This window comes from Thermus sediminis (assembly GCF_003426945.1).
In the GTDB taxonomy this organism is placed as follows: domain Bacteria; phylum Deinococcota; class Deinococci; order Deinococcales; family Thermaceae; genus Thermus; species Thermus sediminis.
Genome location: NZ_QURO01000004.1, coordinates 1,861,974 through 1,914,729 on the forward strand (window position 1 = coordinate 1,861,974; position 52,756 = coordinate 1,914,729).

General features: G+C 70.3%; 59 protein-coding genes, 2 pseudogenes and 2 riboswitches (2 of these 63 only partly in view). Of the genes and pseudogenes, 17 read left to right on the forward strand and 44 right to left on the reverse strand.

Annotation, left to right across the window (positions count from 1 at the left end):
• A protein-coding gene (locus ATI37_RS10620; protein WP_117238319.1) for a S41 family peptidase crosses the window boundary here: on the reverse strand, positions 1-270 show its start. The gene continues 1,053 nt to the left of window position 1, outside the view; 270 of the gene's 1,323 nt are visible here — the first part of the coding sequence; it begins with the start codon at positions 268-270; its stop codon lies beyond the left edge, outside the window.
• A gap of 73 nt (positions 271-343) precedes the next feature.
• Here ATI37_RS10620 and ftsE point away from each other — a divergent pair, with 73 nt between their 5' ends.
• Together ftsE and hpf are read left to right on the forward strand one after the other, a co-directional pair.
• Positions 344-1,072: a cell division ATP-binding protein FtsE gene (gene ftsE / locus ATI37_RS10625; RefSeq protein ID WP_117238320.1), complete on the forward strand. Its 729-nt coding sequence runs from the start codon at positions 344-346 to the stop codon at positions 1,070-1,072.
• Complete coding sequence (gene hpf, locus ATI37_RS10630; protein WP_117238321.1) at positions 1,069-1,629, forward strand: ribosome hibernation-promoting factor, HPF/YfiA family; 561 nt, start codon at positions 1,069-1,071, stop codon at positions 1,627-1,629. The genes ftsE and hpf overlap by 4 nt, the downstream gene beginning before the upstream one ends.
• Positions 1,630-1,676: 47 nt before the next feature.
• Here the strand turns inward: hpf and ATI37_RS10635 are convergent, their stop codons facing one another.
• From ATI37_RS10635 to ATI37_RS10645, 3 genes are all read right to left on the reverse strand, one after another.
• Positions 1,677-2,894 (reverse strand): murein hydrolase activator EnvC family protein, encoded by a 1,218-nt coding sequence (locus ATI37_RS10635; RefSeq protein ID WP_232822527.1) that lies wholly within the window; start codon positions 2,892-2,894, stop codon positions 1,677-1,679.
• A 61-nt stretch (positions 2,895-2,955) separates the two neighbouring features.
• Complete coding sequence (locus ATI37_RS10640) at positions 2,956-3,810, reverse strand: cell division protein FtsX (protein ID WP_117238323.1); 855 nt, start codon at positions 3,808-3,810, stop codon at positions 2,956-2,958.
• Positions 3,811-3,845: 35 nt separating this feature from the next.
• Entirely contained in the window at positions 3,846-4,331 is a 486-nt protein-coding gene (locus ATI37_RS10645; protein ID WP_117238324.1) for a peroxiredoxin, read from the reverse strand.
• Positions 4,332-4,494: 163 nt separating this feature from the next.
• On the opposite strand from ATI37_RS10645, the gene ATI37_RS10650 reads away from it, so the two are divergent.
• Entirely contained in the window at positions 4,495-5,502 is a 1,008-nt protein-coding gene (locus ATI37_RS10650) for a S1C family serine protease (protein WP_117238607.1), read from the forward strand.
• On the opposite strand, the gene ATI37_RS10655 is transcribed toward ATI37_RS10650, so the two are convergent.
• Entirely contained in the window at positions 5,479-6,459 is a 981-nt protein-coding gene (locus ATI37_RS10655) for a P1 family peptidase (RefSeq protein ID WP_117238325.1), read from the reverse strand. The two genes, ATI37_RS10650 and ATI37_RS10655, sit on opposite strands and share 24 nt — an antisense overlap.
• A 44-nt stretch (positions 6,460-6,503) precedes the next feature.
• Between ATI37_RS10655 and ATI37_RS10660 the strand changes: the two genes are divergently transcribed.
• A complete protein-coding gene (locus ATI37_RS10660; RefSeq protein WP_117238326.1) occupies positions 6,504-7,565 on the forward strand; it encodes a class II aldolase/adducin family protein in 1,062 nt (353 codons plus the stop codon).
• Positions 7,562-8,661: pseudogene (locus tag ATI37_RS10665) on the forward strand (zinc-dependent alcohol dehydrogenase). Before ATI37_RS10660 ends, ATI37_RS10665 begins: the two are co-directional and overlap by 4 nt.
• A gap of 72 nt (positions 8,662-8,733) precedes the next feature.
• On the opposite strand, the gene ATI37_RS10670 reads toward ATI37_RS10665, so the two are convergent.
• The 3 genes from ATI37_RS10670 to ATI37_RS10680 are packed head-to-tail and all read right to left on the reverse strand — an operon-like array spanning position 8,734 to position 12,113.
• Positions 8,734-10,665, reverse strand: coding sequence for a cobyric acid synthase (locus ATI37_RS10670; RefSeq protein ID WP_198665552.1), 1,932 nt, complete (start codon positions 10,663-10,665; stop codon positions 8,734-8,736).
• Positions 10,652-11,110: a nucleotidyltransferase domain-containing protein gene (locus tag ATI37_RS10675; RefSeq protein ID WP_117238329.1), complete on the reverse strand. Its 459-nt coding sequence runs from the start codon at positions 11,108-11,110 to the stop codon at positions 10,652-10,654. The genes ATI37_RS10670 and ATI37_RS10675 overlap by 14 nt, the downstream gene beginning before the upstream one ends.
• A 4-nt stretch (positions 11,111-11,114) precedes the next feature.
• Positions 11,115-12,113: a pyridoxal phosphate-dependent aminotransferase gene (locus ATI37_RS10680; protein ID WP_117238330.1), complete on the reverse strand. Its 999-nt coding sequence runs from the start codon at positions 12,111-12,113 to the stop codon at positions 11,115-11,117.
• A 153-nt stretch (positions 12,114-12,266) separates the two neighbouring features.
• On the opposite strand from ATI37_RS10680, the gene ppdK reads away from it, so the two are divergent.
• On the forward strand, positions 12,267-14,864 hold the full coding sequence (gene ppdK, locus ATI37_RS10685) for a pyruvate, phosphate dikinase (RefSeq protein WP_117238331.1): 2,598 nt from the start codon (positions 12,267-12,269) through the stop codon (positions 14,862-14,864).
• A 63-nt stretch (positions 14,865-14,927) separates the two neighbouring features.
• Here the strand turns inward: ppdK and cbiB are convergent, their stop codons facing one another.
• The 13 genes from cbiB to ATI37_RS10750 form a co-directional block, all read right to left on the reverse strand.
• Positions 14,928-15,782, reverse strand: a complete 855-nt coding sequence (cbiB, locus tag ATI37_RS10690) for an adenosylcobinamide-phosphate synthase CbiB (RefSeq protein ID WP_117238332.1) — start codon at positions 15,780-15,782, stop codon at positions 14,928-14,930.
• Entirely contained in the window at positions 15,779-16,474 is a 696-nt protein-coding gene (cobA, locus tag ATI37_RS10695; RefSeq protein ID WP_117238333.1) for a uroporphyrinogen-III C-methyltransferase, read from the reverse strand. The genes cbiB and cobA overlap by 4 nt, the downstream gene beginning before the upstream one ends.
• Complete coding sequence (locus ATI37_RS10700) at positions 16,471-16,830, reverse strand: DUF3209 family protein (RefSeq protein ID WP_117238334.1); 360 nt, start codon at positions 16,828-16,830, stop codon at positions 16,471-16,473. Before ATI37_RS10700 ends, cobA begins: the two co-directional genes overlap by 4 nt.
• Position 16,831: 1 nt before the next feature.
• Positions 16,832-17,938, reverse strand: a complete 1,107-nt coding sequence (locus ATI37_RS12510) for a CbiX/SirB N-terminal domain-containing protein (protein WP_117238335.1) — start codon at positions 17,936-17,938, stop codon at positions 16,832-16,834.
• Entirely contained in the window at positions 17,935-19,017 is a 1,083-nt protein-coding gene (locus ATI37_RS10710) for a cobalt-precorrin 5A hydrolase (RefSeq protein ID WP_117238336.1), read from the reverse strand. Before ATI37_RS10710 ends, ATI37_RS12510 begins: the two co-directional genes overlap by 4 nt.
• Complete coding sequence (gene cobJ, locus ATI37_RS10715; RefSeq protein ID WP_117238337.1) at positions 19,010-19,873, reverse strand: precorrin-3B C(17)-methyltransferase; 864 nt, start codon at positions 19,871-19,873, stop codon at positions 19,010-19,012. The genes ATI37_RS10710 and cobJ overlap by 8 nt, the downstream gene beginning before the upstream one ends.
• A 3-nt stretch (positions 19,874-19,876) precedes the next feature.
• Positions 19,877-20,620: a cobalt-precorrin-4/precorrin-4 C(11)-methyltransferase gene (locus ATI37_RS10720; protein ID WP_117238338.1), complete on the reverse strand. Its 744-nt coding sequence runs from the start codon at positions 20,618-20,620 to the stop codon at positions 19,877-19,879.
• Positions 20,617-21,276 carry a precorrin-2 C(20)-methyltransferase gene (locus ATI37_RS10725; protein ID WP_117238339.1) on the reverse strand — a complete coding sequence of 220 codons (660 nt, stop codon included), beginning with the start codon at positions 21,274-21,276 and terminating at the stop codon, positions 20,617-20,619. Before ATI37_RS10725 ends, ATI37_RS10720 begins: the two co-directional genes overlap by 4 nt.
• The gene (gene cbiE, locus ATI37_RS10730) at positions 21,261-22,493 is read right to left on the reverse strand and encodes a precorrin-6y C5,15-methyltransferase (decarboxylating) subunit CbiE (protein WP_117238340.1); all 1,233 of its coding nucleotides are present in this window, start codon (positions 22,491-22,493) and stop codon (positions 21,261-21,263) included. Before cbiE ends, ATI37_RS10725 begins: the two co-directional genes overlap by 16 nt.
• Positions 22,494-23,192, reverse strand: coding sequence for a precorrin-8X methylmutase (locus tag ATI37_RS10735; protein WP_198665553.1), 699 nt, complete (start codon positions 23,190-23,192; stop codon positions 22,494-22,496).
• Positions 23,185-24,285, reverse strand: a complete 1,101-nt coding sequence (locus tag ATI37_RS10740; protein ID WP_117238341.1) for a cobalt-precorrin-5B (C(1))-methyltransferase — start codon at positions 24,283-24,285, stop codon at positions 23,185-23,187. The genes ATI37_RS10735 and ATI37_RS10740 overlap by 8 nt, the downstream gene beginning before the upstream one ends.
• Positions 24,282-24,950, reverse strand: coding sequence for a HoxN/HupN/NixA family nickel/cobalt transporter (locus ATI37_RS10745; protein WP_117238342.1), 669 nt, complete (start codon positions 24,948-24,950; stop codon positions 24,282-24,284). Before ATI37_RS10745 ends, ATI37_RS10740 begins: the two co-directional genes overlap by 4 nt.
• 102 nt (positions 24,951-25,052) lie before the next feature.
• Positions 25,053-25,192, reverse strand: a riboswitch (cobalamin riboswitch).
• 34 nt (positions 25,193-25,226) lie between these two features.
• The gene (locus tag ATI37_RS10750) at positions 25,227-25,766 is read right to left on the reverse strand and encodes a histidine phosphatase family protein (RefSeq protein ID WP_117238609.1); all 540 of its coding nucleotides are present in this window, start codon (positions 25,764-25,766) and stop codon (positions 25,227-25,229) included.
• Positions 25,767-25,930: 164 nt separating this feature from the next.
• Between ATI37_RS10750 and cobT the strand changes: the two genes are divergently transcribed.
• Complete coding sequence (cobT, locus tag ATI37_RS10755; protein WP_117238343.1) at positions 25,931-26,953, forward strand: nicotinate-nucleotide--dimethylbenzimidazole phosphoribosyltransferase; 1,023 nt, start codon at positions 25,931-25,933, stop codon at positions 26,951-26,953.
• Between the two features lie 227 nt (positions 26,954-27,180).
• Here the strand turns inward: cobT and ATI37_RS10760 are convergent, their stop codons facing one another.
• Positions 27,181-28,362 carry a hypothetical protein gene (locus ATI37_RS10760; RefSeq protein WP_157969090.1) on the reverse strand — a complete coding sequence of 394 codons (1,182 nt, stop codon included), beginning with the start codon at positions 28,360-28,362 and terminating at the stop codon, positions 27,181-27,183.
• Positions 28,359-29,747, reverse strand: coding sequence for a cytochrome c (locus ATI37_RS10765; protein WP_117238610.1), 1,389 nt, complete (start codon positions 29,745-29,747; stop codon positions 28,359-28,361). Before ATI37_RS10765 ends, ATI37_RS10760 begins: the two co-directional genes overlap by 4 nt.
• Before the next feature lie 125 nt (positions 29,748-29,872).
• Here ATI37_RS10765 and ATI37_RS12245 point away from each other — a divergent pair, with 125 nt between their 5' ends.
• Positions 29,873-30,769 carry a hypothetical protein gene (locus ATI37_RS12245; RefSeq protein ID WP_232822500.1) on the forward strand — a complete coding sequence of 299 codons (897 nt, stop codon included), beginning with the start codon at positions 29,873-29,875 and terminating at the stop codon, positions 30,767-30,769.
• A gap of 43 nt (positions 30,770-30,812) precedes the next feature.
• Here ATI37_RS12245 and ATI37_RS10775 read toward each other — a convergent pair whose 3' ends face one another.
• Entirely contained in the window at positions 30,813-31,124 is a 312-nt protein-coding gene (locus tag ATI37_RS10775) for an antibiotic biosynthesis monooxygenase family protein (RefSeq protein WP_117238345.1), read from the reverse strand.
• Entirely contained in the window at positions 31,069-31,995 is a 927-nt protein-coding gene (locus tag ATI37_RS12515) for a TroA family protein (RefSeq protein ID WP_269801878.1), read from the reverse strand. The genes ATI37_RS10775 and ATI37_RS12515 overlap by 56 nt, the downstream gene beginning before the upstream one ends.
• Positions 31,996-32,069: 74 nt before the next feature.
• Between ATI37_RS12515 and ATI37_RS10785 the strand changes: the two genes are divergently transcribed.
• A complete protein-coding gene (locus ATI37_RS10785) occupies positions 32,070-32,999 on the forward strand; it encodes a CobW family GTP-binding protein (protein WP_117238346.1) in 930 nt (309 codons plus the stop codon).
• A gap of 20 nt (positions 33,000-33,019) precedes the next feature.
• Positions 33,020-33,520 carry a molybdopterin adenylyltransferase gene (mog, locus tag ATI37_RS10790; protein ID WP_232822529.1) on the forward strand — a complete coding sequence of 167 codons (501 nt, stop codon included), beginning with the start codon at positions 33,020-33,022 and terminating at the stop codon, positions 33,518-33,520.
• 4 nt (positions 33,521-33,524) lie between these two features.
• On the opposite strand, the gene ATI37_RS10795 is transcribed toward mog, so the two are convergent.
• From ATI37_RS10795 to ATI37_RS10845, 12 genes and pseudogenes are all read right to left on the reverse strand, one after another.
• On the reverse strand, positions 33,525-33,926 hold the full coding sequence (locus ATI37_RS10795; RefSeq protein ID WP_117238348.1) for a SaoD/DsrE family protein: 402 nt from the start codon (positions 33,924-33,926) through the stop codon (positions 33,525-33,527).
• Positions 33,927-33,936: 10 nt separating this feature from the next.
• Complete coding sequence (locus ATI37_RS10800) at positions 33,937-35,139, reverse strand: outer membrane protein assembly factor BamB family protein (protein WP_117238349.1); 1,203 nt, start codon at positions 35,137-35,139, stop codon at positions 33,937-33,939.
• A gap of 2 nt (positions 35,140-35,141) precedes the next feature.
• Entirely contained in the window at positions 35,142-36,029 is an 888-nt protein-coding gene (locus ATI37_RS10805; protein WP_232822501.1) for a metal ABC transporter substrate-binding protein, read from the reverse strand.
• A 2-nt stretch (positions 36,030-36,031) separates the two neighbouring features.
• Positions 36,032-36,457: a hypothetical protein gene (locus tag ATI37_RS10810; RefSeq protein WP_117238350.1), complete on the reverse strand. Its 426-nt coding sequence runs from the start codon at positions 36,455-36,457 to the stop codon at positions 36,032-36,034.
• A complete protein-coding gene (locus tag ATI37_RS12255) occupies positions 36,454-36,897 on the reverse strand; it encodes a YncE family protein (RefSeq protein WP_117238351.1) in 444 nt (147 codons plus the stop codon). The genes ATI37_RS10810 and ATI37_RS12255 overlap by 4 nt, the downstream gene beginning before the upstream one ends.
• Positions 36,828-37,631: a hypothetical protein gene (locus ATI37_RS11715; RefSeq protein WP_232822502.1), complete on the reverse strand. Its 804-nt coding sequence runs from the start codon at positions 37,629-37,631 to the stop codon at positions 36,828-36,830. Before ATI37_RS11715 ends, ATI37_RS12255 begins: the two co-directional genes overlap by 70 nt.
• Before the next feature lie 271 nt (positions 37,632-37,902).
• Positions 37,903-38,697, reverse strand: a complete 795-nt coding sequence (locus tag ATI37_RS10825) for a GGDEF domain-containing protein (protein WP_117238352.1) — start codon at positions 38,695-38,697, stop codon at positions 37,903-37,905.
• On the reverse strand, positions 38,694-39,182 hold the full coding sequence (locus ATI37_RS10830; protein WP_117238353.1) for a carboxymuconolactone decarboxylase family protein: 489 nt from the start codon (positions 39,180-39,182) through the stop codon (positions 38,694-38,696). The genes ATI37_RS10825 and ATI37_RS10830 overlap by 4 nt, the downstream gene beginning before the upstream one ends.
• A gap of 145 nt (positions 39,183-39,327) precedes the next feature.
• Positions 39,328-39,594, reverse strand: a complete 267-nt coding sequence (locus ATI37_RS10835; RefSeq protein WP_232822503.1) for a hypothetical protein — start codon at positions 39,592-39,594, stop codon at positions 39,328-39,330.
• A 9-nt stretch (positions 39,595-39,603) separates the two neighbouring features.
• A pseudogene (locus ATI37_RS12520) lies at positions 39,604-39,687 on the reverse strand (hypothetical protein); the annotation flags it as partial.
• Positions 39,688-39,755: 68 nt separating this feature from the next.
• On the reverse strand, positions 39,756-40,250 hold the full coding sequence (locus ATI37_RS10840) for a CHRD domain-containing protein (protein ID WP_117238354.1): 495 nt from the start codon (positions 40,248-40,250) through the stop codon (positions 39,756-39,758).
• 2 nt (positions 40,251-40,252) lie between these two features.
• Positions 40,253-40,885, reverse strand: a complete 633-nt coding sequence (locus ATI37_RS10845; protein ID WP_232822504.1) for a ferritin-like domain-containing protein — start codon at positions 40,883-40,885, stop codon at positions 40,253-40,255.
• 112 nt (positions 40,886-40,997) lie between these two features.
• Between ATI37_RS10845 and ATI37_RS12525 the strand changes: the two genes are divergently transcribed.
• Positions 40,998-42,203 (forward strand): peroxiredoxin-like family protein, encoded by a 1,206-nt coding sequence (locus tag ATI37_RS12525; RefSeq protein ID WP_117238355.1) that lies wholly within the window; start codon positions 40,998-41,000, stop codon positions 42,201-42,203.
• Here the strand turns inward: ATI37_RS12525 and ATI37_RS10855 are convergent.
• The 7 genes from ATI37_RS10855 to ATI37_RS10885 form a co-directional block, all read right to left on the reverse strand.
• Positions 42,200-42,811 (reverse strand): anti-sigma factor, encoded by a 612-nt coding sequence (locus ATI37_RS10855; RefSeq protein WP_117238356.1) that lies wholly within the window; start codon positions 42,809-42,811, stop codon positions 42,200-42,202. The genes ATI37_RS12525 and ATI37_RS10855 overlap by 4 nt on opposite strands.
• Positions 42,801-43,364, reverse strand: coding sequence for a sigma-70 family RNA polymerase sigma factor (locus ATI37_RS10860; protein WP_117238357.1), 564 nt, complete (start codon positions 43,362-43,364; stop codon positions 42,801-42,803). The genes ATI37_RS10855 and ATI37_RS10860 overlap by 11 nt, the downstream gene beginning before the upstream one ends.
• A gap of 372 nt (positions 43,365-43,736) precedes the next feature.
• Complete coding sequence (locus tag ATI37_RS10865) at positions 43,737-44,588, reverse strand: ATP-binding cassette domain-containing protein (RefSeq protein WP_117238358.1); 852 nt, start codon at positions 44,586-44,588, stop codon at positions 43,737-43,739.
• Positions 44,581-45,612: a FecCD family ABC transporter permease gene (locus ATI37_RS10870; protein ID WP_117238359.1), complete on the reverse strand. Its 1,032-nt coding sequence runs from the start codon at positions 45,610-45,612 to the stop codon at positions 44,581-44,583. The genes ATI37_RS10865 and ATI37_RS10870 overlap by 8 nt, the downstream gene beginning before the upstream one ends.
• An 85-nt stretch (positions 45,613-45,697) precedes the next feature.
• Positions 45,698-46,606 carry a heme/hemin ABC transporter substrate-binding protein gene (locus tag ATI37_RS10875; RefSeq protein WP_117238360.1) on the reverse strand — a complete coding sequence of 303 codons (909 nt, stop codon included), beginning with the start codon at positions 46,604-46,606 and terminating at the stop codon, positions 45,698-45,700.
• The gene (locus ATI37_RS10880; protein WP_117238361.1) at positions 46,603-47,235 is read right to left on the reverse strand and encodes a DUF3386 family protein; all 633 of its coding nucleotides are present in this window, start codon (positions 47,233-47,235) and stop codon (positions 46,603-46,605) included. The genes ATI37_RS10875 and ATI37_RS10880 overlap by 4 nt, the downstream gene beginning before the upstream one ends.
• A complete protein-coding gene (locus ATI37_RS10885; protein ID WP_117238362.1) occupies positions 47,228-47,545 on the reverse strand; it encodes an antibiotic biosynthesis monooxygenase family protein in 318 nt (105 codons plus the stop codon). Before ATI37_RS10885 ends, ATI37_RS10880 begins: the two co-directional genes overlap by 8 nt.
• Before the next feature lie 290 nt (positions 47,546-47,835).
• Positions 47,836-47,979: riboswitch (adenosylcobalamin (AdoCbl) riboswitch) on the forward strand.
• 113 nt (positions 47,980-48,092) lie between these two features.
• Between ATI37_RS10885 and ATI37_RS10890 the strand changes: the two genes are divergently transcribed.
• The 6 genes from ATI37_RS10890 to ATI37_RS10915 form a co-directional block, all read left to right on the forward strand.
• Positions 48,093-48,470 carry an acyl-CoA thioesterase gene (locus ATI37_RS10890; protein WP_198665583.1) on the forward strand — a complete coding sequence of 126 codons (378 nt, stop codon included), beginning with the start codon at positions 48,093-48,095 and terminating at the stop codon, positions 48,468-48,470.
• The gene (locus ATI37_RS10895; RefSeq protein ID WP_117238364.1) at positions 48,454-49,425 is read left to right on the forward strand and encodes a ribonucleotide-diphosphate reductase subunit beta; all 972 of its coding nucleotides are present in this window, start codon (positions 48,454-48,456) and stop codon (positions 49,423-49,425) included. Before ATI37_RS10890 ends, ATI37_RS10895 begins: the two co-directional genes overlap by 17 nt.
• 9 nt (positions 49,426-49,434) lie before the next feature.
• On the forward strand, positions 49,435-51,117 hold the full coding sequence (locus tag ATI37_RS10900; RefSeq protein ID WP_117238365.1) for a ribonucleoside-diphosphate reductase subunit alpha: 1,683 nt from the start codon (positions 49,435-49,437) through the stop codon (positions 51,115-51,117).
• Between the two features lie 90 nt (positions 51,118-51,207).
• Positions 51,208-51,900, forward strand: a complete 693-nt coding sequence (locus tag ATI37_RS10905) for an adenosylcobinamide-GDP ribazoletransferase (protein WP_117238366.1) — start codon at positions 51,208-51,210, stop codon at positions 51,898-51,900.
• On the forward strand, positions 51,879-52,442 hold the full coding sequence (gene cobO, locus ATI37_RS10910) for a cob(I)yrinic acid a,c-diamide adenosyltransferase (protein WP_117238367.1): 564 nt from the start codon (positions 51,879-51,881) through the stop codon (positions 52,440-52,442). Before ATI37_RS10905 ends, cobO begins: the two co-directional genes overlap by 22 nt.
• 9 nt (positions 52,443-52,451) lie before the next feature.
• Positions 52,452-52,756: the 5' portion of a protoglobin domain-containing protein gene (locus ATI37_RS10915; RefSeq protein ID WP_117238368.1), read on the forward strand. Its footprint extends 295 nt past the window's final position; 305 of the gene's 600 nt are visible here — the first part of the coding sequence; the start codon lies at positions 52,452-52,454; its stop codon lies beyond the right edge, outside the window.

A 52,756-nucleotide genomic window follows, 5' to 3' on the forward strand; every position in this document is an offset into this window, starting at 1 on the left:
ACGGAGGCTTGCCCGCTGGGGGGGGGAGTAACTGGTGAAGGGGTCCTTCAGGGAGGAGATCATACCCCCAATGGCGCCTTCCAGAAGGGCGTTCAACCTTTCCCTAGGCAAGGGCTCCAGGTAGTCCTGCTGGATCCTTTGGTAGACCTCCAGAAGGGCCTGACCGTTGGCGTTCTGCAGGAGGCTTTCCGCCTGGGGGCGGGGGAGCTGGGCGTAGACTAGGGCGGCCAGGATCCCCAACCCCGCGATGAGCCACGCGTTCCGCTTCATCTTCTCCCTCACTCTTAGATCACTATAGCGCCCCTGGGTGAGGGGAAACCGTGACCGGCTATATAGTGGGGCCATGATCGCCTTCCACCGGGTGAGCCTCGAGTACCCCCGCACGGGGACCAAGGCCCTTTACGGGGTGAGCCTCGAGGTCAGAAAGGGGGAGTTCGTCTACGTGGTGGGCCACTCCGGGGCGGGGAAGTCCACCCTCCTCGCCATCATCCTTAGGCGGCTCGTGCCCACCCAGGGGGCGGTCTACTTCGCGGGGCAGAACCTGAAGGCCCTAAGAGGGGACGGGATTGCCCTCCACCGCCGCCGCATCGGCATGGTCTTCCAGGACCACCGCCTCCTTTCGGACATGACCGTGGAGGAAAACCTGGCCTTCGTCCTCCAGGTCCAGGGGGTACCCCCAAAGGAGTGGCCGGAACGCATCGCCACCGCTTTGCGCCGGGTGGGCCTGGTCCACAAGAAGCGGGCCTTCCCCGAGGAGCTTTCCGTGGGGGAGGCCCAGCGGGTGGCCCTGGCCCGGGCCTTCCTCATGGATCCCCCGGTGATCCTGGCCGACGAGCCCACGGGCAACCTGGACCCCGAAAACGCCCTCCAGGTCTTGGAGATCCTCAAGGCGGCCCACCAGAGAGGGGCCACGGTGGTGGTGGCCACCCACAGCCGAGAGCTCTTGGAGGCCTACCCGGCCCGGGTGGTGGTGCTGAGGGCAGGCCAGGTGGTGCGGGACGAGCGTCCCGGAGAAGGTGGTAGCATGAGGGTAAGGGAAAGCCCTAGCCGGGGCGGAAAGGAGGAGACATGAACGTCTACAAGCTCATCGGCCGCAACCTGGAGATCACCGACGCCATCCGGGGCTACGTGGAGAAGAAGCTTTCCCGGCTGGACCGCTACCAAAACGGCGAGCTTATGGCCAAGGTGGTCCTCTCCCTGGCGAATAGCCCTCACGTGGGGCGCAAGGCCAAGGCCGAGGTCCAGCTGGACCTCCCCGGGGGGCTGGTGCGGGTGGAGGAGGAGGACCAGGACCTCTACGCCGCCATTGACCGCATGGTGGATCGGCTGGAGACCCAGCTTAAGCGCTTTCGGGAGCGCCGCTTTGTGGGCAAGCGCCACTCCTACCAGGGTCCTCCTCCCCCCGAGGTGCGGGACCTCGAGGCCCTGCGCAAGCCCGAGGAGGAGGAAGGCCCCCAGATCGTCCGGGTCAAGCGCTTTGAGATGAGGCCCATGGACCCGGAGGAGGCGGTTTTCCAGATGGAGGCCCTGGGGCACGACTTCTTTGTTTTCCGCAACGCCCAGACCGAGGAGATCAACGTGGTCTACCGCCGGAGGGACGGGAACTACGGCCTCATCGAGCCCGCCTGAACCCCTAGGTTTTGGGGGAAGGCCTTTAGGGGCCTTCCCCCAGGCTTTCAGTAGTAGGCTGAGGGGTCCACAAAGCGGGTTTCCCCGCCCACCCGCACCGCTACCCGGAACTCCAGCTCCTCGGGGCGGATGAGGAGGCCGCCCCCAGTGTGGCCCAGAAGCTGGCCTCGGCTCACCCGCTGCCCCTCGGCCACCAGGGGTTCCTGCAGGTTGGTGTAGACGGTGGATAGCCTTTCCGTGTGCACCAGCATCACCGTGTACCCCAGGTTGGGCAGGAAGAGGATGCCGGCCACATACCCTTCGGCGGCCGCCTGCACCGGGCTGCCTGGTCCCGGCCCGGCGATCACCTGGAAGGCCCCCTCTTGACCGTAGGGCACGGCCACCCTCCCCCCGGGTACGGGGAAGGCCAGGCGGCCCACGGCGGCGGGGAGGGGAGGGGGAGGGATCACCACCTGGGGGGGCCTCAGGGCGGCCTGCCGCCGCCTCTGCTCCTCCTGGCGCCGCCTTTCCTCCTCCTGCCGCCTGAGTTCCTGGAGGCGTTGCCTTTCCGCCAGGACCCGGGCCTGCATCTGGGCCAGGGCGCCTTGCAGGCGTTCCCGCTCGCTTAGGGCGGCCCGTAGGAGGGCTCTATTGCCCTCCTCTTCCCGGCGCAAGGCCGCCAGGGTAGAAAGCAGATTCCCCCGCTCCCCTTCCAGCCTGGCCTGGGTTTGCCCCAGGCTCCTCTCCTTGGCCGAGAGGTCGGCAAGGAGGAGGCGAAGGCGCTCCCTCTCCTCTGTCAGGGCCTTGAGGGTGGCCTGGAAGCGGCGCACCAGGTCGGCGTCCTGCTGGGAGATGTACCCCACCCACCTGGCCCGCACGGCCAGGTCGGTGAAGGACTCGGCCCGGAGGAGGGGAAGGTAGCGCCCAGCCCGCTCCCGGTGGAGGCTTCGCATGAGGCCCTCGAGGCGCTTCTTGAGCGCGGCCAGATCCCCCTCTAGCTTCTGGATGCGGGCCTCGACCTCGCGCACCGCCCCCTCCAGGCGGGCGATCTCCCGGCGGAGGTCCGCCCGTTCCCTCTCCAGACGGGCGATCTCCCCTTCCAGGCGCTCCTTTTCCCGGAGGAGGTTCTCTACCCTTTGGGAGAGGCGGGCCAGCTCCCGGTTGAGCGCCTGGATGCGGGCTTGGGCCTCCCTCTCCAGCCTCTGTGCCCGGGCGATCTCGGCCTCGAGGTCCCGCACCCGCCTCTCCTGGGCGGGAAGGTCCTGCCCCACGGCCAGATGGCCCATCTGGGGGCAGAGGCCTCCGGAGAGGGCGAGGATAAGGACAAGCCAGCGGCTGCGTTTCATCCTAGACCTCCTTTAGGTGGGCCCGGCTGGCCATGTAGGCCCCGCCCGCCCCCAAAAGGGTGGCTAGCAAGAAGACCAGGAGGGCGGTCCGCAGGAGGTCCTCCTGGCCCAGCACGGGCAGGAAGGGGAGGAGGCCTTGGAGGGCCCGGGCCAGGCCCAGGTAGAGCCCTCCCCCCGCCAGCACCGCCAGCACGCCGGCGGTTAGGGTGAGGAGGACCCCTTCCAGGACAAAGGGGGCCTGGACGAAGCGCCGGGTGGCCCCCACCAGGAGCATGATGCCCAGGGCCTCCTTGCGGCTTTCCAAGGAGAGGCGGATCGCCCCCATCACGCTGAAGAAGGTGTTGAGGAGGAGTAGCCCCACCAGGAGGGCCATGGCCAGGCGGCTCCCCGAGAGCACCTGCACCAGGCGCTCGGTGAGCTCTCCCCCATACTCTACTCCCTCCACCCCGGGAAGGGCCCTGAGGCGCTGGGCCACGTCCCGCACCGCCTCGGGGGTGTTGAGCCGCAGGCGCAGGGTGTCGGGGAGGGGGTTTTCCACCAGATCCTTGGCCTCGGCCAGGTAGGAGTAGTCCAGGACCAGCTGGGCCAGGGCCTCCTCCTTGGTCTGCAGGCGGACCGCACTCACCTCGGGCCAGGCCTGGATCTCCGCGAGGAGGGCCTCCACATCGGCGTTCGGTCGCAGGAAGGACGCCACCTCCAGCTCCCTTTCCAACCCCTGCACCACCCTTTCCAGGTTCCAGAGGAGCAGGCCCAGGAAGTAGAGGAGGGCGAAGGAGACCAAGGCGGTGAAAAAGGTGGCGAGGCTGGCCGTGGGGTGGCGGAGGATCTGCCTCAGGGCCTCGCGGAGGGCGTACACGCCCTACATCTTAAGGCCCTTGGATGAGAGGCCCCCTAGCGGACCCTTTCCTGGAGATAGGCGAGGACGGTGTCCGCGTCCTGGAAGGGGTTGACACCTCGCCAGATCCGCTCTATGCGCCCTTCCGGGTTGATGAGGATGGTGTCCCGGCTGTAAAAGCCGAAGAGGCTCCGGACCCCGTAGGCCCTGGCCAGGCGGCCATCGCGGTCGGGGATCATCCCCCCCTTGAGGGAGAGCTTCTCCACGAATTCGCACTGCTCCTTGGCGGGGTCGTGGCTCACCCCGTAGATCCGGGCTCCCAGGCGGGCGAAGGCCTCATGGAGCTCGGAGTAGCGCTTGGCCTGGGCGGTGCACCCGGGGCTCTTGGCCTTGGGGTAGAACCAGAGGACCACGTAGCTTCCCCTGAAGTCCACGGGGCGGCCGTAGCTGTCCTGGGCCTCGAGGATGGGAGCCCTGTCCCCGGGGGCGAGGGCCGCTGCCTTCAGGAACCCCAGAAAGAGGAGAACGGTGACGCCGCGCATGCCCTAAGCCTAGGGGAAGATGGCGTGGGGAAAAGTGGGGCAGTAAGGACTTTGCCTAACCCCTTTCCTGCCCTTCAGGAGAGGCGCCGGCCCCCCCTTTGGCGTCGGCCCCAACGTGCCTGGGGCTACCCTCTTTTTCCACCTCGGGAACCAAAATGGGTCTATGCGCAGACTGTGGGGTTTGCTCCTCCTCGTGCCCCTGCTCCTGGCCCTGAACGCCCTCCTCACCAGGGGCCCTTCCGTCCTCTGGGCCGAGCCCGCCCAGGCGAACCCGGAGGTCCTCCAGAGGGTCTATGCCCGGGCCCACCCCGCCGTGCTCCGCATAGAGGGCCCTGAGGGGGGGCGGGGCACGGGCTTCTTCTACGCCCCGGGCCTGGTCCTCACCGCCTACCACGTGGTGGCGGAGGGGGAACCCTTCACCCTCCTTCTGGCCAACCGCACCCGGGCGGAGGCCCGCCTCCTGGGCTTCGCCGAGCCCTTGGACCTGGCGGTCCTGGCCACGGGGGCCACCCCGCCCGCCTCTCCCCTTCCCCTGGAGACGGCAAGGCGGCCGCAGGTGGGGGAGGCCCTCCTCCACATCGGCAACGGCCGGGGCCAGTTCATCGCTCCCCGCTACGGCCGGGTCGTCGGCCTCGAGGTGAGCCCCTCCGCCTTCCTCCCCCAGGGGCTGGTGGAGACCTCCCTCCCCCTGGCCCCCGGGGACTCCGGGGGGCCGCTCCTGGATGCGGAGGGCAGGGTGCTGGGCGTGGCCGTGGCCATCGGCCAGACGGAGGCGGGCTTCCGTAGCTACTTTACCCCCCTCTTCGGCCGGGGGGAGGTCCTTTCGGCCCTGGAGAGGGGGGAGCGGACCTACTGGCCCTACCTGGGCCTCCGGGGCCCCAGGGCCCTGACCCCCGAGCTCGCCCGGGACCTGGGCCTTCCCCCTGGGGGGGTGGTGGTGGGGGAGGTGGTCCCGGGCGGGGCCGCCCAGAAGGCGGGGCTAAGGGGCCTGGAGTCCGGCGGGGTGCCCGACGTGATCCTCGAGGTGAACGGCGTTTCGGTGAACGGCTTTGAGGACCTCCTTCGGGAGGTACGCCGCTACCAGGTGGGGGACCGGGTCACCCTCACCGTGCGCCGGGGGGCGGAGGTCTTCCAGGTGGAGGCCCTCCTAAGCCCCTTCCCCGGCCGCTAGCGCCCGGTAGGTGGGAAGGCCCAGCCCCTCCGCCAGGAGGACCGCCCGGGCGATGGCCCGGGCCAGGGCGTCGGCCCCGTAGGCCCCGAGGCGGAGGAGGAGGGGAAGCCCCACCCCTTGCCCGCCCCCTAGGGCCAAGGCGAAGACCAGGTCCCCGTCCAGGGGGGTGTGGGCGGGCCTTATGGCCCGAGCGATCCCGTCCTGGGCCATCATGGCCAGGCGCCTGGCCTGGGCCTTGCTGAGGGGGGCGTCCGTGACCACGAGGCCTAAGGTGGTGTTCTGCCCGGGGAGGAAGGGGTAGCGGTAGTCCTCAGGGAAGCCCCGGTAGCGGGAGAGGTCCGGGAGGAGGGCCTGCTCCTCCCCGAGGAGGGCCTCGGCGTAGAGCCTCCCCGTCAGGGGGTCAAAGGGGCGGCCCAGGCTGTTCACCGCCACCAGGGCCCAGATCCCATACCCCTCCTCCAGACGAAAGCCCGCCACCCCCACTCCCCCCTTCACCCCGCCCGAAAGGGCCCCGGTCCCCGCCCCCACGCTCCCCTCGGCCACCGCCTCCCCCGCGGCCAGGGCGGCCCGGTACCCCGCCTCGCCATCGGGTGGGCGGAAAACCCTCCCCCGCCCCAGGTCGTAGAGCACGGCGGCGGGGACGATGGGCACCGGCCCCGCGGGGGTGGGAAACCCTTGGCCCCTCTCCCGGAGGTAGCGCACCACCCCCTCGGCCGCTCCCAGCCCGAAGGCGCTTCCCCCGGTGAGGAGGAGGGCCTGGACCCTCTCCACCGTGTTTTCCGGGGCCAGGAGGTCCGTCTCCCGGGTCCCCGGGGCCGCCCCCCGCACGTCCACCGCCGCGATGGCTCCTTCCTCCAGGAGGAGCACCGTGCACCCCGTGAGGGCCTCGCGGTCGGTGAAGTGCCCTACCCTTAGGCCGGAGAAGGGTACCCTTCCCGAGGATAAAGCTTCCGCCATGGGCCCAGTATGCGGTAGGCTTACGGGCAGGACAAGGAGGCGTCATGTGGGAATACCTGGTCTACGGCGAGCCGACACCCAAGGTCCGAGGGCTTCTGGAGGGGGTGGGGAGGGCCCTCGAGGCCCAGGGCTTCCGCTTGAACCCTGAGGCCGAGGCCCCCAACCTGGTCCTGAACGCCATCGCCCCGGAAGCCCCTAAACCCTACAGGCGCAAGGCCCAGGCCACCTTCGTGGCCTCGGTGCTGGAGCTTCCCTGGTTCCCCGAGGACCCCCTTAGGGAGCTCTACCCCTACCTGGTCCGGGCCCTTTCCAACGTCCTCCTGGCCTACGTGCCCGGGGAGGGGGTGGCCTTCCTCACCCTGGAGCTGGGCCACTACCGGGAGAGGGAGGGGGAGGGCTTCCACGAGCGGGTGGCGGCCCGCCTTAGGCCCATCGCCTGTAGCCGCCTGGTCATCAACAACCTTTTCCTGCCCGACCTGGAGCCCGAGCTCTGGGGAGGAGACGAGCTTACGGAGAGCATGTACCGGGCTGGGAGGAAGCTCAAGGCCTGGGACCTCCTCCCCGCGCCCTTCCCCATAGAGGAGATCCTCTCCCCCGAGGACCTCCGCCACGTGAAGCGGCTTTACGGCATCGGGGGGCTCTCCTACGGCAACCTCTCCGTGCGCAAGGACGAGAGGCGCTTTTGGATGTCGGCGAGCGGGGTGGACAAGGCGAACCTCAAGGAGGTGGGCCGGGACATCCTCATGGTGAAGGACTACGACCCCGAGAAAAACGCCATCCTCCTCTCCGTCCCCCCCCACGTGGAGCCCAGGCGGGTCAGCGTGGACGCCATTGAGCACTGGATGATCTACCGGGAGCACCCGGGGGTGGGGGCCATCCTCCACGTCCACGCCTGGATGGAAGGGGTCCCCGCCACCCCCTTCAACTACCCCTGCGGCACCTACGAGCTCGCCCAGGCGGTGGCGGAAAAGGTGCGGGAGGCCCCCGACCCCACCCGGGCCGTGGTGGGCCTCAAGAACCACGGCCTCACCATCACCGGCCGCAGCCTGGACGAGATCCTGGAGCGGATTGAGGGCCGGCTCATCCGCACCGTGCCCATGGCATGAGGGCCCTCCGCTACGCCCCTCCCTCCCCCGCTTCCTCGGGGCCAGGCTCCTGGGGAAACGGTTTCCCCCGGGGCTCCTTCCCCTGAGGCTAGAGGAGGTGCCCCTCCCCGAAAGACCCGGCTTCCATAAGGTCCGGGTCCGCCTCGCTGGGGTCTGCGGCTCGGACCTGGCCCTCCTCTACGGGAAAAGCCCCCCCACGATAAGCCCCTTCTTCTCCTTCCCCGCCGTCCTCGGCCACGAGATCCTGGGGGAGGTAGAGGGGACGCGGGTAGCGGTGAACCCCCTCCTGGCCTGCGCCGACCGGGGCCTCCCTCCCTGCCCCATGTGCCAGCGGGGGGAGGAGGGGCTCTGCCAGAACGTGGCCGAGGGCCCTTTGGCCCCGGGGATGCTGGGCTACAACCGGGACCTCCCCGGGGGGTGGGGGGAGTGGGTCCTGGCCCGGGAGGAGCGCCTCTACCCCATCCCGGACGGGGTTCCGGACGAGCGGGGGGTCCTGGCCGAGCCCCTGGCCGTGGTCCTCCGGGGGCTTAGGAAGCTCGGGCCTTGGCCGGAGGAGGTCCTCGTCCTCGGCATGGGCACCATCGGCCTCATGGCGGCCCACCTCCTCCGCGCCCTGGGGTTTTCGGGGAGGGTCCACGCCGTGGCCAAGTACCGCCACCAGGGGGAAAGGGCCAGGGCCTTCGGGGCGGACCGGGTCTATGGGAGCGCCAGGGAGGCCCTACGGGAAAGGGCCAGGCGCTACCGCTACCTCCTCTTTGAGGGCCACCGGGGAGGGTTTCCGGCGGTGGTGGAGGCCTCAGGGAGCGGGAAGGGCTTCCGCGAGGCCCTGGCCCTGGCGGAGGAGGGGGGAAGGGTTCTCCTCCTCGGGGCCCCTGGGCTGGAATGGGCCGACCTCTCCCCCTTCTGGTTCAAGGAGGTGGGCCTCCTGGGGAGCTACACCTACACCCGGGAGGAGTTCAAGGAGGCCGTGGCCCTCCTCCCGGGGTTAGGGGGCCTCGAGGGCCTCGTGGGGGGGATCTTCCCCCTGGAGGCCTGGGGGGAGGCCCTGGGGGCCCGGGGGAAGGCCCTCTTCCGGCCGGGCGGACCCCGGGGGTAGGAAGGCCCTGGAGGAGAAGCGGCATGGGTTTGGGCCCACCGAGGCGGCCTGGGAGGCCCTCGCGCGAAGTTCCTAAGCCTTGGGGGGGCCGTCTAGGCCTAGGCGCAGGGGCCTTCCCGCCACCATCAGGTAGACCTCGGCCTCCTGGGCCAGGAGGGCGTTCACCTCCCCCAGGAGGTCCCGGTAGCGTCGGGCCAGGGGGTTTTCGGGGACGATGCCCAGGCCCACCTCGTTGGAGACCAGGATCACCCGCTTGCCGCTTTCCCGGGCGGCCTGGAGGAACCTCCGGGCCTCGGCCAGGGGGTCCAGGCCCCTTTCCAGGAGGTTCGCCACCCAGAGGGTGAGGCAGTCCACCACCGCCGTGGGGTGGCGGGCCCTCTCCAGGGCCCCTACCAGGTCTAGGGGCTCCTCCAGGGTCTCCCAGGTGGGGGGGCGCTCGGCCCGGTGGCGGGCGATGCGCGCCGCCATCTCCTCGTCCCTGGCCTCGGCGGTGGCGATGAGGGTGGCGAAGGGCCCGGCGAGCCGTTGGGCGAAGCGGCTCTTGCCGCTCCTCGCCCCCCCCAGGACGAGGACCAGGCCGGGCTTTGGCGGGGGGTCTGGGGGCTTGGGGGCGGGGCTCGGGTGGACCCTTCCCGTGAGGCCCAGGGCCCGGTGGAGGGCCTTCAGGTCCAGGTGCCGCTCCAGAGCGTCCGCCAGGGCGTCCAGGGCCTTCTCCAGGCCCCTCGCCTCCCTGCCGAAGAGGGCCCGTTGCACCCCCGGGTCCTCCAGGAGGCCGTGGAGCCAGGTGGTGAGGAGGCTTCCCTCCTGGTGGAGGAGGGGGAGCCCCTCCCCGTGGTGGATCTCGTACCCCTCCGCCTCGAGGCCGTTGAGCCTCCCCCAGTACCCCGAAAGCCCCTCCAGGCGCACCCGCCGCCTCAGGACCGTCTTCTCCGGGCGCATCCGGACCCTGTAGGGCAGGAGGCCGAGCCCGGGGAAGACCCCCTTTTCCTCCACCCCCTCCTCGTCCACGAGGGTCTCCGAGAGCATCTCTGCCCCGCCGCAGACGGCGAGGAGGGGCTTGCCCGCCTCCAGGTGCCCGCGGATCACGGGGAGGAAGGCCCGAAGCCAGGGGAGGTCCCGGGCCGGGAGGCGGCTTCCCGGGAGGATGAGGAGGTCCGCCCCCTCGGCCTCTTTGGGGTCTTGGGCGTAGCGGGGCCGGGCCACCTCCCCCAGGGGCCAGAACTCGTCCAGGTTGGCCGCGTGGGGGTAGCGGAGGATGGCCACCTTCGGGCCCTCTCCCCCTTCCAGGCGGTGGCGGAACCCGTCCTCCTCGGGGAGGGAGAGGGGGAGCATAGGCAGGGTGCCCAGGACCCCCACCCCGGTCCAGTCCCGGAGGAGGCCGTAGGCGGGCTCAAGGAGCCCCAGGTCCCCCCGGAACTTGTTGAAGACGAAGCCCAAAAGCCTCTCCCGGTGCTCCCCGAGGAGGGCCCAGGTGCCGTAGAGCGCCGCCAGGGCCCCGCCCTGGTCCACGTCCGCCACCAGGAGGGCCTGGGCCTCCGCCCACTGGGCCACCTTGAGGTTGGGGAGGTCGGGCCAAAGGTTGCGCTCCACCGGGCTCCCCGCCCCCTCGAGGACCAGGAGCTCGTACTCCGAAAGGAGCCCCTCCAGCGCCTCCCGGATGGGGGCCTCGAGGTGGGCCCTGCGCTCCTTCCAGGAAAGCCCCGAGAGGAAGGGGTCCACCTTTCCCAGGACCACCACCTGGGCCCCCCGCTCCCCAAAGGGCTTGACCAAAACGGGGTTCATCCGCACCTCGGGCTCGGCCCCCGCGGCCAGGGCCTGGAGCCACTGGGCGCTCGCCATCTCCCCCCCAAGGCCAATCCGGGCGTGGTTGGCCATGTTCTGGGCCTTGAAGGGGGCGGCCCGGACCCCAAGCCTCCTGAAGTGGCGGAGGAGACCCGCCGCGAGGAGGCTTTTCCCCACGCCGCTTCCCGTGCCCCAGACGATGAGGGCCCTAGCCCTGCCCAAGGCGCACCTCCACGGCCTCCAGGATGGCCTGGGCATCCTCTAGGGCCTTCCTTGCCCCTTCCTCCGTATAGGCCTCCTGGGGCGTGAGCCCCGGGAGGGCATCGGGGTAGCGGGTGGGGATGTGGAGCTTGTCCAGGGCCTGGGGCAGGAGGCTCTTCAGGTAGGGGGCCTCTTCCTCAGGGAGGCCCCGTCTCTCCAAAAGCTCCTCCGGGGTCAGGACGATGGCCTCCACGGGGAGGGGTGCATCCCTGAGGAGTTCCAGAACCAAGCCGATCCGCGCCAACGGGGGGAGGGGGGTCCTGGCCACCACCGGGAGGTCCAGGTCCGAGCGGGGGTCTGCCGTGCCCCGGGCGTGGGAGCCGAAGGGGTAGAGGGCCTCGAGGTCCAGAGCACCCCTAAGCCGCGCTGCGGCTTCCTCCGGGTAGGCCTTCAGGCCGGCCTCCACCCCCTCAGTCTACCCCGACCCCGGCGAGAACCTCCTCTAGGGCCTCCAGGAGGGCCTGTGTGGCCTCCTCCCGCTGGGCGGAGAGCCTGAGCCACTCCGGAAGGCCGAAGCTGGTGGCGTCCCGCACCCGGATGCCCCGCTCCCTCAGGGCCCGGGCCACCTGGGTGGCCTTGCCCACCCGCACCAGGAGGAAGTTGGCGGGGCTTTCCCGCACCTCCAGCCCAAGCCCCCTAAGCCCCTTGGCCAGAAGCCGCCTCAGGCGTTGGAGGTCTTTGCGGCTCGCCTCGAGCCAGGCCCGGGCCAAGGGGTCTAGGTGCCCCCGAAGGAGGGCCTCCCCGTAGGCGGAGACCGGCCAGCTAGGGGCCAGGTTCCTGAAGTGGGTGAGGTCCAAAGGGGCCACCAGATACCCCGACCGCACCCCGGTGAGGCCGTGGGCCTTGTTGGGGCTGTAGAGCTGGAAGGCCTTTGGGGGGAGGGGGACGGGCTCCTCCAGGAGGTCGTGGTAGGCCAGGTCCAGGACCAGGGCCCCTCCAGCCCTCCGGGCTGCCTCCTCCAGGAAGGGGTAGACCTCTCCCGTGGGGTTGTTGGGGACGCAGAGAAAGGCCAGGGAGCTTCGGGGGAGCAACTCCAGGAACTCCCTGGGGCTTCGCGCCTCCCAGAGGGGGAGGTCCAGGGCCCGGGCTGCCCGGGCGTACTCGCTGAAGGTGGGGGGGAGGAGGAGGATGGGGCCCCGGAGGTAGGTCCAGCGGGCCAGGCGGTGGATGAGCTCGCTGGTGCCCGTGCCCACGGCCACCTGGTTCTCGGCCACCCCGTGGGCCTGGGCCAGGAGACGGTGGGTTTCCCGGTAGAGGGGGTCGGGGTAGCGGCTGGGGTCCACCTGCCGTAAACGGTCCAGAATAACTGGATTCGGGCCCAGGGCGTTGGCGTTGGTGGAGAAGTCGTAAAGGGGTTCGGGCCCTCCGTCGGGGCCTCCGTGGATGGGCCTGAGCACGTCGTCCAGCATACCCCCATTCTGGGCCCCTCGTCCTTTGGGATTGGGGCCCAGGCTAAAGGTTCCGCCGCACCCTGGGGGCTCCGGGGGCTTCTGGCCCAAACGGTGTACGCCTGCCCGCATTACACTTTTCCACGCTTCCAAGGCCCTGAGCACACTGGCCCTATGAACCTTTGGGTCTACCTGTTGGAGGAGGCGGAGGGCCTATCCAAGGACCTCCTAGGAGGGAAGGGGTTTGGCCTAGTGGCCATGCGAAAGGCGGGGCTTCCCGTGCCCCCGGCCTTCGTCATCACCACCGAGGCCTGCCGCCAGTACCTGCGTGCGGGGGAGGTGGAGGGGCTAGGGGAGGAGGTACGGGCCAAGATGGCGGCCCTGGAGGGCCTAACGGGCAAGCGCTTTGGCCTAGGGGAGGGGGGTAGCCCTCCCCTTCTCGTTTCCGTGCGGAGCGGGGCCCCGGTCTCCATGCCGGGGATGATGGACACCATCCTCAACCTGGGCCTCACCCTGGAGGGGGTGGAGGCCCTGGCCCGGGCCACGGGCAACCCCCGCTTCGCCTGGGATAGCTTCCGGAGGCTCCTCGCCATGTACGGGGAGGTGGTCTTAGGGGAGAGGCCTGAGGCCTTTGCGGAGAGGCTTTCCGCCCTCAAGGAGGAGCGAGGGGCCAGGACGGACGCCGACCTCACGGCCGAGGACCTGGAGGGGCTTTCCCACGCCTACCTGGCCCACCTGGGGGCCCGGGGTACCCCCTTCCCCCTGGACCCTTGGGCCCAGCTCCAGGGGGCCATCCTGGCGGTCTTCCGGAGCTGGCAGAACCCCCGGGCCAGGACCTACCGCCGCATCTACGGCATCCCCGAGGACCTGGGCACGGCGGTGGTGGTCCAGGCCATGGTCTTCGGCAACCTGGGGGAGGACTCGGGGACCGGGGTGGGCTTCACCCGCAACCCCGCCACCGGGGAGAAGGGGCTCTACGGGGAGTACCTGAGGAACGCCCAGGGAGAGGACGTGGTGGCGGGGGTAAGGACCCCGGAGCCCTTAGAGCGCCTCCGGGACTACGCCCCGGAGCTTTACGGGGAGCTCCTTAGGGTGGCGGAGCGCCTCGAGGGCCACTTCCGGGACATGCAGGACTTTGAGTTCACCGTGGAGCGGGGGAGGCTCTTCCTCCTCCAGACCCGCTCGGGCAAGCGCACGGCCCAGGCGGCGGTGCGCATCGCCGTGGAGATGGCCGAGGAGGGCCTCATCACCAAGGAGGAGGCCATCCTCCGGGTGGAGGCCAACGCCCTCCCTGGCCTCCTCCGGCCCGCGGTGGACCGCCAAAGGGCCCCCAGGCCCATCCTCAAGGGCCTTCCCGCAAGCCCTGGGGCCGCTTTCGGCCACGCCGCCTTCAGCAACGAGGGGGTGGAGCGCTTCCGGGCCCAGGGGCTCCCCGTCATCCTCGTCCGCCCCGAGACCACCCCCGAGGACATCACCGGGATGTACCTGGCCCAGGGGATCCTCACCGCCCGGGGGGGCCTCACCTCCCACGCCGCCGTGGTGGCCCGGGGCCTGGCGGTGCCCGCGGTGGTGGGCGCCGAGGCCCTAAAGGTCCTCCCCGAGGAGGGGCGGGCGGTGGCGGAGGGGATGGCGATAAGGGAGGGGGACCTCCTCACCCTGGATGGGGGGACGGGGGAGGTCTACCTGGGTCCCGTTCCCCTGGTGGAGGCCGCTGGGGAGGCCCTTCTCGCCAAGCTCCTCTCCTGGGCCGAGCCCCACCGGAAGCTGGGCGTAAGGGCCAACGCCGACACCCCCGAGGACGCCAGGCGGGCCCGGGAGCTGGGGGCCGAGGGGATCGGGCTTTGCCGCACGGAGCACATGTTCTTTGGGGAGGAAAGGCTTCCCTGGGTGCGCCGCCTCATCCTGGCGGCCACAGAAGAGGAGGAAGCGGAGGCCCTCGAGGCCCTCTTCCGCTTCCAGAAGGAGGACTTCAAGGGGATCCTCAGGGCCATGGACGGCCTCCCCGTCACCGTGCGCCTCCTGGACCCGCCCCTCCACGAGTTCCTGCCCCCCTTGGAGGAGCTCCGGGGAAGGGCCCAGGATGGGGACGGGGAGGCCCGGCGCCTTCTAGAGCGGGCGGAAGCCCTGAGGGAGGTGAACCCCATGCTGGGCTTCCGGGGGGTGAGGCTCCTCCTCCTGAGGCCGGGGATCCTCCGCATGCAGCTCAGGGCCCTCCTCGAAGCGGCCCAGGAGCTTAGGGCGGAGGGCTTGGACCCCAGGCCCGAGGTCATGGTCCCCCTGGTGGCCGACCCCAAAGAGGTGGAAAGGGCCAAGGCCCTGGCGGAGGAGCTCTTCCTTGAGTACGGCCCCATCCCCTTCGGTACCATGATCGAGACCCCTCGGGCCGCCCTCCTGGCGGCGGAGATCGCCCCCATAGTGGACTTCTTCAGCTTCGGCACCAACGACCTCACCCAGATGGCCTTCGGCCTCTCCCGGGACGATGCGGGCAAGTTCCTGCCCCGGTACGTGGAGGAGGGCCTCTTCCCCTTTGACCCCACGGAGCGCCTGGACGAGAGGGGGGTGGGCCGGCTTCTCCGCCTGGCGGCGGAGGAGGGGAGGCGGGCCAACCCCCGCCTCAAGCTGGGCCTCTGCGGGGAGCACGGGGGGGAGGCGGGGAGCGTGCGCTTCGTGGCCGACCTCCTGGACTACACCTCCGCGAGCCCCTTCCGGGTCCTCACCGCCAGGCTCGCTGCCGCCCAGGCGGGGCTGGCCCGGGACCAGGCGCCCGTGTAGGGGACCTTTGCTTTGGGAGGACTCTTTTGGGGCCCCCCCGCGGCGAAAGCCGCGGTGGGGTGCTTAGCCTCCTCCCAAGGCGGCGAAGGCCGCCAGGAGAAGCCCCACCCCGTACCCCAGCCCCCCCGCCCACAGGAGGGCTCTTTCCACGTGCGCCGGTCCTGGGGAGGGAGCCTCGGGGTTCAGGGCGTAAGCCCCCCGCTTCCTCAAGCGCACCCCGAGCCTCAAGGCCAGGGCGGCCATGGGGAAGCCGGCGTTGGGGGAGGGGGTCTTCCGGGCTTCCCCAAGGAGCCTCCCCCAGAGCCTGGGGGGGCAGAAGAGGAGGCCCGTGAGCCTGGCCGGGAGGAGGTTCAGGAGGTCGTCGGCCCAGGCGGCGAAGAGGCCCCGCGCCCCGTGCTCGGGGTAGGCCCACATGGCGTCGGCGGTGTTGGCGTAGCGGTAGAGGGCCGCTCCCCCAAGCCCGAAGAGGGCGTAGTAGAGGAGGGGGGCGAGGAGGCTATCCGAGAGGTTTTCCGCGAGGCTTTCCAAAGCGGCCTCCCGCACCTCCTCCTCGGAGAGATCTCCAGTCTTCCGGCTCACGATCCGGCTAAGCCTAGTCCTGGCGATCTCCAAGCCTTTTCCTAAGGCCTTTTCCACGGCAAAGACCTCCTCTAGGAGCATGCGCAGGCTGAAGAGGGGCTTGAGGAGGAGGCCGAGGAGCACCCACCCTAGGGCCAGGGGCCTTAGGAGGAGGTCCAGGAGGACGGCGGGGAAGGCGAAGAGGAAAGCTCCCAAAGCCCAGTAGAGGGCGCCTGACCAAAGGCCCCTCACCCGCGGCCAGGCCCAGGCCAGGTACCGCCCCATCCAGACCACGGGGTGGAGCTTCTCTGGGGGCTCCCCCAGGAGGGCGTCCAGGAGGAGGGCGAGGAGGAGGCTCAACTTCCGAGGATTTCTCTGTAGAGCCCCACCATTCTTCCGACCACCAGGAGGGCTGGGGAGGGAAGGCCCTCCCCGAGGCCTGGGAGGTCAGTGAGGCTTCCCAGGCGCACCTCCTCCCCGGGCCACCCCACCCGGGCGAGGAGGGCCAGGGGGGTTTCCGGGGAAAAGCGCTCCAGGAGCCTGGTCTTTAGGGCCTCTAGGGCGTGGAGGGGCATGAGGAGGACCAGGGCGTCCGCCTGGGGGAGGGGGAGGGTTGGGTCGTGCCCCGTGGCCACGGCGAAGCTTCGGGCCAGGCCCCGAAAGGTGAGGGGGAGGCCCAGGCTGGATAAGGCCCCCACGGCGCTCGTCACCCCAGGGATCACTTCGTAGGGGATGCCCGCCCGCCTTAGGGCTAAGACCTCCTCCCCCCCGCGGCCGAAGACCATGGCATCCCCCCCATGGAGGCGGGCCACCGCCCTTCCCTCCCGGGCCAGGGCCACCAGGAGACGGTGGATCTCCTCCTGGGGGGTCTTCCGGCCGTACCCCTCCTTGCCCACGGGGACGAGCTCCCCCTTGGCCAGGGCCAGGACCCCGGGGTGGACCAGCCGGTCGTGGAGGACCACCTCCGCCTCCTCCAAGACCCTGAGGGCCCTGAGGGTGAGGTGCTCGGGGCCCCCGAAGCCTGCCCCCACCAGGAAGACCCGGCCCCTCATGCCCGCTTGCGGGGGAAGAGGCGGTGGAGACGATGGTGGAGGAGGTCCACCTCCTGGAAGAGCCTTTCGGCCTCCGCCTCCAGGGCCCTAAGCCTCTGGAGGGCGGCCTCTGTGGCCAGGAGGAGGCCCCGGTGGTAGGGCTCGTCCCCGGGGTCGGTGGCCTCGAGGTGGGCCAGGGCCACCTCCAGCTGCCGCCGGATCCCGGGCAGGGTCCTCTCCTCGGTGAGGGCCTTGAGCTCGGGCCGCCCCTCTAGGGCGGGGGCCAGCTCCTCCCGCTCGTGGAGGAGGTCGTGGGCCTCCTTTTCCAGAAGTTCTCCTAAAGCGATCCTTAGGGCCGAGAGCTCGTGGCATGCCATCCTAGATCACCTCCAAAAGCTTTTCTCGGTAGATCTCGCCCCCCTCGAGGTGGACCCGCCTCAGGGGGGCGAGGTCGCCTGGGCCCAGCCCCCCGTAGACCACCCCCTCGGGGTAGGCCATGAGGATGGGGCCCTTACCGCACCGCCCCAGGCAGGGGGTGGGGGTGAGCTGGACCACCCCCTTTAGGTCGGCCAGGGCCTCCTCTAGCCCCCTCAGGACCCCCAGGGCCCCCGCCTCCCGGCAGCTCTCCCCGGTGCAGAGGAGGAGGTGGGTGAAGGCCCCGTGGGGGTGGCGCCCCGGGGCGAAGAGGGCGTGGCGCAGGGCCCGGAGACCGGCGATCTGGGCCTCCCGCCTGGGGGCGTACCGCCCTATGGGAAAGCGGAAGCGGCAGGTGTCGCAGGGGGCTCCTCCCCCCTCCAAGGCCTCCCGGTACCGTTCCTGAAGGGCCCTCAGGAGGGCAGGGTGGCCCATGAGGGGAGGGAGGACCTCCACGGGGAAGCGCAAGGCCCTGGCCTCCACCCGTCCCTCCACCACCCCTCGGAAGAAGAGGTGGGGGAGGAGGAAGGCCCGCCGCGGCCGGTAGGCCCCCAGGCGGGCCAGGGCCTCCTGGGGGTTGGGGCGGGCCCGGCTGGCGTAGGCGGGGAGGACGGGGAGGCCTAGCCGCTCCTCCAGGAGCCGGGCCAGGGCGGCCCCCTCCGCGTTGGCCCCCGGGTCCGTGCCCCCCCGGAGGACCAGGACCGCCCCGTCCTCCCCCGTGGCCCCCCGCCGGGCGAGCCTCTCCGCCCAGAGGTCCACCAGGGCGGGGTGAAGGCCCAGGGGGCGGGCGAGACGCAGAGAGGCCTCGGGGTATTCCCCCTGGGCCACCTCCAGGGCCAGGGGGAGGTCCGCCTTCAGGTGCCCTCCCCCGAAGAGGAGGAGGGGGAGGACCACCCCGCCCCCGGAGCGGGCCAGGGCCAGGGCCCCCTCGAGGAGGGTAGGGGGTTGGTGCTCGATGAAGCCCAGGAAGACCCTCACCCCTAGGGCGCGCTCTAGCCCCTTCCTCAGGCCTAGAGGTAAGGCCCGCGCCCGGGGGTCCGGGGAGCCGTGGGCCACCAGGAGGACGTTCACGGCAAGGCCTCCTCCGGGATCCCCAAGGTGAGGACCCCCGCGGCCAGGGTCAGGTTCCCCCGCTTGGTCTTCTCCACTAGAAGCCTCGCCCCCTCCGCCAAGACCGCAGCCTCGGCCACCCCGAGGAGGCCCGTGTGGCGGAAGACCACCTCCGAGGGGTTGGGGATGGGCTGGGCGTTCAGGACCTGGGCCGGGTGGAAGCGTAGGGGAAGGCCCGTCTCCTCGGCGAAGGCGAGGAGGCCCGCCTCGTCCCGCTTCAGCTCGGCGGTGGCCATCCTTGCGAGGCTCTCCCAGGCGAGGCCCCTCTCCTCCAGGAAGGCGCGAACCTCCCGCCGGATCTCCTCCAAGGGGGTGCCCCGGTTGCAGCCGAGGCCGAGGACCAGGGCGGGGGGATGGGCGAAGAGGGCGGGGACGGGGAGAGGGAAGGGCCTCCGCACCGTGAAGAGGACCATCCCCTCCACCCCCTCGGGGTCTGGGGCCTCCAGGACCCGCACCATGGGGTAGCGCAGGAGGGGGGTCAGGTCCACGCAGTCCGCGTAGAAGCCCACGGGCCTCCCGTCCACCAGGAGGGCCGAGACCGCCTTGAGGGGGCCCCAGTCGGGCACCCGGGCCCCGAGGGCCTTGGCCAGGAGGTCGGGGGCCGGGGCCCCCACGGCGTCCGTCCCCGTGGTGAGGACCGCCTCCCCTCCCAGGGCCTCTGCCAGGTGGCGGGCCAGGGGGTTCGCCCCCCCGAGGTGGCCGGCGAGCAGGGGGACGAAGTAGCGGCCCTTCAGGTCCACCACCAGGACGGCGGGGTCCACCCGCTTGTCCAGAAGAAGGGGAGCGATGGCCCTCAGGACGATCCCCGAGGCCATGACGAAGACGTGGCCGTCGTGGAGGGCCCAGGTCCTTTGGACCAGGTCCCGGATGGGCTCGGCGAAGGGGACCGCCCCTTCGGGGGCCAAGGGGCGGTACCTCTCCGCCACGTAGAGGCGGCTCCCCGGGAGGGCCCGGTGGATCCGCTCCGCCACGGCCAGCCCGGGGAGGGTGAGGGTGTAGACGGCCACCCGCTCGGGTCTGAGGGGCCCAAGCTCAGGCATCTCCCCTCCGCAAAGGGAGGCCCGGGGTCTCCCCAGGAAGGGCCTCCTTGGTCTCCAGGTCGTACTTGAGGGCGTAGCCCCTGGGGGTGAGGAAGGTCCCCTCGTAGAGGCGGCTTTGGCTGTTGCCGATGACCACGGTGGTGAGCATTCCCGCCTCGGCCTCCAGGAGGCCCTCCAGCGTGGTGAGGACCACCTCCTGGCGCCTGCGGTAGGCCCCCTTGACCAGGGCGGCCGGGGTCTCCTTAGGGCGGTACTGGAGGAGGATCTCGGCGCTCCGCCTGAGCTGCCAGTGCCGCCGCTTGCTCTGGGGGTTGTAGAGGACCACCACGAAGTCCCCCTGCCCCGCGGCGTGGAGCCTCCGCTGGATGAGGGGCCAGGGGGTGAGGAGGTCGGAGAGGCTGAGGAGGCAGGTGTCGTGGGCCATGGGGCTCCCCAGGAGGCTGGCCACGGCGTTGGCCGCCGTGACCCCGGGCACCACCTCCAGCCAGACCTCCCCTTCCCCCAGGCGGAAGCGCCCCGGGAGGCCCACCCCCCCGTCGGCCCGCCGGAACCCCCGCTCCTCCATGAGCTCCAGAAGGGGCGCGGCCATGCCGTAGACCCCGGGGTCCCCCCCGGAGACCAGGGCCACCCGCTCCCCACCGAGGGCCCTCTCCAAGGCCTCCTCCGCCCGGTCTAGCTCCTCCGTCATCCCCTTGCGCACCACCCCCTTGCCCTCCAGGAGGCCCATCTCCTCCAGGAGGCCGATGTAGGTGCTGTAGCCGATCACGGTTCCCGCCCTCCCCAGGACCTCCTGGGCCCTAAGGGTAAGGCCCTCCAGGTTTCCCGGACCCATGCCCACCAGGTAGAGTTCGCCCATGCCTCACCTCCTGAAGCGGTGCCGGAAGCTGGGGTCGTAGAGCCGGCTCCTCAGGCCCCTGGCCCTCAGGGCCTCCCCCACGAGGAAGACCGTGGTGTCCCGCGGGGGGAGAAGGGAGAGGCCCTCCAGGTCTGTCAGCCCCACCTCCTCCCCCGGCTGGCCCACCCGGTGGCCGTAGAGGACGGGGGTATCCCCGGGGAGGCCCGCCTCCAGGAGCTCCCGCGAGAGCCTCCTCGGGTGCATGCCGGAGAGGTAGAGGGCCAGGGTAAGGCCCCTCCTGGCCAGGCTCCTCGGGTCCTGGCCCTCGGGGACGGGGGTCCTCACCCCAAGCCGCGTGAAGGCCACGGCCTGGGCCACCTCGGGGGCGGTGAGGGGGACCCCGGCCCGGGCGGCCAGGGCGAAGGCCGCGGTGACCCCGGGGACCACGGCCACCTCCACCCCCAGGGCCTCCAGGGCCTCCTTCTCCTCCAGGAGGGTGCCGTAAAGCCCCGGGTCCCCGGAGTGGAGCCGCACCACCACGCCCCCCTTGCCGGCCTCCCCGGCAAGGAGGAGGGCGATCTCCTCCAGGACCATCCCCTTGGAGTCCCGAAGCTCCGCCCTTGGGGCAAGCCCCTTTAGGGCCTCCTCGGGGAAGAGGCTTCCCGTGTAGAGGACGAACCGGGCCTCGGCCAAAAGCCTCGCCCCCTTCACCGTGAGGAGCTCGGGGTCTCCCGGCCCCCCGCCCACCACGTGCACCACGGGCCTCATCCCTCCCTCCAAAGCCCCAAGAGGGTCCAGTAGTCCCTCGGCCCCTCGAAGGCCTCCAAGGGGAGGACCGCCTCCCCCGGCATCCCAAGCCGCAGGAAGACGAGGCCCCGCCAGCCAGGGAAGGCCTCGCCTAGGGCCTTAGGGTCCTTGGCCTTGTAGAGGAAGACGCTCCGGAAGCGGCCTAGCCCCTCGGGGTCCACCCCCTTGAGCCCCGTGAGGACCGCAAACCCCTCCTCCCCCATGGCCAGGGGCCTTTTGGCCCTGGCGGCCGCCACCTGGTGGGCGCTGATCCCGGGGACCGGCACCACCTCCACCCCTTCCAGGTGGGGGAGGAGGTTCCAGGGGGAGGCGTAGAGGAGGCTGTCCCCCAGGACCAGGTACCCCCCTTCCCCGTAACGGGCCAGGGCCTCCCTCAGGACCCTGGCCGCCTCCCGCCTGGCCTCCTCCCGCCTTTCCCCCTCGCTCCCCGTGAAGAGGGGAAGGGGGAGGAGGGGCTTGCCCTCGGGGATGTGGGCCCGGGCGATGCGGAGGGCGAGGGGTTCCCGGTCCGCCTCCTTGGGGTAGAAGAGGACGGGGAGGCTCTGGATGAGCCTGAGGGCCTTCAGGGTGAGGAGTTCCGGGTCCCCCGGGCCCACGCCAATCAGGTAGAGCCGCATCCCGCCTCCTTCCGCACCGCGAGGAGCGTGGTGGGGTTTTGCGCCTCCAGGCGGTGGTAGCCCAGGAGGGGCACCACCCGGCTCGCCTGCACCTGGAAGCCCTCCAAGGGGAGGCCCGTTCCCTTGAGGAAGGCGTAGGCGGCGGCCAGGTTTTCCAGGGTGATGGCGGCCACTACCAGCCTTCCCCCGGGCCTCAGGGCCTCCAGGCTCCTCTCCAGGATGGCGGGGAGCTCCCCCCCGCTTCCTCCCACGAAGACCGCGTCCGGGGCGGGCAGGCCCTCCAGGGCCCCGGGGGCCTCCCCCCGGACCAGGGTGAGGTTGTGGGCCCCGTGGCGGCGGGCGTTCTCCAGGATGTGGGGCCAGGACTCCGGGTTCTTCTCCACGGCGTAGACCTGGCCCAAGGGGGCGAGCCTCGCCGCCTCGATCCCCACGCTCCCCGTTCCCGCCCCGATGTCCCAGAGCACCCCGTCCGGGGGAAGGCCCAGGAGGCCCAGGGCCAGGAGGCGCACCTCCCGCTTGGTGATGAGGCCCTTTTTGGGCATGCGCCGCTCGAAGGCCTCGTCGGGGAAGAAGCCGAGGCGGGAGGGCAGGGGCCCTTTGGCCTCCAGGATGAGGACGTTGGGGTCCAGGAAGGCCTCCCGGGCCAGGGCCTCGAGGCCCTCGAAGCTCCGCACCCTCTCCTCCGCCTCCCCCAGGCGCTCGGCCACATGGGCCCGGAAAGGCCCCGCCCCCATCTGCAAAAGGGCCTCGGCGATGCGGTTTGGGCTGTTCTCGGGGTCGGTGTAGACCACGGAGAGGGGGGAGAGGGCGATCTCCAGGAGCGTCCCCCCCAGGGGCCTCCCGTGGAGGGAGAAGAGCCGGGCTCCGTCCCAGGGTAGCCCGAGCCTCGCGAAGGCCTCCTGGAAGGCCGTGGGGGCGGGGTGGACCTCAGCCTCGGGGAAGCGCTCCAAGACCCTCTTGCCGATGCCGTAGAAGAGGGGGTCCCCCGAGGCCAGGAAGGCCACCGCCCTCCCCTCCCGCGCCCGGGCCTCCGCCAGGTCCAGGAGGGGCTCCAAGGGGCCCCGGATGGCCACCCTCTCCCCCTGGTGCTCGGGGAAGTGGGCCAGGTGCCTCGCCCCTCCGATGAGGACCTCCGCCTCCGCCACCCGCCTCAGGGCGGCGAGGCTTAAGGCCTCCCTGCCCCTCGCCCCCAGGCCGATGAGGTAGACCCTGCCCATCTAGCCCTCCCTCCCCGCCCCAGAGGTGTCCACGCCCCCGTCTGCGGCCAGGCGGATGAGGGCGTGGAGGGCGGCCACCACCAGCGTGGACCCTCCCTTCCGCCCCAGGGTGACGATCCAGGGCACGCCCGAAGCCATGAGGGCCTCCTTGGCCTCCAGCACGTTCACGAAGCCCACGGGCATCCCCAGGACCAGGGCGGGCTGGGCCCCCCGCCCTATGGCCCCCACCAGGGCCAGGAGGAAGGTGGGGGCGTTCCCCACCCCCACGATGGCCCCCTCCAGGAGTCCCTGCTCCTCGGCGTAGTCCACGGCGGCCTCGGCCCGGGTTCCCCCCGTGGCCTTGGCCCTTTGGACCACCTCGGGGTGGGAGAGGAGCTCCACCACCTCGTTGCCGAAGAGGGCGAGCCTCTCTGGGTTCAGGCCGCAGGCGATCATCCGGGCGTCCACCAGGATGCGGGCGCCCCCCTTCAGGGCCTCAAGCCCCGCCTCCACCGCCCCTGGGCTGAAGCGGGTGAGCTCCTTGAACTGGAAGTCGGCGGTGGCGTGGATCATCCGGCGCACCACGGGCCACTCCAAGGGCGAGAAGCCGTGGGGCCCGGCCTCCTCGTCCACCATGCGGAAGCTCGCCTCCTCTATGGCCCGCCCCTTGGCCGTCATCTGGTGGGCGGGGTTTTTCTGGGACTGGATCAGGTCATCCACGGTAGGCCTCCCGGTCCGGCCAGGCGGCAAGGCACCGCCCCTCATCAAAGTCCGTGAGGGCCACGCTCACCGCGGGCCTCTCCCCGATGTAGGCCTGGAGCCTCTCCTGGGCCAGCCGGACCAGATTCACAAAGAAGGGCTCCAACCCCTCCTCCAAGGCAAGCTCCAGGAAGCGGCGGGCGGTGGTGGCCCCTTCCGCTTCCCGCAAGGCCCTGGGGCTCGCCCCGGCCTCCCGGAGGAGCCTCTGGAGGAGGTCCCGGTTCACCTCGCCCCCGGCGGCGTGGGTCATCGTCTTCCCGTCGGCCATCTTGGAGATCTTGCCGATCATGCCCACGATCCGCACCAGGGCGATCCCCACCTTCCTCGCCGCCTTGAGGACGTCCCCCACGAAGTCCCCCATCTCGATGAAGGCCATCTCCGGCAGGTGGGGGAGGAGCCTCTGGGCGAAGCGCTCGCTCTTGCCCCCGGTGGTGGCGGCGATCTCCAGGAGGCCGTTTGCCCGGGCCACCCCCACGGCCTGGACCACGCTCATGCGGAAGGCGCTGGTGGAGTAGGGCTTCACCACCCCTGTGGTCCCCAGGACGGAGAGCCCCCCGAGAACCCCAAGCCTGGGGTTGAGGGTCCTTTTGGCCAGCTCCTCCCCCCCGGGGATGGCGATGGTGATGGCGAGGGGTCTCGCCGTCACCTCCCGCACCGCCTCCCAGATCATGCGCCGGGGCACGGGGTTGATGGCGGGCTCCCCCACGGGAACCCCGAGGCCCGGTTTGGTCACGACCCCTACCCCCTCGCCCCCCTCCAGCCGGTCCTCGCTGGCCGGGCGCACGAAGGCCTGGATCTCCGCCCCGTGGGTCACGTCGGGGTCGTCCCCTGCGTCTTTGATCATCCCCACCAGGACCCCGTCCCCCTTCCTCTCCAGGCGGAACACGGAAAAGGGCTGCCGCCAGCCTGCGGGGAGCCAGATGTCCACCTCCTTGGGGGCCTCCCCCAGCAGGGCCAGGGCGGCGGCCTTGGCCGCAGCGGCGGCGTTGGCCCCGGTGGTGAAGCCGATGCGGCTTCCCCTCTTGTCCCGGGGCGGGGGGTAGGGGTGGCTCATGCCGGCCTCAACGCGTAGGCCCTAAGGCCCAGGAGGAAGAGGAAGAGGCCTAGGCCCAGGGGCAGGGCCAGGGCCTCGAGGTCCAGGGCCACGAGCTCCGCCAGGGCCAGGCCCAGGCTCAGGAAGACCACCGCCCACCCCAGGGCGCGGCTTGCCCTTTGGGCCCGCCTCGAGTCCCGGGCCAGGTTCTGCAGGCGGCTCGCCAGGAGCCCGTCCACCCCGTCCACGAGCAGCATCCCCAGGGTGAAGAGGAGGCCCAGGCGCAGGGGGGAGAGCTCGGCGGCGAGGGCCAGGGCGGAGAGCTGGCTCGCCGTCTCAAACCCCAGGCCAAAGAGGACCCCGAGGAGGAGGGGGTTGAGGAGGGGAAGGCGGGGAGGGGGGGGCTTCCCCACGGCCCCTTCCCTTAGGAGGCGGTGGAGGTTTAGCCCCGCCACCAGGAGGAGGAGAAGGGCAGGGAGGTGGAGGGCCTCCAGGTCCACCCGTTGGAGGAGGGCCGCTGCCGGGAAGGCCAGGAGGGTGACGATGGCCCCATGCCCCAGGGCGAAGAGAAGGCCCACATAGGGGGAAGGGCGCACCCGGGCCAGGCCGTCCACCGCCGCCAGGTGGTCGGGGTCTACCCCGTGGCGCATCCCCAGGGCCACGGCCAGGAGGTCTAGCCCGCTCATGGGGTACCTGCCTTTGGGGCTGAGAGGATAGGCTCTAACCGGAAACCGGCTCCTTTCATCCTTGCCTCCTTTCGCCCCTGCTCGGGGGCAGGTGAGGCGCGCGCCGGGGCGGGCATTCGGGCTTCCGGCCAAGAGGCTAGGGCCTGGCGTTGGGGCCGGTTACCGTTGCGGCACAGCGCCGGACTTTCACCGGTCTTCCCCCTTTGTTGCCCCAGGGCATCCGGGCCCTGGGGCACCCCGGCCGCGTGGGCCCCTCTGGGGGGCTTGGCCCTCTTTCTACTCCTGGCCTGCGCCCCTGTCAACCCCGGGGCCGAGCCGGTCCAGGACCCGCCTGGGCCAGTCCACCACCAGGGCGCTCCCCAAAGGGACTAGGCCGTCCTCCCCCAGGGCCCGAAGGACGGCCCGGATCACCCCGCCGTGGGTGAAGAGGAGGGCAGGGGCCTGAAGGCTTTCCAAGAAGAGGAAAACCCGCTCCTGAAAGGCGGAAAGGCTTTCCCCTCCCGGGGGAGAGAAACCTTGGAAGCGGAGCATGGCCTCCTTGTGGACGGGGTCCAGCCCTTCCCAGAGGGCCCCCTCGAGGGCCCCGAAGTGGATCTCCCTGAGGGCCCGGGTGGCCTCTGGGCGGAAGCCCGCAAGCTCCGCCGTCAGGAGGGCCCGCCTGAGGTCGGAGCTGTAGGCGGGGAGGGGCGGGAGGAGGCCCTTTAGGGCCCGGGCCTGGGCCTCGCCCTCGGGGGTAAGGGGGAGGTCCGTCCAGCCGAGAAGCCTCCCCTCCCGATTCCAAAGGGTCTCCCCGTGGCGCACGAGCCAAAGCTCCATGCCCATAGCCTACCCCACCTGGCCGGGGCCTCGGGCCTCCGGCTCCCGAAGCGCCCCGGGGGCCCCAAGCGGGAGGGAGGAGGGGCGGGTCTACCCTACCCAGGGCCCTTGCCCCCTAGAGGCGGGCCCGGACATGGAGGGGCGCTATGTTAATATAGGCCTTCATGGAACGCCCAAGGGTTCCAGTGGAGCTTCCAGAGGCCCAGGCCCGCATGGACCAGCTCACCAAGCCTCCCCGCTCCCTGGGCTTCCTGGAGGAGGTGGCCCTCCGCCTCGCCGCCATCCAGGGCCGGGTGAAGCCGGAGCTTGGCCCTGGGGCCGTGGTGGTCTGCGCCGCCGACCACGGGGTGGTGGCCGAGGGGGTCTCCGCCTACCCCCAGGAGGTGACCCGGCAGATGGTCCTGAACTTCCTCCAAGGAGGGGCCGCCATCAACCAGTTCGCCCGGGTGGCGGACTGCGAGGTCTACGTGCTGGACGTGGGGGTCATGGGGGAGCTTCCCGACCACCCCAGGCTCCTTAAGGCCAAGGTGCGGGAGGGGACCGCCAACCTGGCCCAGGGCCCCGCCATGGCCCCGGAGGAGGCGGAAAGGGCCCTCCTGGCGGGCCGGGAGGCGGCCAGGCGGGCCCTGGAGGCGGGGGCCACCGTGCTGGCCGCGGGGGACATGGGCATCGGCAACACCACCGCGGCTTCCGCCCTGACGGCCGCCCTTCTCGGCCTCCCTCCCGAGGCCGTGGTGGGCCGGGGGACGGGGGTGGGGGAGGAGGGCTTAAGGCGGAAGCGGGAGGCGGTGGCGAGGGCCCTGGCCCGCCTCCGGCCTGGGATGGGGCCCCTCGAGGTGGCCAGCGAGGTGGGGGGGCTGGAGCTTTTGGCCATCGCCGGGATCTACCTGGAAGGGGCGGAGTGGGGGGTGCCCCTGGTCCTGGACGGCTTTCCCGTCTCCGCGGGCTTCCTCCTGGCGAGCCGCCTAGACCCCAGGGTCCTCCCCTACGCCTTCGCCGGCCACCTCTCCCGGGAGCCCGGGCACCGGGCGGTCCTGGAGGCCCTGGGCCTCAGGCCCCTCTTGGACCTGGACCTGGCCCTGGGGGAGGGGACGGGGGCGGTCCTGGCCATGCCCCTCCTCCGGGCGGCGGCCCGGATCCTCCACATGGCCACCTTCACCGAGGCGGGGGTGAGCCCCGGGAGCTGATGCCTTTTCTTCCCGTTTCCCTCGCTTGCCGGCTCAGAAAAACCTCCCGGGAACCCTTTGCCGGGGCCCCCATGCTGGCTTGGGCCAGCATGGGGCGGCGTGACGCCCCCCAAAGCCCCAACCCAGGTATCCTGCGCTCTAAAAGCTGGACGTGGGCCCTTGGCTGGTGGCCGGGGCGGGATGGAAGGGGGCCCGGGCGCTAGCCCGGGCCCCAAGGGGAATACCCCCTAGAGGTTCCGCACCACCACGAAGAGCCCTAGGGCGAAGTAGAAGAGGAACCACCCCACCAGGAGCCGGACCCCGAGGTCGCCGAACCGCTCCACTCCTGCCGAGGGGTCAGCCCCTTGGGGCTTCTGGCCGGAGGCGTAGAGGACCTGGGCCAGGTAGACGATGACGGGGACCGCGGCGATCCCGGTGGCCACGAAGAAGAGGATGGAGCCCCAGTCCCAAACGTACGGATAACCCATGGCGGAGTAGCCCAGCCGGCCCAGGGCCGAGGCCCGCATGCCCTCCCGGAGGACACCCACCACTAGGAGGGCCAGCAGGTAGAGGCCCAGGGTTCCCAAGGCCCCCTCCATCCGGGCCCTGGCGCTATGCCCGTAGAAGACCAGGGCCACGGCCGCCACCACCAGGAGGATGGGAAGGGTGAGGCCCACCTCGGCGCCCTGGGTGAGGGCCCAGAGGGCGCCCAGGAGCCCGAAGAGGAGGGCCCCAAGGCGCAGGGCCCCCTTCGCCTGGCCCTCCACAAAGGCCAGGAAGTCCCTGGGCACGTCCTCCCGCCTGCGGAAGTACCAGGCGAAGAGGAGGAGCATGACTCCCAGGGAGAGGGCCGCCTGCCCGAAGAGCAGGGCCCCAAACCTGGGGAGGTTGGAGCCGTGGAAGGCCAGGCCCCGGGTGTCCGCCACGCCGCCCGGGGCGTACCACTCCACCCACCGGGAGGGGTAGAGGCCGTAGCTCGCCAGGTTGTGCATGATCCAGCCCGCCAGCAGTAGGAGCGCTAAGGAGACGTACCCCACCCCGGCCAGGTTGCCCCGCAGGTAGAGGACGTAGAGGAGGAAGTAGCCGATGGCGACGACGGGGATGAAGAGGGTGGTCCAAAGCCCCATGGTGGTGGTGGCCGAGTACCAGGCGGGGTCGTAGATCACCTGGACGAAGAGGAGGGGGGCGATGCCCATGGTGATGCCGAGGCCCGTGGACTGTACGGCCAGGCGGATGGATACCTGGGCCAGGCGCCGCCAGTTCTCTTCGGACCGCCTGAGGCCGTAAAGCCCCAGGGTCAGGCCGCCGATGGCGGTGGTCACGAAGAGGATGTGCAGGACGTAGGTCACCACCAGGAGGATCTGCAGGGGCAGGGGGTGGATGGGGGCTCCCAGGGGGTCCCGCATGGACAGAAGGGCTTCGGGCGTCATTGGGCACCTCCTTCAGCCTTGAGCTCGGGGAAGAACTCCTTGACCATCCTCTCCAGGTAGAGGGCCATGTACTCCCGCTCCTCGGGGGTACCCACCGTGGGGTGCATGTAGGGGAAGCCTCCGATGGCCTCCAGGTAGGCCCGGATGGCGGGGGCGGTGGTCATCCCACGCCTCTTCAGGAGGGCGGGCAGGGGCCGCAGACCCCCCAGGAAGGCCGTGTTCTTGCTGACGGTGTGGCAGCTGGAGCACTGCAACGCCACCAGGGCCCGACCCGCCTCCACGGGGTCCAGGCCGGCCGTGGGCCCCGCTCCCTTAGCCCCCGGCGCCACGGCGAAGGGCATCCGTCCGAGGATCCCTTCCTCGTTCAGCCGGGGGGCTTCGGCCTTCACCCCTCGAGGCGCCTTTTCGGCATAGATGATCTGGTTGGAGGCCATGTAGCCGTAGATGACGTCGGGCTTGCGCAGCACCTCCCGGGTCCGCTCGGCGCCGAAAAGCCCCAGGAAGGCCAGGGCGAGGGCCAGATAGCCCAAGGGGGCGCCCACCCTCCTGGGGGCCAGGAGGGCTAGGAGGAGAACCAGGCCTGTGGCGATCACCCCCACCGCCATCTTGATGTAGAAGACGGGCTGGATGGCCTGGGGGAGGCGGAGCATGGTCTTGGCGTGCTCGTGCAGGCTGGGCACGTACCAGAAGACCACCAGGGCCACGCCGAGGGCCAGGCCCACAAGCCCCACCTTGCCCGCCAGGGGCATGACCTCCTGCCGGGCCGGGTGGTCCTTGGGAAGGCTACCCGCCACCACGAGGGCGTAGAGGGCGGTCAGGGCGAACATCAGGGCGAAGCGGGCCAGGAGCATGGGCCAGAAGGACGGGTTGTAGAAGCCGTCCAGGCTGAGCCCGGTCTCAAGCCAGGCCCCAGGGGTGAGCTTGAAGCCCAGGATGCCCACGATGATGGCCAGGGTCCCGCTGGCCGCCAGGGCCAGGATCAGCCCGATGCGGGCGTGGGTCTTGGGGCTTACCCGGCCGAAGGTGTAGTAGTAGACGGCGATGCCGAAGACGTCAATGATGAACCAGAACCACTCAGCGGCCCAGTAGAAGACGAAGTTGTGGATGAGGGTGGAGATGCTCCTGGGGTTGCTGGCGGTGACGGAGAACCAGATGCCCACCCCGAACATGGCCCCTAGGGTGTAGGCCAGCATGAGGAGCCGTAGGGCGGAGGCCTTCAGGTAGTCCTGTAGGTAAGGCTTGTTCTCCACAAGGGCCTTCCGCTCCACCCACCAGTTGAACCAGGTGGCGGCCACGGTCACGTGGGAAAAGAGCACGTGGGCCACGGCGATGATGCCCACCACCATGGCCGAGTGGATCAGGAAACCTTCCCAGACCGGGTACATCCTCACCTCCTTGCGGGCCCCTTTCAAGGCCTACCCTCAAGGTAGCGGGGGTGCCAAGGCCAGCCTTCCTCCCCTTAGGAGAGTACGAACGTCCCTTGCCCGGCGCTACCTTAGGGAGGTAAAGGATGGGGGTTAAAGGTCCCCAAAGGCTTCTCCTGGCGGGGCTCTACCTGGCCCTCACCCTGGCGGCCTCCACCGGGGTGGTCCTGCAGATGTACCTCATGCAGGTGCAAAACCCCTCCCTGAGGGCCGACCTCTGCCAGGCCTCGGGGGAGGAGAGGCCCCCCGAGCACTCCCCCCTCTGCGGCCTCCAGGTGGCCTCGGGGGCCCTGGTCCTGGAGGAGCCCGCTCCCCCAAGCCCCCTGGAGGTCCTGTGGGTCCGCCCCACGCCTCACAAGGGGTATCCCCAGCCCCCGGCGGCCCTCTTTGCGCCCCGGGCCCCTCCCGCCGCACAGACCGGAAAGGCGGCCTATGGCTCTGGTTTTGGGCGAAGGGAGGTGGTGCGTTTGCAGGTGGTGCTCTACACCAAGGAGATTGAGCTTTATGCTTTGGTCTTCGCCGCCCTGGAGGGGCGGGGAATCCGGGTTTCCCTGATGGGGGGAAGCGGCATCAGGCTGGCGGATCTGGAACACATGGAGCTGGGCCAAAGGGTGATCTGGCGCACCCCGGCGGGGGTCCGGGCCTGGGACCCCAGGTCCTGGACCTTCCTTACCCGCAGGGATGATCCCCAAACCCTGGCGGAGGGCCTTATGGGGCGGGGGGGGCTTGGCCTGAGGCCCGGGGAAAGGGCGGTCTTCAGGGCCGTGGGAGCCCTGGGCACGCTCCGAACCTTTCCCCTCGCTCAGGCCACGGGCCTGGAGGGGTACCAGGTGCGCTACCACCTTAGGGGGCTTCGCAATAAGTTTGGCCTCTCCGACCTGGACTTTCTGCGCCTAGCCCGGTATAGCCTGAGGCTTGCCGGGCATGGGACAGCCCCCCTCGAGGAGGGGGGGAGGGCCCTGAGGGCGGGGGTGGGGCCCTAGGCCCGGGTCAGGCCCTTTTGGGGCCCCCGCCGCTGTGGGGTACTTAGCCCGCCTCCGAATCCAGGACCACGGCGTAGGCTTCCAGCCGGCTGGGCTCGAGGAAGGCCTCCTTGGGGAGGGTGCCCCTGGCGTGCCCCTCGCGGAAGGCGGGGCTTTGGGTCCAGGCCAGGAAGGCGGCCTCGCTCTCCCAGAAGGTCAGGACGATGTAGGGGTCCCCGGGGTCCTTGGGCCTGAGGACCAGGTTGCGCAGGAACCCCGGCGCCTGGTCCACCAGACGGGCCCTTTGGCGGAAGGCCTCCTCAAACCTCTCCCGGTACTCCGGCCGCACGGGGATGCGGTTCATGGTCACGAACACCCTTCACCTCCAAAGGGGCGGCGCTTCCCGGGTCCAGGCCCCCCTCCCCCCGGAGGAGCCGGGCCAGGAGGCCCACCCCCTCCACCGTGAGGGGCGTGAGGGCCTGGAAGGGGGCAGCGTCCAGGAGATAGGCCCTCCTCCCCTCCAGGTACTCCCCCAGCCACCCGCCCCGGGCCAGGTGGCGGGCCACCGCCTCCCGGGCCTCCCCCAGGCCGTAGCCGCAGAAGGCCAGGAGGACCACCTCGGCCTCGGGGAGTTCCTTTGGGGACACCCTCCGGCTCGCCTCCCCGGGGCCTGGGCCCAGGTAGGCCCCGCCCGCCAGGGCCACCACCTCCGGCACCCAGTGCCCCCCCAGGTACGGGGGGTCCAGCCACTCCAGGAAGACCACCCGGGGCCTGGGGGAGGGGGGTGGGGGGAGGGCCGCCAGCCTCCCCTTCAGGGCCTCCGCCAGGGCCAGGGCCTCGCCCTCCCTCCCCAGGGCCCGGCCCAGGGCCTCCAGGTCCTGGAAGAGGTCCCCCAGGCGCCTTCCCCGAAGCTCCAGCACCCTGGGCGCCCTAGCCAGGAAGTCCAAGGCCAGGCCCACCTCCTTGGGGGTGGGGGCGCAGACCTCGCAGACCCCCTGGGTCACCAGCAGGTCGGGGGCCAGGGCGGAGAGCACCTCCCCCCGCACCTGGTAGAGGGAAAGCCCCTGCCGGTAGGCCTCCCGCACCCTCCGGTCTATCTCCTCCTGGGAGAGCCCTTCGGGGATCAGGCTTTCCGTGAGCACGGGGAGGCCCTGGGGGTTAGGGCAGCTATGGCTCACCCCCACGGGCTCCACCCCTAGGGCCCGGAGCATGAGGGTCCCGGAGGGGACCAGGCTCGCCACCCGCATGCCTCCATTATCCCTCCTGGTTTCCTCGGGAAAGGTGTGATAACCTCTTCTCAAATGGCCGGGGAGGTTCCGCCATGGCCTTAGGTGAAAGGGGAAGGGACGGGCGCGTCCCCGTGACCCTGATTACGGGTTTTCTAGGAAGCGGCAAGACCACCCTGGTGAACCGCCTCCTCCGGGAGCGGCCCGGGATGGCGGTGCTGGTCAACGATTTTGGAGAGGTACCCCTGGACGGGGACCTGATCCCCGGGGAAAGGGTGGTTCCCCTGGCGGATGGGTGTGTGTGCTGCGGGCGTTCCCAGGACCTGGTCTGGGCCCTAGCCCGCCTGGCCCGGGGGGAGCCTCCCGGCCACCTCCTGCTGGAGACCAGCGGGCTGGCCCACCCCGGCCCCGTGCTGGCCACCCTGGCCTCCCCGGGGGTCAAGGAGGCCTACCGGCTGGCGGGGGTGGTGGCCCTGGCGGATGCCCTCCACCTCGAGGCCCACCTCGCCTACCCGGAGGCCGGGGCCCAGCTGGCCCTGGCCGACCTGATCCTCCTTTCCAAGGTGGACCTGGCCCCTGGAGGGGAGGAGGCCTTGGACCGGCTCAAGGCCTTGAACCCCACGGCCCAGGTTCGGCCCATCGTCCGGGGGGAGGGGGTGGGGGTGGAGGAGGTCCTTTTCCCGCCCCGGAGCCTACGCATCCTCCCCCCTGGGGTCCACCTCCACGCCCACGCCCGAGTGGAGTCCTTGAGCCTGGTCCTCCCAGGGGAGGCCTCCCTGGGGGACCTCGAGGCCTGGCTCAAAGGGGTTCTCCTCCTGCACGGCTCCCGTCTCCTCCGGGGCAAGGGGGTGGTCCGTCTCCGGGAGGCCCCCAAGCCCCTGGTCTTCCACTTGGTCCTGGGCCACCTGGAACTGGGTTTTGCCGAGGCCAGGGACGGCCTGAACCGCCTGGTCTTCATCGGGGAGGGGCTGGACCGCAGGGCCCTAGAGGAAGGGGCCAGGTGGGTCTTCGGAGGTGGGACGTGAAGGGAAAACCCTTGCTTAGGGTGGGCGTCCTGACCGTTTCCGACCGGGCCAGCCAGGGGGTCTACGAGGACCTTTCCGGACCCGCGGTGCGGGCCTACCTGGAAGACGCCCTCCCCTACCGCCTGGAGTTCCGCTACCTGCTGGTCCCCGACGAGGTGGAGGCTATCCAGGGGGCCATCCTGGAACTGGCCGCCTCCTCGGGCTTCGTGGTGACCACGGGGGGCACGGGGCCTGCCCCCAGGGACGTGACCCCGGAAGCCACCCTTCCCCTCCTGGAAAAGCCCATGCCCGGCCTACCCGAGGCCATCCGGGCGGCAAGCCTCCAGGACACGCCCACGGCCATCCTCTACCGGGGGGTAGCGGGGGTGCGGGGGCGGAGCCTCATCCTCAACCTGCCGGGCAACCCCAAGGCCATCCCCACCTGCCTGGGGGCCGTGCTCCCAGCCCTGCCCGCCCTCTTCCGCCTCATCGGGGCGCTAGAGGAAGGCCCCGGCCTGGAGCCGGGGCCCCCTTGGGGTTAGGGCACTAGAGGGTGATTACCTGGTCCACCTTTCCCGCCAAGGCGGCGTAGAGGTCCGGGAAGCACCCCACTTCTACCCCCTCCACCACGTGGGGGGCCACCCAGCAGGTCCCGGGCTCCCTCCGGCCCTCCCCTTCCAGGGAGCACCACCGGGGCTCCCCCATGGCCAGGCCCCGCTCCAGGGCGCAGAGGTCGCACATCATGAGGAGGAGGCCCTTCTCCCGGGCCAGGCGGGAGAGCCTTTCGCCGATGGGGTTCCCCCTCTGGAGGATCAGGGTGTTGTCGTCAAAGAAGAAGATCCCCACCACCTCCACCCCGTGGGTCCCCGCCTCCAGCTGGGGGAGGATCATCTGGCCCAGCTTATGGCTGGCGGCCCGGGGGCTAGAGAGGATGTAGGCTACCCTCATTCCGCCCCCTTTAGTGCTCCACGCCCACCACCTGGAAGAGGGCGATGCCGGAGGGCGCGCCCCCAACTTGCAGGCGGGCCCCCACCTTCCCCTCCTTCAGGTCCACCCGGACCACCTCCCCCTTCTGGGGGTCGGTGAGGTAGGCCACCCCATGGCCTACGGCCAGGCCGGACGCGGGGGCGCCCTGGGCCCTGGGGCTTACGGCCTCTAGGCTCCAGACCACCCTCCGGGTCCCGGGGTCCAGGCGGTGGAGGCGGCCGTCCTCGGTGAGGACGTAAAGCCCCTCCCCCTCCGGGTCAAAGGCGAAGCGCCAGGGCCTGGCGGGAAGGGGGAGGACCTCGAGCCTCCCCTCCTTTGGGTGGACCAGGGCCAGGCCCTGGCCGAAGTTGCCCACGAGGAAGGGGTGGGCGGGGTGGGCCGTGAGGGTGCCCACCCGGGTCCCATCGGGGGTTCCGGGCGGGTTGGGGAGCTTGCGCCCCAGGAAGCCCCGGCCCTGGCGCTGGACCAGGAGAACCCCGTCCGCGCAACCGAAGGCCGCCCAGTCCCCTAGGACCGCCTGGCCGTGAAGCCGGGGGCAGGCCTGGGGGAGGGTGAGCACCCTCTGGCCCCCCGGGGTGTAGACCTCGAGGCGGCCCCCTTCTACCCCTCCTGCCAGGACGCTCTCCCCCACCACGGCCACCGAGCCGTGGTCCGCGCCCCCGGTGGCGACGAGCCTGGGGGTGAAGTCCAAGCCCAGCCGCCTCAGGTCAAAGAGGGCCACGGTGCCGTCCCCATCGTGGAACACCGCCGCCCAGCGGTCGTCCACGAAGACGTGGGTGGGCCTAGGGCCGGTGCGCAGGGTGGCGGCCACGTAGGGGTTCTCGGGCTTCACGTCCTGGTGGTCCCCGTGGTCCTCCAGGCGCAGGCCGCCCCAGAGGAAGCCCACAGCGTTCCCCGCCCGGTGCACCATGAGGACGTACTGCCCCCCGGGCAGGGGGTAGAGGGCGGCGGGGGAGGGGACGGTGAAGCGGGCAAGCTCCTTCCCCTCCTCCTCCAGGACCAGGACCAGGGGGCTTCGGGCATCGGCCACGGCGATGCGGGTGAAGAGCTTTTCCTCATCGTGATGGTGGCCGTGGGCCCCGTGCTTGGAGTGGGCGGTCTCGTGGCCGCTGTGGGCCAGGGCTAGACCTAAAACCGCCACGCCTAAAACCTGCCTAACCGTTGTCGTCCACATGCCTAACCTCCTTTCACCACTTCGCAGAGCCTTTCCCGGTTCCAACGGAGGAGCTCCAGGTAGCTCGGCACCCTCCGGTCCAGGACATCCGTGTACAGGACCACCATCCTGGCCCCCAGTTCCTGGGCCAGGAGGCGCATGGGGGCGGGGTCGTACTGGGGCTCGGCCACCACCAGGTCCACGCCCCTGAGCTCCGCCTCCCGGATGAGGGCGATGCGGGCCCGCACCCCCTCGTCCCGCCCGTGGGTGTCCCGGAGGGCCCCCAGGATCTCCATGCCGTGGCGGCGGGCCAGGTAGGAGAGGGAGAGGTGGGCCACCACCACCCGAAGGCGCGTTTCTCCCAAGCAGGCGCGGAGTCTGGCGTCCTCCTCGAGGGCCCTTCTGCGGAAGGAATCCACGTTCCTAAGGAAGGCCTCCCTCCCCTGGGGGTCCAGCCTGGAGAGCTCCTGGGCCATCTCCTCGGCGTAGCGCACGCCGTAGGTGGGGTCCAGCCACATGTGGGGGTCGCAGTCCCCGTGGAGGTGGACCCCCTTCTCCCTGAGGCCCAGGAGGCCGCAGATGGGGTCCGGCATCCTGGGGGCCAGCTCCACCACCCGGGCCCCCCGGGGGAGGAGGTTCTTAAGCCTCGGCAGGTAGGGCTCGAGGCCCAGTCCGTTGGCGAAGAGGAGCCTGGCCCGGGAGAGCTCCATGGCGGTGGAGGGCCGGAGGTCAAAGACGTGGGGGTCCGCCCCCATGGGCACCACGCTCCCCACCCGGAACCGCCCTCCCGCCACCTCCCCTGCGATGCTGGCCAGGACCGGGGTGGTGGCCACCACCGGGGCCTGGGCCAGGGCTAGGCCCTGGGCCAAGGCCAGGCCGAGGAAAAGGACCAAACTAGAGAACTTCCGCACGCCTAACCTCCTATATGGGGCCCTCCCAGGAGGGCCTTCCAGTCCTTGAGGTGCCGCTTGGCCCCGGGGGGAAGCCGCCTGAGGTACCGCCCCCGCCCCTCTCCCCGGAGCCGGATCACGGCGGCCTCGTATTCCTTGAGGAAGGGGAGGAAGTGCCGAAGCCCCTCCCGGAAGTCCAGGGGCTCGGCCTCGGGGTGGACCGCCGGGGGGTAAGGGGGGATGGGGGCCCGGTAGAAGCGCTCCTTGGGCCTCAGGTAGAGGACCCCCCGGTACCAGAGGCCGGTGGAGTGGAGGAGGGTCTCCTCCCGGAGGTAGAGGCTAGAGCCTATCCCCTCGGGGTGGGGCCTCTTGGCGAAGCCCAGGGCGGTGAGGAGGCCGTGTTCCGCCTCGAGGCCCATCAGGTACATGACCACGGGCATGGGGTTCATGGCCGCACCAGGACCAGGCGGGTGGGGCTACCCCCCGTGCGCAGGTAGCGGAGGACCCGCCCCCGCTCCCCGTCCACCTCGGCCACCAGGCCCAGGTGGGGAAGGCTCACATAGACGAGCCTCTTCTCGGGCCAGGGGGCCAGGTCGGGGTAGATGGCCCCGCCCGTGTCCTCATCGGCCTCTGGGAAGGGCCTCGGAGCCACCCGGACCTCCCTGAGGAGCCCTCCCTCCCGGGCCTCCCGCACCTGGAGCCTGCCGTCACTGAGGAGGACGTAAAGCCGCTTCCCGTCCGACTTCCCCCTGAGGAAGACCCCTCCCAAGGGGATGGGGGTGAGGCTCAGGGCCTCAGGGTCCAGGCGCTGGAGGTGCTTCACCCCGTCCGAGTAGCCGAAGAAGGCCCCTTCCCCCTCCAGGAAGGCCCCGATCCGCTCCCCGGCCACGGGGTAGGCCAGGCGGGCCCGCTCCTGGCCTCTTTCCAGAACCAGGACATCCCGGGCGCAGGCGAAGAAGCTCCGGCCGGTCTCCTTGTGGAAGGCCTCCCCGTGCTCAATGGGGCAGGGGAAGCGCCCCCCTCCTCCCCCCCGAGGCCCTGGGGGTAGAGGACCACCTGCCCCCGGCCCAGGAGGGTGAGGTAGACCCCCTCCGGGGCCTCCACCACGTGGTAGTGGTCGGGGTTGGGAAGCCGTAGCCTTTCCGCCTGGAAGGCGGCCTCGGGGGCTAGGCTTTCCTCAGGGAAGAGGAAGGCCACGGCATCCCGCTCGGCGAAGGCCAGAAGCCGCCCCCCGTGGGTGTAGGCCTCCTGCCCGTGGCCGATGTTCCACCCCCGGCCCAGGAGAAGGCTTTTGGCGATCACGGGCCGGCTCCACCGCCCCTCCTCCTTTCCCGTCCAGACGGCGGTGAGCCACTGCCGGTCCGTGTCCCGCCCCCGGGAGACCAGGAGGTACCGGCCCGAGGGGGTGGCCACCAGGCTCATCCCCATGGGGGGGAGGCTAAGCTCGGCCACCGCCTTGCCCCCGGGTAGGTCCAGGGCCAGGAGGCGGCTATGGCCCGGGCGGTTGTCCAGGGCGAAGAGCCGCGCCTCGGCCTGGTAGGCCTCCTTCACCTCAGGGACAGCCCTGTGGGCCAAGCCTGCTCCCAACAGGGCTATCAAGAGAAGCGTTGTCGCGCTTCGCATCCGCGCACCTCCGGGCAAAATAGTATTGAAAATGCATTATCATGTCAATCCCCCATGAGGTGAGGCCAACCCTTACCCTCAAGGGCCCATCCCGAAGCTCTGCGGCGTAAACGCCCCACTTGAAGCGTCTTCCCGATGCCCCGGTCCCCTGGCTAGTCGGCCTCGAGTGGGGTTCAACCCGCTTCCCCATTTCTCCCCCAGCTCATAAGGGGGGAGGGAGTTTTCCCTTTGGCTAGAGTCTAGGACCGGATGCTGCGAGACCTCGGGCCCCCTAGAAGGATACTTGGGAAGCCTCGGGGGACAGTCCCTTTCTGCGACGCTTCTCTCGGTACATCCTCTGGTCGGCCAGGTCCAGAAGGGCTTCTCCCTGGGCCTCTTCGGGGAGGGCTGTCCCCACGCTTACGGGAAACGCCTGGAGGGTCTCGAGGGCCTCTTTGAGGGCTTCCCTGGGGAGGATGAGGGCGAACTCGTCCCCCCCTAGGCGGAAGGCCTTCCCCCCGTGGGTTTGGGCCAGCCCCTGGAGGAGGGAGGCGAAGGACTTGAGGAGAGCATCCCCTGCCAGGTGTCCTTCCTGGTCGTTGACCGCTTTTAGGCCGTCCAGGTCCATGAGGAGGAAGGCTGTCCCTAGGGGGAGGCCTCTCCTTAGGACGCGCTCCAGGGCCCTACGGTTGGCCAGGCCTGTGAGCCAGTCCGTACGGGCTTGCCGCTCCAGCTCATCCCGGTATCCAGCCCCCTTCAGGGCGGCAAGGAGGTGGTCCAGGAAGAGGGCTGCCAGGCGCAACTCCTGAACCTCCTCTACCTGGGGGTAGTCCAGGAAAAGGTAGAAAGGGTTCGGGGGGCCAGGGAAGTAGGCCCCATAGCCCACCTTTCCCGCCAAACGCGCCAGGCCTCGCTCCGGCTGGCCCCTGCCTTCCTCTTGGGAGAGCACCCGGAGCCTGGCGCCGGGGAAGATCCAGCCCACACCCTCCTCCGCTCGCCGCAGCACCTCGGTGAACCCTGCTTCGGGAAACCGGCTGGTCACCTCGTGCAGGAGGAGCAGGCGGAGGAGTAGGGCCTCTACGTTCACACCGCATCCACTGGGATGGTCAGGAGGTCGGTCCAGGCGTTCACCATCCGGAAAAGGCCCAGGGTGGCCACGGCCTCCTTGACCTCGGCCTCCGTGAGGCCTGCCTCCCGAAGAGGAGCCAGTAGGGCTGGGTCGTGGGGGTGGGGGGCTGCGCTGTGGGCGAAGTGGAGGAGGCCCGCTACCTTGGGGGGAAGGCCCTCTGGGACCTCCCCCCGCTCCAGCGCCCGCAGGAGGGGCTCCTCCACCCCCTGGAGCATGAGGGCGTGCAGGTGAACCCGGGCCGCGTACTCGGAGCCCACCCGCTTTGAGGCCACCACCCCCATCATCTCCTTGACGGTCCGGGGCAGGGTCCCCCGGAGGATCACGTGCCGGAAGGCCTTCCAGAGAGCGGTCTGGACCTCGGGAACCTCACTAGCCCAGGCGAAAGCGTTGGGCACAAGGCCGAGGCCCAGCTCCGCCACGATCTCCCGCTCGGTTTCTCCCATAGGAGCATTATAGTACCACCCCATGCTGGCCTAAGCCAGCATGGGGGCCCCGGCAGAAGGTGTCCAGGAGGCTTTTCTGAGCTGGTAGAACGAAGGAACCAGGAAGAAAGGGTATAACAGGCCCCCCGGCCGGGGGGCCTGAGGGTTACCTGATCTGGCCGTTCAGGCCCTGCGGGAAGAAGCCACCGGGTTGCTTCTTTGGGTTCAGGTAGACGATCTTCAGAACCCCATCCGTGGTGCGGCTGAAGACCACGCCGTTTGGGTCGGCCGGGACGATGTTGGGCGTGCCCATCTTGGTAAGGGGCTCATCCCCGCCTCCTGCCAGGGTATTCCGCGCGTTGGCGATGGCGTTGGCCAGGGCTTCCACCGTGAGGCCGGTGCCGGGTACAGGCTGGTTGCGGATCGTGCTCAAGTACTGGCGGACCGCGCCCGCGTGGTAGGCCTCGGCCGCCAGGATGCCCGCCGCGGGGGCCAGGACGTTCTGCTTGTCGGTGATGAGGGGGGCGGCCCCGTTGTGACAGTTGGATGCGGCAAGGGGGGCAGGGTTGCCCCTGCCCCCTCATGGCCTCGGACCTAGATCAGGATCTGCCCCCGGACCTCGCCCCCCCGGAAGGCGGTGGTATGGATGTCAAAGTAGAGCTCCCCCCGGCGCAGGCGGGCTAGGTCCTCGAGGCCAAGCTCAATCCGGTCCCGGAAGGCCGCGCTCCGCCCATCGGGCCCGGGCTCCACCCTGAGGGCCTGGAGGAGCGGGCCGTTCGCCCCCCTGGGCCCCCGGTGGAGGTGGACGGCGCTGGTGAGGCGGGCGTTCAGGGCGGGGTCGTCCACGGGGTCCAGGCGGTAGTCCCGGAAGGGGCCCTGGAGGTTGGCCACCGCCCCGAGGATGTCCAGGACCCGGCCCTCCACCCTGAGGCTCACCACGGCCACAGCGGGGCTCGGGGTAGGGTTTGGCACCACCTCCTTCCCGGTAAGGACCACGGAGCGGACCACCGCCGGGGTTGCCTGCGCCTGCGAACGGGTTAGGGCAGGCAGGGCCAGGGCGGCCAAGGCCAGGAACTGCCGCCGCCGCACGCCTACCTCCGGATGAAGCCCCCCACCGCCCGCTGGGCCTCCTCAGGGGTGATGGCCACCTCAAAGGCCCGGTCCGCGGGGGAGCGGGGTCCGGGGAGCTCCCTGTCCCCGAGGAGGATGCGGGAGGCCCGCACCGTGGCCCGGTGGGCCGCCTCGTTGCCCAGGATGGCCCCGGCGGCCTTTAGGATCTCCTTGTTGCCGATGAGGGGGAGGGCCCCCAGGTAGGCCCCCACGAAGGCGTCCTCCAGGGCGTTGAGGAGGCGGAGGATGGCCAGCTGGTTCCGGGGCAGGAACTCCACGGGGTAGGTGAAGTTGGGCCGCTCCACGGGCCTTGCGCCCAAGGAGGTGATGGTGTCCCGCAGGGCCTTCACGTGGGCCTCCTCCTGCTCCTGGGCAGCCTCCAGGTAGTCCTTCACCAGGCCCTCAAACCCCCCGAAGCGGCTGCGGGCGTAGGCGTCGGCGGCCAGGTACTCCGCGGTGAGGGCCAGCTGCAGGATGTCCAGGTCCGAGGGGCCCCGCCCGGCCTGGGCCAGGGCCCGCCCCACCAGGTGCCCGGCGAAGGCCGAGGAGAGGCCCACGGCCGTCAAGACCTTCACGAACTGCCTGCGCGCCAGGTTGCGCTCCAGCTTCTCCATACTTCCCTCCTTTGGAGGGCCCTTGCCGTCCCTCCACCCCTCCCTACGGCCACTGGGGGAGCTTTGGATGTGGGCATCCGCATCCCCCGCCCCGGCCGTAAGGAGGGGCAGGATGCCCACGTTGACCACTCCCCCTTGGACGACAGGCGCCACCCCCAGGGACCTCCTGGGGTTCCTGGCCCGCCACGGGCACACGGGCCGCCTCACCTTGGTCTTCGCCCCCGGCCTCGGCCTCAGCCTGGACCTAGCCCAAGGCCGGCTGGTGGCTCTGGGCGGCCCCCTAGCCCCCCGGATTGCCTTGGCCCTCGAGGCCCTGGGTCTTTCCCCCCAGAGGATCGCCGCCTGGAGGAGGGTTTTGGCCACGGGCTTGCGACCCGCCGCCCTCCCCGAGGGCCCTCGGGTCCAGAGGCTCCGCTTCGTGGTCGCCCTAAGCCCCCTTCTGGACCGGGAGGCAGCCTTCCGCTTCCAGGGGAAGGGGCTGCCCGCGGAGGGGCCTCCCGTGGAGGCCCTCCTGGAGGAGGCGGAAGGGGAGGCCCATCCCCCAGGGCCCCCTCTGGACCCCTTGGCCCGTTTCCGCGTCCCCCAGGACCTTGGGGAGGCGGGCCCCAGGCTTCTGGCTCTAGAGGCCCAGGACCTCCGCCTCCTGGGCCTCCTCGCTGGGGGAGCCCCCTTGGCCCTGGCCGCCAGCCAGGGGCTTTACCCCTGGCGGGCCTTCGTGCTGCGCCTGAGGGTTCTGGAGGCCCTGGGCCTCGTGGAGGTGGCCCACGACCCCGGTCCCGCCCTCCTCCCCGGGGACCCCGCCCCCCAGTTCACCTTGGTCGCCCTGGACGGGCGGCGCTTCAGCCTAGGAGAGAGGCGGGGTGGGAAGACCCTTCTCGCCTTTTTCCGCCACGGGGGGTGCCCCTTCTGCAACCGCCGGGTCCAAGAGCTAAAGGCCGCCTACCCCAGGCTCAAGGCCCTGGGGGTGGAGGTGGTGGGGGTCTTCGGCTCCCCACGGGCGACCCTCCTGGGCCGGGTGGGGCGGCAGAACCCCCCCTTCCCCATCCTGGCCGACCCCGAGGACCGGGTCCACGCCCTTTACCGGACCCGCAACTCCCTCCTGGGCCTTCTGGACCCCCGGGCCATCCCCTACTATCTGGAGGGGCTCCGCCTGGGCATCCCCCACGGGTCCACGGACGGGGAGCTCCTGCGCATGCCCGCGGAGTTCCTCATCGGCGAGGACCTACGCATCGCCAGGGCCCACTACGGGCGGAATGGGGCTGACCGGCTCCCCTTAGAGGCGGTGGTGGCCTGGGCCCAAGGGGGGGATGTCCCCTAGGGCTTGGGCAGGCCAATGATCTCCGTGGGGCTCGGGCTTCCCCCGGGGGGTTCCAGGGAGACGGCGAGGGCCCTGGCCTCCGGAGGCAGACGCAGGGTCTTAAGGGGCAGGCGGAAGGTGGAGAGGGGAATGGGAGCCCCCTCCCCCAGTCCCCAGGCCTGGTAGACCCGGCCGGAGGGCCGGGGGGCCTTCAGGACCACCAGGGCCCTTCCGTCCCCTAGGATGACGGCCCGGCCCGCGGGGGCCCCCTCAGGGCTCACCAGCCCCAGGACCTGGGTGGAGGCCTCCCTCAGGGCCAGGGTCCAGGAGAGGCCAAAGTAGGCGCCGTAGCCCAGGGCCAAGAAGGCCAGGACGGCGGCCGCCCGCAGGAGGAGTGGCCAGGCCCTGGGGCGGCGCACGCGGCGGAGGACCCTCTCCTCTAGGCCTGGGGGCACGGGCTCCGGCGGCAGGTCCTGGGCCAGGCTGGCCGCGGCCTCGAGGAGGGCCTTGGCCTCGGGCCAGAGCTCCGGGTAGCGCCTCAAGGCCTCCTCCACCCGGGCCCGCTCCTCCGGGGATAGGGCGCCCAGGGCGTAGAGGGGCAGGAGCTCCCGGGCCTCCTCAAGGCTCACGGAGCACCTCCTTAAGCTTCAGGAGCGCCCTCCTGGCCCAGGTCTTCAGGGTGCCCAGGGGAACCCCAAGGAGCCTGGCCGCCTCCTGGTGGGTGTGGCCTTGGTAGTAGAGGACCTGGACCACCCGCCGCTCCTCCGGGGAAAGGAATTTCAGGGCCGATCCCAGCCGGGACCGGTCCAGGTGTCCCTCCTCGTCCAGGCCCGGACCCGGGAGGTCAAACCCCTCCTCCTCGGGGTCTGGTTCCAGGGGCTTGGGGCGCGCCGCCCGGCGGCGCACCTCGTCCACCGCGGCGCGGTGGCCCAAGGTGAGGAGAAAAGCCCGGGCGCTTCCCCGCCTGGGATCAAACTCCTTGGCCTTTTCCCAGACCCGTACCATGGCTTCTTGCACCACATCCTCCCCTGCCGCCCCATCCAGACCCATCCGCCGGGCCAGGGCCAGGAAGCTCCCCGCGTAGCGGCGGAACAGGGTGCGGAAGGCCTCCTCGTCGCCGCGGGCCACCAAGGCCAGAAGGGCCTCATCGGAGAGGGCCTCGGTGGGGCTACGGGAGTCCATCGCCCCTAAGCTACCATACGCTCCTCGGCCCGCAGCGGATTCACCCTGGGTAGGCCCGGTGGCCCTGGCCCGCCGGGCGAAATGGCCCAAGCGGAAGAGCTCCTGCCCGGGCTTTCCACCTTGAACCCCAAACTGGCCGTGCGCCCGAGGCGCCCCCAGAGTAGACCCCTCCGGTGGGAGGATGTTGGAAAGGAGGGGCTCCTAGCCTAGGCTGGAATTCCTACTCTGGCCCAGGAAGGCGAAAGCCCCCATGGCCTAGGCCCCAGGTCCCCTCGCCTGAAACCCCCTTCTCGTGGGCGTCCGCACGGATCTCCTACCCGTTTTGCCCCCTCCCCCGGCTAGCTGGGAGAAGGAGGGCTGCGGATGCCCGGTTCAGCGCCCGCGTCCCTCGCTTTCGGGGGTCTGGGGCGGGGGAGGGGTTGGCCCCAGGGGCAGGCCCTTAGGGGAGGACGCCGACCGGGGGGCCTTGGGCGTGGGGAAGAGCAAGGGCGGTCCCTCCCCCCGGGCCGCGGCGGTAAAGGCCACCCCGTAGACGGGTTCCAGGACCTCGGGTCTCAGGACCGCTTCCGGCGGTCCGAAGGCCCGCGCCGTCCCCCCTTCCAGGAGGAGCACACGGTCTGCAAAGAGGCCGGCCAGGTTCAGGTCGTGCAGTACGGCCACCACCCCCTTGCCCTCCAGGGTCAGGGCCCGGAAGAGGAGGAGGAGCTCTAGGGCATACCGCGGGTCCAGGTGGTTGGTGGGCTCGTCCAAGAGGAGGAGCCGGGGTTCCTGGCTGAGGAGCCGGGCGGCCTCCACCCGCATGGCCTCTCCTCCAGATAGGCTTGGGAAGAGGCGCTCGCCGAGGCCACGGGCCTGAGCCTGCTCCAGGGCCTCGAGGGTCTTCCGGTGGTCCTCCGGGGTCTCCCTCCCCCGGATGTGGGGGAGCCGGCCCAGGAAGGCCACCTCGTAGGCGGTGAAGGGAAAGCTCAGCTGGCGGCTTTGCGAAAGGACGGCCCGTCTGCGGGCTAGGGCCTCAGGGGTATAGGCAGGGAGGGGTTTCCCGAAGAGGCGCACCTCCCCCTCGCTGGGGGCCAGCTCCCCTGCCAGGATGCGGAGCAGGGTGGTCTTGCCGCTGCCGTTGGGCCCCAGGACCGCCAAAAACTCGCCCTCCCCCAGGGCCAGGTCCACTCTCCTCAGGATCCAGCGCCCCCCGGCCAGATAGCCGACGCCTTGGGCCTCAAGCACGGTACACCTCCCGCTTGTACCGCAGGACCAGGTAGAGAAAAAAGGGACCGCCCAGGAGGGCTGTCACCACGCCTACGGGTACCTCCGCAGGGGCTGCCACGGTTCTGGCCAAGAGGTCGGCGAGGACGGCCAAGGTAGCCCCCAGGAGGGCGGCCCCCGGCAGGAGGTAGCGGTGGTCCGGCCCCGCCAGGAGGCGGAAGAGGTGGGGGGCCACCAGGCCGATAAACCCCACACCCCCCGCCAAGGCCACCGCCACACCCACCCCCAGGGCCGCCCCGGCCACGGCCCGCCGCTTGAAGGTCTCTAGCTCCGTCCCCAGGTGGAAGGCCTCCCGTTCCCCAAGGGCCAGAGCGTTGAGGGAACGGGCCAGGGGGAGGAGGAGGCCCAGGGCTAGGAAGGCCAGGGGGAGGCCTGAGAGTAGGACTGCCCAGGTGACGGCGGAGAACCCCCCGAGGGTCCAGAAGGTGAGGCTCCGGAGCTGCTCCTCTGTGGCCAGGAAGGTGAGGAGGCCGATGGCCGCCCCCACCAGGGCGTTAAGGGCGATGCCCGAAAGGAGTAGGACGAGCACCTGCGTGCCCAGGGGTGTGCGCGCGATCCGCCACAGGACCTGGGTGGCCAGAAGCCCCCCCAAGAAGGCAAAGAGGGGGAGGGCGTAGACCTCCAAGGGGCCGGCACCGGGGAGGAGAACGATAAAGATAGCCGCCCCCAGAGCGGCTCCGGAGGTAACCCCGATGAGGCCGGGGTCCACTAGGGGGTTGCGGAAGAGTCCCTGGAGCACCGCCCCGGCGAGGGCCAGCAGGCCCCCCACCAGGGCTGCTCCCAGGACCCTTGGTAGGCGGAGGACCGTGAGGACTTGGTACTCCACCCCCTCCCCGCGGAGGAGGATCTGGGGGATGGCCAAGGGGGGAAGGGGATAGGCGCCCAGGGCTAGGCCGAGGAGCAAGGCCAAGGGCAGGAGCAAGGCCAAGAAGAAAAGGGCCTTGCGGTAACGCTGAAGGTGGTGGGGTACGGTAGCTGAGGTCATTGGATTGCCTTGAAGACGGCTTCTAGCCCCTCGGGCGCAGGCTTGCCCAAGAGGAAGGGCAAGAGGATGCCTTTGAGGTAGGACCTCACGGTGCCACCTCCACAAATCCCTCCTGAAGGTAAGCGGCCCGGAACAGGTCTAGGGCCGCCTTGCCTGCCCTGGGGCCGAAGGAGCCCAGGTAGAGGTCGTCCATGGCCACCACCTTCCCTCTCTGCCCTGCAGGGGTTTGCGCGATCCCAGGGAGGCGAAGGAGACCCGAAAGGCCCCCAACGGAATCCAGGCCCTTCTTGAAGGTGACGATGACGTCTGGCCTCGCCGCCACCACGCTTTCTGGGGTCATAGGCCGGCACTCCCGGATTCCCTTGGCCGCGTTTTCCAAGCCTGCTAGGATCATCATGCCCACGGGCGTAGCCCCCTCCCCGCATACGAAGAGCGTCTGGGGACCCCGCATGTAGAGGAAAAGGGCTCGCAACTTGCCCTTGGGGGCCTGCTGGGCCTTGAAGGCCTCGAGGGCTAGGAGGTCCCGCTCCAACCTCCGCACGAGCTCCTCCCCCCGGGTTCCCCGGCCCACGGCCTGGGCCACCACGCGGATCTTGGCCTTGGCCCCCTGGACGGTGGGCTCGGTGGGAACCAGGACCACGCTCACCCCCGTAGCCCTGAGTTGCTCCACCACCTGGGGTGGTCGGACGTCCTCCCGGCCGATGACTAAGGTGGGTCGTAAGGAGAGGATCCCTTCGGCGGAAAGGCGGAACTGGTAGCCCACACTGGGCCGCTGGAGCACCTCCGGGGGGTAGTAGCTGGAGTCGTCCCGCCCCACCACCTGGTCCCCAACCCCCACGGCGAAGAGGATCTCCGTGGTGATGCCGTCCAGACTGACGATGCGCTGCGTGGAAGGCACCACCACCTCCCTGCCCGTGGCGTCCACCACCCGGTAGGGTTGGGCCCAGGCCAAGGTGGCCAAGGCCGCCAAAAGTCCGAAAGCCTTGCGCTTCATCCTCGCACCTCCATTTCCTCCATACGCAGGACTAGGCTGTCTAGGCCTTCCCCCTCCGCCACCACCTCCCGCTCCCTGGGCAGCCAGTAGGGGCCCACCAAGGCGTACTCGTCCCGGTAAACTCCCACCCGGCAAACCCGTCCCCGGAGGTCTTGGTGGACGCGGAGGAAGCGGTGGGGCAGAAGCCGCCCGTCATCGGTTTCTCTCCAAGAGAGCAGGTGGATGCGGAGGATCTCCCCATCCAGGTGCCGCTGGATGAGGGCGATGCGCCCATTCCTAACCCAAAGCTGCGAACGGAAGGGATCCTCCAGGGCGATCCGCGCCCCCAAGGGCCCCTCCTCCACAAGCCGCATGGGCCACCTTCCCTCCCCCTGGTCAAAGGGGATGGGGCGACGGTGGCCCAAGAGGGAAGCCAGTTCCCTCTCAGCCAAGGATTTGGCGTTGGCCGTGAGGTGCACCTCTGGGGCGAAGCCCCAAGCCGCCACCTCGCCCCACTGCCAGATACCCTGCCAGTGGAAGGCCAGCCTGGCCCGGAAGCCAGGGAAGTCCGGGGGAAGGGTGTAGATGCGCTCCCGGGCTTCCCTGAGGAGGGCCCAGGCGGGGGGCGCCTCCGGGGGTGGCTTAGGCATCCTGCACCTCCGAGTCCAGAATGGCGGTGAAAGCCTCCAGCCGGCTGGGCCCGAGGAAGGCCTCCTTGGGGAGGGTGCCCCTGGCGTGCCCCTCGCGGAAGGCGGGGCTTTGGGTCCAGGCCAGGAAGGCGGCCTCGCTCTCCCAGAAGGTCAGGACGATGTAGGGGTCCCCGGGGTCCTTGGGCCTAAGGACCAGGTTGCGCAGGAACCCCGGCGCCTGGTCCACCAGGCGGGCCCTTTGGCGGAAGGCCTCCTCAAAGCTCTCCCGGTACTCCGGCCTGACGGGGATGCGGTTCATGGTCACGAACACCCCTCACCTCCTGGACCCCAGGGTAGGGCAGGGGGGCAAAAATGTCAAGTATCCCGGTCGGATTTTACAAGATTGAGAGGGATAACTAGTCCCACTTTCGCGGAGGACCAAGCCCCCCATCCCTGCCTGGGGCCACCTGGGGGCCCTGGGGGTTTTGCCGGTCCGCTTCCCCAGCCCAGGCACTAGGTTGGCGGGGGGGAGGGGGGGCGTTGACAGGTGGCCCCAAGGGGTTGTAGCCTCACCCCCAGGACGCCCAAGACCTGGGGTGTCCTGGCCGCGGGGCCAGGCCGACAGGCCTGGACGCCTCTGGCGGCGGGGGAAGTCCGGTGAGAGTCCGGCGCTGTCCCGCAACGGTAACCGGCCCCAGGCCGGAAGCCCGAGTACCCGCCTCGCGGTCCTGCCCCGTAGCCCTCGAGGCAAGGGTGAAGGTGGTGATGCCTGTGGGACCTTAGGACCAAGCTTCCCCAACAAGCGGCGTTAGGCCTTCGGCCTTTGGCTTAGGAGAGGCGCTTTGCCCCTTAAGGAGGTTTGTGTGCGGGAAACGCGCATGGTCTACCCCGTATTCCCTGGGGAGACCAACCACTACGGAACGCTCTTCGGCGGCACGGTCCTGGCCTGGATGGACCAGGCGGCCTTCGTGGCCGCTACCCGCCACGCCAAGAGGAAGGTGGTGACGGTGCACGCGGACGCAGTGGACTTCAAGCGCCCTGTCCCCCTAGGCTCCATCGTGGAGCTGGTGGCCCGGGTGGTGGGGGTGGGGCGCACCTCCATGCGGGTGGAGGTGGAGATGTGGGTGGAGCCGGTCTCCGAGAGGGAGGCTTCCTATTTGGCGGCCAAGGGGGGTTTCGTCCTCGTAGCCCTGGACGAGGCGGGAAGACCTGCCCCGGTGCCGCCCCTGGAGGTGGGGGATGCTCACGGAGCCTAGGCGGGCCTACCGCCCTTACGAGTACCCGGGGCTTCTGCGCTTCCGGGACGCCATCCGCCACAGCTACTGGGTCCACACCGAGTTCAGCTACAGCGCCGATGTCCAGGACTACGCCCTCTCCGATCCCCCGGTGCGGGGCCTGGTGGAGCGCTCCCTCCTCGCCATCGCCCAGGTGGAGCTCTCTGTGAAGCTCTTCTGGGCCCGCCTGTACGAGCGCTTCCCCAAGCCCGAGGTGGCCGAGGTGGGCATGACCTTCGCCGAGAGCGAGGTGCGCCACGCCAACGCCTACGCCCACCTCTTGGACCTCCTGGGCCTGGGGGATCTGTTCAGCCGGTACCTGGAAGAGGCTCCTCCCCTAAGGGAACGGGCGGGGGCCCTGGAGGGGGTCCTGGCCCGTTCCAGGAACGCCTCCCTAGGGGAGTACGCCCTTTCCCTCCTCCTCTTCTCCGCCTTCGTGGAGCACATCTCCCTCTTCTCCCAGTTCTACGCCCTTATGGCCCTAAACCGCCGCGGCAACCGCTTCAAGGGCATCGCCAACGCGGTGGAGGCCACCAGCAAAGAGGAGAACATCCACGGGCTTTTCGGGGTAGAGCTCCTCCGCCTCCTCAAGGAGGAGCGGCCCGAGGTCTTCGGGGAGGGGTTTGCCGAGGAGGCCCTCCGGGCAGCAGAAGGGCTTTTTCGCGCCGAAGAGGCCCTTTTGGACTGGATCTTCGCCAGGGGGGATGTGCCTTGGGTTCGGGGGGAGGAGGTTTTGGAGTTCGTCAAGGACCGGTACAACCAGGTTCTGGCCCTCCACGGGCTTCCCCCGCCCTTCCGGGTGCGCCAGGACCTCCTGCGGGACGTGGAGTGGTTTGCCCTGGAACTTCTTTCGGACAAAGACGTGGACTTCTTCAACAAGCGCAGTGTGGCCTACGCCAGGAGGGTGAAGGCCTTTGATCCCGAAGAGCTCTTCTAGGAGGAATCCATGAAAGCTACCTTGCGCAAAGGGTACGAACCCTGGTACTGGGCCAACGAGCACACCCGGGTCTACATGGCCCGGGGTTACCTCCTCCCCGGGGTCACGGTGGAGGCCCGGGTGAAGGAGATCGGGGACCGGGCCGAGGCCCTCACGGGTATCCCTGGTTTCTCCGAGAAGTTCCAGAGGTACATGGCCCGGGGGTACTACTCCCTCTCCACCCCGGTCTGGGCCAACTACGGCCTCCGGCGGGGCCTTCCCATCTCCTGCTACGGGACCTACGTGGAGGACGACACCGCCTCCATCCTCCGGGCGGTGGCCGAGGTGGGGATGATGAGCAAGCAGGGGGGCGGGACCTCCGTCTACCTGGGGGCCCTGCGCCCCCGGGGGGCCCCCATCCGGGACAACGGGGAGAGCAACGGCTCCTACGCCTTCGCCGGCCTCTTTGACCGGGTCATCGAGGTCTTCAACCAGGGCTCCACCCGCAGGGGCCAGTGCGCCGCCTACCTGGACGTGGAGCACCCGGACCTGGAGGAGTGGTTCCGCATCCAGCGGGAGGGGAGCGAGGTCCAGTCCCTCTTCTGGGGGGTGTCCATCCCCGACCGTTGGATGGAGGCCATGGTGGCGGGGGATGGGAGGAAGCGGGAGGTCTGGGCCAAGATCCTCAAGTCCCGCTTTGAGGCGGGGATCCCCTACCTCTTCTTCCGGGACGCCGCCCACCGGGGCATGCCCCAGGTCTTCCGGGAGCTAGGCCTGCGCATCTGGGCTAGCAACCTCTGCACGGAGATCATGCTCCCCTCCTCCCCCGAGGAGAGCTTTGTGTGCTGTCTTTCCTCCCTCAACCTCCTCCACTACGAGGAGTGGAAGGACACGGATGCGGTGGAGACCCTGGTGATCTTCCTGGACTCCGTCCTGGACGACTTCATAGAGAAGGCGGAGGGCATCCCCTACCTGGAGCGGGCGGTGCGCTTCGCCCGCCGCTACCGGGCCATCGGGCTTGGGGTCCTGGGGTGGTACAGCTACCTCCAGTCCCAGATGGTTCCCCTAGAGAGCCTCGAGGCCCACCTCCTCAACCTGGAGATCTTCAAGACCATCCGGGAGCGGGCGGAGGAGGCCTCCCGCTGGCTTAGGCGGCGCCACCCCGGGGACGAGCTCGCGGGGGTGGGGGAGCTTAAGGAAAGGCGGAACGCCACCCTCCTGGCCATCGCCCCCACCAAGTCCAGCTCCTTCATCCTGGGCCAGGTTTCCCCCTCCATTGAGCCCTTCACCAGCAACTACTACCTCAAGGACCTGCAGAAGGCCAAGGTGCCCTTCAAGAACCCCTTCCTGGAGGAGCTCCTCCGCCAGAAGGGCAAGGACGAGGAGCGGGTCTGGCGGAGCATCCTGGAGAGGAACGGGTCTGTGCAGCACCTGGACTTCCTGACGGACGAGGAGAAGGCGGTCTTCAAGACCTTCGCCGAGGTTTCCCAGCTGGAGCTCTTGCGCCAGGCGGCGGCCCGGCAGCGCTATATTGACCAGGGCCAGTCCCTGAACCTCCTCATCCACCCCGAGGCCCCCCTCAAGGACGTGAACCAGCTCTACCTGGAGGCCTGGCGCCTGGGCCTCAAGTCCCTCTACTACCAGTGGAGCCAGAGCGTGGCCCAGGCCTACAGCCGGGACCTCCTCCTGGGGTGCAGGGCCTGCGAGGGGTAGAATGGGGCCATGGTCCTCGAGGTCCTGGGGAGCGGCAACTCCATGCTCATGGTGGCGGCAAGCGGCGCCGCCGTGCGCCTCAAGTAGGCCTTGCGCCCCTTCCTCGCCGCCCTCGCCCTCCTCACCGCCTTTCCCGTGCCAGGGGCCTTCTCCCCGGAGGACCTGAGGCGGGGAGCGGCCCTCTTCCCCCTGGTGGGCTACCTCCTGGGGGGCCTCCTGGCCCTGGCCTCCCTCCTCCCCCTGCCCCCGGGGCTCCTCGGGGGGCTTCTCCTCGCCCTTTGGCTGGGCCTTACCGGCTTCCTCCACCTGGATGGCCTCCTGGACACGGCGGATGCCCTCCTTGGGGCCAAGCCCAGGGAGAGGCGCCTCGCTATCCTGAAGGACCCCCACCTGGGGGCCTTTGCCTTTGGGGTGGGGGGGCTTTACCTCCTCCTCAAGTGGCAGGCCCTGGCCCTCTCCCCAGAGCCCCTTTTCCTCCTCCTGCTCCCGGGCTTTACCCGCTTCCTCGTCCTCCCCTTCCTCCGCCTCTACCCCCTGGCCCGGGAGGGGATGGCGGCCCTGGTGCAGGGCGGGCCCCTCCTTCCCCCCCTCCTCCTCGCCCTGCCCCTTCCCCTCCTCTTTCCCCTTCCCGCACTTCTGGCCTTCCTCGCCGCCTTCGCCGTGGCCCGGCTCGCCCTTTCCCGCCTTGGGGGGCTCACGGGGGACGTGCTGGGGGCCATGATCGCCCTATCCGAGCTCTTCGGCCTGTTAGGCTATGCCCTATGGAAAGCCCTAGGCGGGTGAGGCCCTACGAAAGGCCCAAGGGGGAGAGGCGGGGCCTCGTCATCGTCTACACCGGGGACGGCAAGGGGAAGAGCACCGCCGCCTTCGGCCTGGCCCTAAGGGCCCACGGCCGGGGGCTAAGGGTGCGGGTCTTCCAGTTCCTCAAGCACCAGGGGGCCCGCTTTGGGGAGCACCGGGCCCTGGAAAGGCTCGGCATCCCCATAGAGGGCCTGGGGGACGGGTTTACCTGGAGGAGCCGGGACCTTTTGGCCTCGGCCCGCCTGGCCCAGGAGGGCTGGCAGAGGGCCAAGGAGGCCATCCTCTCCGGGGCCTACCACCTGGTGGTCCTGGACGAGGCCACCTATCCCCTGCGCTACGGTTGGGTTCCTCTGGACGAGGTCCTTTCCGCCCTGAGGGCCAAGCCCCCCCACGTCCACGTGGTCCTCACGGGGAGGGGGGCCCCCGAGGCCCTTCTGGAGCTTGCGGACACGGTCACGGAGATGCGCAAGGTGAAGCACGCCTTTGACCTAGGGGTTCCCGCGCAAAGGGGCATTGAGCACTAGACTGGGGGTATGACGGACAAGAACCTGGCCCGCTTCTACGCCATCGCCCAGGAGATCTGGAGCCAGCTTCCCCCTCAGGCCCGCTTCCGGCCCGTGGAGGACGGCAAGGTCCTGGCCCGGCACCGGGGCTTTCTGGAGGGCCTCACCGGGGAGCTGGTCCAGGGCTTTTACGAGACCCTCTTCGCCCACCCGCCCACCCGGGCCATCTTCCGGGAAGGGGAGAGACCCCTCCGGGAGAAGACCCTGAGGGACTGGTACCTCCGCACCTTGGCGGGGCCCTTCAACGGCCAGTACTTCGCCTGGCAGGCCCTGGT

Excerpts from the sequence above, each read along its gene's own strand:
- ftsE (WP_117238320.1), top strand. The coding sequence starts at position 344 with ATGATCGCCTTCCACCGGGTGAGCCTCGAGTACCCCCGCACGGGGACC.
- hpf (WP_117238321.1), top strand. The coding sequence starts at position 1,069 with ATGAACGTCTACAAGCTCATCGGCCGCAACCTGGAGATCACCGACGCC.
- ATI37_RS10635 (WP_232822527.1), bottom strand. The coding sequence starts at position 2,894 with ATGGGCCATCTGGCCGTGGGGCAGGACCTTCCCGCCCAGGAGAGGCGG.
- ATI37_RS10645 (WP_117238324.1), bottom strand. The coding sequence starts at position 4,331 with ATGCGCGGCGTCACCGTTCTCCTCTTTCTGGGGTTCCTGAAGGCAGCG.
- ATI37_RS10650 (WP_117238607.1), top strand. The coding sequence starts at position 4,495 with ATGCGCAGACTGTGGGGTTTGCTCCTCCTCGTGCCCCTGCTCCTGGCC.
- ATI37_RS10655 (WP_117238325.1), bottom strand. The coding sequence starts at position 6,459 with ATGGCGGAAGCTTTATCCTCGGGAAGGGTACCCTTCTCCGGCCTAAGG.
- ATI37_RS10660 (WP_117238326.1), top strand. The coding sequence starts at position 6,504 with ATGTGGGAATACCTGGTCTACGGCGAGCCGACACCCAAGGTCCGAGGG.
- ATI37_RS10680 (WP_117238330.1), bottom strand. The coding sequence starts at position 12,113 with ATGCTGGACGACGTGCTCAGGCCCATCCACGGAGGCCCCGACGGAGGG.
- ppdK (WP_117238331.1), top strand. The coding sequence starts at position 12,267 with ATGAACCTTTGGGTCTACCTGTTGGAGGAGGCGGAGGGCCTATCCAAG.
- cobA (WP_117238333.1), bottom strand. The coding sequence starts at position 16,474 with ATGAGGGGCCGGGTCTTCCTGGTGGGGGCAGGCTTCGGGGGCCCCGAG.
- ATI37_RS10700 (WP_117238334.1), bottom strand. The coding sequence starts at position 16,830 with ATGGCATGCCACGAGCTCTCGGCCCTAAGGATCGCTTTAGGAGAACTT.
- ATI37_RS10710 (WP_117238336.1), bottom strand. The coding sequence starts at position 19,017 with ATGCCTGAGCTTGGGCCCCTCAGACCCGAGCGGGTGGCCGTCTACACC.
- cobJ (WP_117238337.1), bottom strand. The coding sequence starts at position 19,873 with ATGGGCGAACTCTACCTGGTGGGCATGGGTCCGGGAAACCTGGAGGGC.
- ATI37_RS10720 (WP_117238338.1), bottom strand. The coding sequence starts at position 20,620 with ATGAGGCCCGTGGTGCACGTGGTGGGCGGGGGGCCGGGAGACCCCGAG.
- ATI37_RS10725 (WP_117238339.1), bottom strand. The coding sequence starts at position 21,276 with ATGCGGCTCTACCTGATTGGCGTGGGCCCGGGGGACCCGGAACTCCTC.
- cbiE (WP_117238340.1), bottom strand. The coding sequence starts at position 22,493 with ATGGGCAGGGTCTACCTCATCGGCCTGGGGGCGAGGGGCAGGGAGGCC.
- ATI37_RS10740 (WP_117238341.1), bottom strand. The coding sequence starts at position 24,285 with ATGAGCCACCCCTACCCCCCGCCCCGGGACAAGAGGGGAAGCCGCATC.
- ATI37_RS10745 (WP_117238342.1), bottom strand. The coding sequence starts at position 24,950 with ATGAGCGGGCTAGACCTCCTGGCCGTGGCCCTGGGGATGCGCCACGGG.
- ATI37_RS10750 (WP_117238609.1), bottom strand. The coding sequence starts at position 25,766 with ATGGAGCTTTGGCTCGTGCGCCACGGGGAGACCCTTTGGAATCGGGAG.
- cobT (WP_117238343.1), top strand. The coding sequence starts at position 25,931 with ATGGAACGCCCAAGGGTTCCAGTGGAGCTTCCAGAGGCCCAGGCCCGC.
- ATI37_RS10760 (WP_157969090.1), bottom strand. The coding sequence starts at position 28,362 with ATGACGCCCGAAGCCCTTCTGTCCATGCGGGACCCCCTGGGAGCCCCC.
- ATI37_RS10765 (WP_117238610.1), bottom strand. The coding sequence starts at position 29,747 with ATGTACCCGGTCTGGGAAGGTTTCCTGATCCACTCGGCCATGGTGGTG.
- ATI37_RS12245 (WP_232822500.1), top strand. The coding sequence starts at position 29,873 with ATGGGGGTTAAAGGTCCCCAAAGGCTTCTCCTGGCGGGGCTCTACCTG.
- ATI37_RS12515 (WP_269801878.1), bottom strand. The coding sequence starts at position 31,995 with ATGCGGGTGGCGAGCCTGGTCCCCTCCGGGACCCTCATGCTCCGGGCC.
- ATI37_RS10785 (WP_117238346.1), top strand. The coding sequence starts at position 32,070 with ATGGCCTTAGGTGAAAGGGGAAGGGACGGGCGCGTCCCCGTGACCCTG.
- ATI37_RS10795 (WP_117238348.1), bottom strand. The coding sequence starts at position 33,926 with ATGAGGGTAGCCTACATCCTCTCTAGCCCCCGGGCCGCCAGCCATAAG.
- ATI37_RS10800 (WP_117238349.1), bottom strand. The coding sequence starts at position 35,139 with ATGTGGACGACAACGGTTAGGCAGGTTTTAGGCGTGGCGGTTTTAGGT.
- ATI37_RS10810 (WP_117238350.1), bottom strand. The coding sequence starts at position 36,457 with ATGAACCCCATGCCCGTGGTCATGTACCTGATGGGCCTCGAGGCGGAA.
- ATI37_RS11715 (WP_232822502.1), bottom strand. The coding sequence starts at position 37,631 with ATGCGAAGCGCGACAACGCTTCTCTTGATAGCCCTGTTGGGAGCAGGC.
- ATI37_RS10830 (WP_117238353.1), bottom strand. The coding sequence starts at position 39,182 with ATGGGAGAAACCGAGCGGGAGATCGTGGCGGAGCTGGGCCTCGGCCTT.
- ATI37_RS10845 (WP_232822504.1), bottom strand. The coding sequence starts at position 40,885 with ATGGAGAAGCTGGAGCGCAACCTGGCGCGCAGGCAGTTCGTGAAGGTC.
- ATI37_RS12525 (WP_117238355.1), top strand. The coding sequence starts at position 40,998 with ATGCCCACGTTGACCACTCCCCCTTGGACGACAGGCGCCACCCCCAGG.
- ATI37_RS10860 (WP_117238357.1), bottom strand. The coding sequence starts at position 43,364 with ATGGACTCCCGTAGCCCCACCGAGGCCCTCTCCGATGAGGCCCTTCTG.
- ATI37_RS10870 (WP_117238359.1), bottom strand. The coding sequence starts at position 45,612 with ATGACCTCAGCTACCGTACCCCACCACCTTCAGCGTTACCGCAAGGCC.
- ATI37_RS10875 (WP_117238360.1), bottom strand. The coding sequence starts at position 46,606 with ATGAAGCGCAAGGCTTTCGGACTTTTGGCGGCCTTGGCCACCTTGGCC.
- ATI37_RS10880 (WP_117238361.1), bottom strand. The coding sequence starts at position 47,235 with ATGCCTAAGCCACCCCCGGAGGCGCCCCCCGCCTGGGCCCTCCTCAGG.
- ATI37_RS10890 (WP_198665583.1), top strand. The coding sequence starts at position 48,093 with ATGGTCTACCCCGTATTCCCTGGGGAGACCAACCACTACGGAACGCTC.
- ATI37_RS10895 (WP_117238364.1), top strand. The coding sequence starts at position 48,454 with ATGCTCACGGAGCCTAGGCGGGCCTACCGCCCTTACGAGTACCCGGGG.
- ATI37_RS10900 (WP_117238365.1), top strand. The coding sequence starts at position 49,435 with ATGAAAGCTACCTTGCGCAAAGGGTACGAACCCTGGTACTGGGCCAAC.
- cobO (WP_117238367.1), top strand. The coding sequence starts at position 51,879 with ATGGAAAGCCCTAGGCGGGTGAGGCCCTACGAAAGGCCCAAGGGGGAG.